The following is a 55,181-nucleotide window of genomic DNA, read 5'->3' on the forward strand; positions in this document are numbered from 1 at the left end:
CGAGCTGGCGTTGTCCGTGGCGCAGTACGACAAAATCATCGACCGCGAATACAAGACGGCCCTGCGCGAGCTGGCGACCTACATGATGGAGGATCCGCGTTCGATCTCCCGCGTACTCAATGTGATCTGGGTCCTGCGTTCGCTGGAACGTATCGGCGACCACGCGCGGAATATTTCCGAGCTGGTCATCTACCTGGTGCGCGGAACCGACGTGCGGCACATGGGCCTCAAGCGCATGAAAGAAGAGGTGCACGGGATCACTAGCGAAAGCGCTAATGTTCCGGACAAATCTGACGATAAGTAAGATTGCCTGCGAAAAAACGCCCAGCTCGCAGCTGGGCGTTTTTGTTCTCGGGTTTAAGAACTTCCAGCCGCCCGCGAATTAAATGTCCTGGCGCCGTCAAACAGGTTGGCCTTTGGCCATCAGCCAGCGCTATGCTTGCCGAAATATAGGGTGTGTTCAGCATCAACGCGGTTCGCCAGCAGTGGCGACACACCCGCAGGAGCGTCGATGAGTAAGATCAGTGTTTTGATTGTGGATGACGCGACTTTCATTCGCGATTTGGTTAAGAAAGGTCTGCGCAATTATTTTCCCGGTATTCACACCGAGGACGCCGTCAACGGTCGCAAGGCTCAGGTCACCCTGAACCGCGAAGAGTTCGACCTGATCCTGTGCGACTGGGAAATGCCGGAGATGTCTGGCCTTGAGCTGCTGACCTGGTGCCGCGAACAGGACAATTACCTGAAAACCGTTCCCTTCATCATGGTCACCAGCCGTGGTGACAAAGAGAACGTGGTTCAGGCGATTCAGGCCGGGGTGACCGATTTTGTCGGCAAACCCTTCACCAACGAACAACTGCTGACCAAGGTCAAGAAAGCCCTGGCCAAAGTCGGCAAGCTCGAAGCTGTGATGTCCACCGCTCCGTCGCGCATGAACTCGCCGCTCAATGACTCGCTCAGCGCGCTGACTGGCGGCAAGGCTGAGGTCGTTCGTCCTGCGGCCAGCCCGGCAGTAACTTCTGCACCTGGTTTTGGCGGCGGTCTTGCCAAGGCCCCACCGGTACCGCAGCAAATAGCAGCAAAAGAGCCGGCAGGGCGTGGTCAGGGCCAATTGCGCCTGCCCAGCGGCAATCACAGCAGTGTGATCAAGGCGCTGACCCTCAAGGAAGCGTTGCTGGTGGTCCGCCGTAGCGAAAGCCTGCCACAGATCCTTGAGCAGGCTGTGCTCGATCTGGAGCAAGGCGAGAGCAACGAAGTGGCGCGGCTCAACGGTTATCTGCACGCCATCGTGGCCTTCGAGCAGAAGCCCGACAGCGAGTGGCTGCAAGTAACCTTCCGCTTCACCGATCAGGATGCCCAGAAACTGGATTACATTTCCCGCCTGATCGCCCGCGGCACTGCACAGAAGCACTTCTCACCGGGTGCTTGATTGCCTGTGATCCTGTAGGAGTGAGCTCATTCGGGAAAGAGGTGTGTCATTCAGTGATGCTTTACTGGACTGGCCTCTTCGCGAATGAATTCGCTCCCACTGGATTTGAGGTGACGCTCACGCGCATCTGGCGCGGTTTCCTTGACGTCCACTCTATTGCCGATTGATACAGCTGAGTCCTCATTTGCAGGAATCGCTGTTAGGCTTGCCTCATCTTCTTTACAACCCAGACCCATCCCATGCTTGAGCGCTTACTCATCCTGTGTGCTCTGTTGCTGGCTGCGCAATCGGCCGGGGCGGTGACGATCTATAAATTCACCGATGCCAACGGCGTGGTCTCGTTTACCGACCGCCCCACACCGGGTGCCGCCGTGGTGGTGTTCAAGGATCGGATGGTCGAGCACATCGAGCGTCAGGTGCATCTGAGCACCAAGCGAGACAAAGGCGTGGATAGCCTCTATGTCCGCAACGATCTGTATGCGCCGGTTGAGGTCGAGCTGAAAATCAGCGGCGGGAAGAACGTTCTTGGCGTCGCCGATCAGACAATTCGTCGCACGATACCTGCGCGTGGCAATGAGCGGGTCACGGTCCTGAGTCCCAAAGTCGGCGGCAAGCCGATGAGCTACAAAACCAGCCTGCGCTCAATCGTCGGTGATCCGCAGCGCACGAGTCTGGCGTATCGCTATCCATTGCCGTGGGTGGGCGGGCCGTTTCGCTTGAGTCAGGGGCCAAACGGCAAATACAGCCATTTCGGAGCCAAAGGCCGCTACGCCATGGACATCGCCATGCCCGAAGGCACGCCAATTATTGCGGCACGAGGTGGTGTGGTCGTCAAAATCGAAAACGACCAGACCGGCAAAGGCTCAAACCCTTCCGGCAACTTCGTGCGAATCCTGCATGACGACGGCACCATGGGCGTTTACCTGCACCTGATGCGTGGCTCGGTCAGCGTCAAGGAAGGACAGCACGTCATCGTAGGCAGCGCATTGGCGCGCTCCGGCAACACCGGCAACAGCAGCGGACCGCACCTGCACTTCGTCGTCCAGCGCAACGTGGGCCTGGCGCTGGAGTCCATCCCCTACGAGTTTGCACAGCCGGTGCAAAGCCTGCCTAATTTCGCGGTGGGGGGGAATTGAGAGTACTGCGCGCCCCGTAGGACCGGCTTTAGCCGGGAGGGGGCCTTCACATTCACCGCATATCTACGTCGCGGATAATGCTCTCCCGGCTGAAGCCGGTCCTACGGGAGTCTCGGTTCATCAACCAATTTTGACTATCTCGGGCAACAAGATTTTCAGGCCTACAGTTTCTCTGAACGAGTCAGCGTAGGCTTTTTCCGATTTTTCGGACGGTCGAGACAGCTTCCAGCGACAGGTCTAAGCTCTGAACGGTCCCAACCGGAGTTACTCGTGAGCGCCCTACTTTCGCCAGTCGTTTCAGAGTTCGAAACCCAAGAGCAAGCCGACAGCTATGATGTCTGGTTCCGTGAAAAGGTACAGCGGTCGCTGGATAGTCCGGGAACCGGCGTACCCCATGATGAAGTGATGGCGAGAATGGACGTGATCATTGAAGCCGCTGAGCGCAAGCGGAGATTGGGTAAGTAATGCTGCCATTTGTTTGACTGAGTCACGCTATTTACGATCTTACCGAGATAATTACCTACATATCAGTCGAAGATCCAGGCGCAGCGCGCCTTTTAAAAGCTCGGCTTTAGACAGCACCTCTTCCGCTCCGGTAAGCCCCAGTCGGCGTATACCCCGATCACTGCGGTCATTGTGTATCAGCCCTTATCCGAGTCGGTATCAACGCTGCTAGTGAATCACTACTGATTGAGCCGCCTTCGCTTTGATCTACAGCTGGATATTCCGTAGGCCTTTCAGCGGTTCGATCTTCGGGAGGTAAGTTTTTTGCTGATGAAGACGCTGGCTCGCTCTTTTTGTGGCGAGGCCTTTTTTTCTTCGCTACAAGTAGATTTGCATCTTGCAGGTGTCGCCCGAGTAGGTCCTCGGCAGCGAGTTTGTTTAGGTCTTTTTCTAGTCCAAGGACCTGCATCACTGCTAAATAGGCGCCGATTGTACTGCCGGAAGATCCGCGCTCAAGCGCTCGGAGCGTCATCTGAGACATTCCGGCACGTTCTGCAGCCTGTTTGGCAGTAATTTTACGTCGTAAGCGGGCGAGCTTCAGGCGCTCGCCAAGATCAGCTAACTGTTTTTCCGTTGCAGGGAGCAACGGTGCTATTTTCATTGCCATGTAAGTATTCCTTCACTCCAGATCATAAAGTGAAAAAATACTTGCACTTTTAGCGGCGTAACTGAATCGGCTTATCAATCAATCTTGACCACCTTGGCCAACACGATTTTCGGACCTTTCATCTTTTTGATGATGATCCGCAGCCCTTCGAACTCCATGACTTCCTCGACTTCCGGTACCCGTTTGAGGGTTTCGTAGATCAGGCCTGCCAAGGTTTCGGCTTCCACGTGGTCCAGATCAATGCCGAGCAGGCGTTCGACCTTGAACAGTGGAGTATCGCCGCGCACCAGCAGTTTGCCCGGCTGATAAGCGAGGATGCCGCGCTCGACCTTGCGGTGTTCGTCCTGAATGTCGCCGACCAGCACCTCGAGCACGTCTTCCATGGTCAGGTAGCCGATGATCTTGCCGTCGGCTTCTTCCACAAGCGCAAAGTGCGCTCCACCCTGACGGAACTGCTCAAGCAGGCGCGACAGCGGCATGTGCTTGGACACTCGCTCAAGCGGACGCGTCAGTTCGGCCAGATTGAAGGATTCCGGGATGTGGTCCAGCGCCGCCAGTTCCAGCAGCAAATCTTTGATGTGCAACAGACCGACAAACTCGCCACGATCAGCGTCGTATACCGGATAGCGGCTGAACTTGTGACGGCGGAACAGGGCGAGGATTTCTTTGAGCGGCGCGTTGAAATCAAGCGTCACCAGATCTTCCCGGGAGTTGGCCCAGTCGACCACTTCCAGTTCGCCCATCTCCACGGCGGACGCGAGTACTCGCATACCCTGATCGCTAGGATCCTGGCCACGGCTGGAGTGCAGAATCAGTTTCAGCTCTTCACGACTGTAGCTGTGTTCGTGATGCGGACCAGGCTCGCCTTGGCCTGCAATGCGCAGAATCGCGTTGGCGCTGGCGTTCAGCAGGTAAATGGCCGGGTACATCGCCCAGTAGAACAGGTACAGCGGCACCGCCGTCCACAGCGACAACAGTTCCGGTTTGCGGATCGCCCAGGACTTGGGGGCCAGCTCGCCGATTACGATGTGCAGGTAGGAAATGATGAAGAAGGCGGTAAAGAACGACACGCCTTTGATCACTTCCGGCGAGTCCACGCCCATGGCTGCCAACAGCGGCTCCAGCAAGTGCGCGAACGCTGGCTCACCGACCCAGCCCAATCCCAGCGAAGCCAGGGTAATACCCAGCTGGCAAGCGGAGAGATAAGCGTCAAGTTGACTGTGAACAGTGCGCAGGATGTGTCCGCGCCAGCCGTTTTTTTCTGCAATGGCTTCAACCTTGGTTGAGCGCAGCTTGACCATGGCGAACTCTGCCGCAACGAAAAATCCGTTGAGCAGGACCAGAACCATTGCGAAGAGAATCATGCCGAAGTCGGCGAACAGTGAAGCGAGGTTAAAACCAGGGGAAGGGTCCATGATGGAGTTTTACGGGTTCCGTTTTAGCGAGATAGGTTATTGCTGCACCGATATTGGGTGCACAAGAGCCGCAATGTAGCGGCTCAATGCCTGCTTGCCTAGTGGCGGAGGTGTCGCAGGCTAGGCTTGGGCCAGCTGGATCGGTGGAAAATGGCAGGTAAACACGCTGCCTTTGCCCGGCACGCTGTTGATTTCCAGTGTTCCCCGATGGCGCAGCAGCACATGTTTGACGATGGCCAGGCCCAGACCCGTTCCGCCGGTATTGGAGGCGCGGCTGGAGTCCACGCGGTAGAAGCGTTCTGTCAGGCGAGGCAAATGCTTGGTTTCGATACCGATCCCTGAATCCTGCACGCTGAGGTGCGCGCCGCGCTCATCGGCCCACCAGCGAATCTGGATTTTGCCTTCGGCGGGGGTGTACTTCACGGCGTTGAAAATCAGGTTGGAAAACGCGCTGCGCAGTTCGGTATCGCTGCCCTTTAGTAGCGTATCGGTTTCGATATTCAGGTCGATCTGCTGATTCTTGTTGCCAGACAACGCCTGCGCATCACTGGTGATGGTCTTGAGTAACGTGCTGACGACGATCGGATGATTATCCGACGGATAGTCTGTCGCTTCGAGTTTGGCCAGCAGCAACAGGTCGTTGAGCAGCGTCTGCATGCGCCCGCCTTGCTGATGCATTTGTTGCAAGGCGCGCACCCAGCGCGGGTTCACTTCCTCGACGTTATCCAGCAAGGTTTCCAGATAACCGAAAATAACCGTCAGCGGCGTGCGCAGTTCGTGGGAAACGTTGGCGACGAAATCCTTGCGCATCTGTTCCAGCTGATGAATACGCGTGACGTCGCGCACCAGCATCAGGTGCTCGTTGTTGCCGTAGCGGGTGATGAGCAGTTGAATGCGCAACCGGTCATTGGTCGGCGAGGGGATTTCCAGCGGTTCGGCAAAACTGTCCTGCTCGAAGTACTCCTTGAAGCGCGGGTGACGCACCAGATTGGTCACTGGCTGGCCGCTGTCTTGTGGGGTTTTGAGGCCCATCAGGGTTTCAGCGGCGCGGTTCCACCACTCCAGGTTGCCCTCGCTGTCGAGCATGATCACCGCGTCCTTAAGGGCGGCGGTGGATTCCTGCACTCGGTCGATCACCGCTTGCAGCCGACCGCGTACACGCTGATCACGACGTTGCAGGTGATAGATGCTGTCGAAGACTTCGCCCCACAAACCGTAACCATCAGGCGGCGGTTCGTCGGTCTGGTGGTTACTGAGCCATTCGTGCAGGCGTAAGAGTTGTTTGAGGGTCCAGGCCAGATACAGCCCCAGACCGATGGCCAGACTCCAGCCATATTCGCCGCTGATCAGCCCGACCACGAGGCAGGCCGTCACCAGCAACAGCATGTGGCGGATCAGGGTGCCATGCCAATTTTGATTCAATTAAACGTACATCCATGTCGAGCGCATACCGGGCGGTTGCGCTGCCTGTTTGCGGCTATCTGTTCAAGCTGTCGGTTTACGAACAGGTCATCAGCTCTTAGTAGAAAAGCGATAGCCCGTGCCGCGCACGGTTTGTACCAGATTTTCATACGCATCACCGAGCGCTTTGCGCAGGCGACGAATGTGCACATCAACGGTACGCTCTTCGACATAAACATTGCCTCCCCAGACTTGATCCAGCAATTGGCCGCGAGTGTAGGCGCGCTCCTGGTGGGTCATGAAGAACTGCAGCAAACGGTATTCAGTCGGGCCCATCTCGGCAGGTTTGCCATCGATGGTCACGCGGTGGCTGATCGGGTCGAGCAGCAGACCGCCCACTTCGATAGGCGCTTCGCCATCGGTAGGCCCTGCACGGCGCAGCACAGCCTTGAGGCGTGCGACCAGTTCGCGAGGTGAAAACGGCTTGGTGATGTAATCGTCAGCGCCGACCTCAAGACCCTGGATCTTGTTGTCCTCTTCGCCCTTGGCGGTCAGCATGATGATCGGGATATCCCCGGTCAGCTCATCACGCTTCAGGCGTCGGGCCAGTTCGATGCCGGATGTGCCGGGCAGCATCCAGTCGAGCAGGATCAAGTCCGGCTTGCGGTCTACGATGATGGCATGGGCTTGCTGAGAGTTCTCTGCTTCCATGCAGTCATAGCCGGCCATTTCCAATGCAACGGCGATCATTTCGCGAATAGGCGCTTCGTCGTCAACGATCAGAATGCTCCTGCCAACCATGCTTGAACCTCTTGTCATTTAACTGTCTTGGGGCGCATTAGATAACGGAATTATTGCAGTCGTGTGACAGTCACGGTAGGGGCTAGCATGCCATGTTATTTAAGGACTAATGTGCAGTCTTGTCCGACAACGGTTTCCACATAAGAAAAGGATCTACCGATGCTCAAGATTTCATCGACATTCATGGGCTTGATAGCGGCTGCGGCAATCGCGTCTTCCAGTCTGGTTATGGCTGCTGAGCCTGGCATGACAGGGGACAACGGCTACCTCACCGACCACAGCGGTAAAACGCTCTATACCTTCGATAAGGACTCAGTTGGCAAGTCCGCGTGTAACGACACATGCGCAATCAACTGGCCGCCACTGGAGGCTAAAGCCAACACCGCAGCGTCCGGCAAATGGACTCAGATCAAGCGCGACGACGGTAAATTACAGTGGGCCTATGGCGGCAAGCCGCTGTACTTCTACAAAGATGACAAGAAAGTCGGTGACGTCACTGGCGATGGCAAAGGCGGCGCCTGGCACATCGTCAAACCTTGACCTGATGAACTTTCTGTAGGAGCTGCCGGAGGCTGCGAATTGCGGTGTGATTGAAACATTGCTTCGCAGCCTCCGGCAGCTCCTACAGGCCTCGCGTTAATTCAACGCGTAATCCGCAACAATCCCGATAAAGATCGCCAGCCCAGCCCAATGGTTATGCAAGAACGCCTTGAAACAGGCGTCACGGTCGCGATTGCGGGTTGACCAGAACTCCCAGGCGAAACATCCCGCTGCCACCAGCAGACCCAGGTAGAAAAACATTCCCAATTCAAAGCGCGCACCGGCCAGTAGCAGGCAGCCCAGCGCCAACCCTTGCAGCGTCAGAATGATGATCCGGTCAGCATCGCCAAACAGCACGGCAGTGGATTTCACCCCGATCTTCAGATCGTCTTCCCGGTCGACCATCGCGTAATAAGTGTCGTAAGCCACCGTCCACAGCAGATTGGCGATGTACAGCAGCCACGCGGCGGCGGGCAGACTGCCGGTTTCGGCGGTGAACGCCATCGGCATCCCCCAGGAAAACGCCGCGCCCAGCACCACTTGCGGGTAATAGGTGTAACGCTTCATGAATGGATAACAGGCTGCCAATGCCAGCCCGCCGAATGACAGCCAGATGGTTGTCGGATTAGTCAGCAGCACCAGCAGGAAACTCACCAGCACCAATACTGCAAACAGGACCAGCGCTTCTTTTGAGCTGACTTTGCCACTGACCAACGGGCGCTGTTCGGTGCGTTTGACGTGACCATCGACCTTGCGGTCAGCGAAGTCATTGATCACGCAGCCCGCCGCACGCATCAGGAACACACCCACCACAAAAATCGCAATATTAAGCAGCGACGGCGAACCCTTACCGGCAATCCACAGTGCCCAAAGCGTCGGCCACAGTAATAGATAAATACCAATCGGCTTATCAATACGCATCAGTTGGATGAAGTCCCAGATGCGCGGATTCAGGCGATTAAGGGATCTGAGTAGCGTCAGGTACATCAGCAATGCTCCACGGTGCGAATCGTCTGCCAGAGCGTCGGCAGGAAGACTTCGGCTACCAGTATTTTCAGAGGGCCGCGGCTAAAGCGTGAGCGTCGTCCCCATAAGCCTTCGGCGGCATCTACCAATGGCAGCCATGCCGCTGGATAACGACAGACCTGCAGCGAGCCGCGATCAAATTCCGGATCACAGAACAACAACTCGCCCAGTGAACGTGTGCCCAGCTCATCCATGTGCAGGCCGCTTTCCTGAAGCGTGCTGCGTGCCGCAACGCTGCGGGCGAATACCCACTTCTCGCCATGCCCGCGCAAATAGACCTCGCGCACCCAGCCAACGCTTTGTTCAGGCAGATCCAGCGCAACACACTCATCGTCGCGCAGCGCTTGCCAGCCTTCGACGAGCGGCGTGACACTGAAATGGTCGGAAGACAATGCGGTCAGACGGCGGGTCAACGAGTCCCGATGAAACAGCCATGCTTGAACCAACGGTTCGGCGGTGGCCTCAAGCGACTCGCGCTCAAGCCAGTTCACGGCGAGGGAAGGGGGATTTTGCTCAGTCACGGCAAGCATTTTTCAGGCTGATCGAGGCCGCGAGCTTAGCATGATTGCCCCCTCCGGCCGACGACCGGTAACGCCCTGTAGTGATCACCGGGGTTGCATGTCAGCGTCGTGATCAGTACAAAACGCCCTGAGTTTGGCGCAAGCGTGGCACCTCACGACCACGTACGCCCCAATTAGCCTGAAAACATGAGAGATAACGATGAAAAAGTGGCAATGCATTGTCTGTGGCCTGATCTACAACGAAGCCGACGGCTGGCCGGATGACGGCATTGCGCCGGGCACTCTATGGCAGGATGTTCCCGAAGACTGGCTATGCCCGGACTGCGGCGTAGGCAAAATGGATTTCGAAATGATCGAAATCGGCTGATCCGGTTTTTTAATCTCTGGTCTGGAAGTACGTATGAACGCACCTGTTGTGATTGTTGGCACTGGCCTGGCGGGCTACAACCTCGCTCGGGAATTTCGCAAGCTCGATGGCGAAACGCCGCTGCTGCTGATCACCGCTGATGACGGACGCTCCTACTCCAAACCGATGCTCTCCACCGGCTTTGGCAAGAACAAGGAAGCCGATGGCCTGAGCATGGCTGAACCCGGTGCGATGGCCGACCAACTCAAGGCCGAAGTGCGAACCCACACCCGCATCAGCGGCATCGATCCAGGGCACAAACGCCTGTGGATTGGCGAGGAGGCGGTTTACTACCGCGACCTGATCCTCGCCTGGGGTGCCGAAACCATTCGGGTACCCGTTGAGGGTGACGCCAGCGACGCCGTATTCCCGATCAATGACCTTGAGGATTACGCCCGTTTTCGCGCGGCAGCAGCGGGTAAGCGTCGGGTACTGATTCTCGGCGCCGGTCTTATCGGCTGCGAGTTCGCCAATGACCTGATTCTGGGTGGCTACGAAGTTGACCTGGTGGCACCTTGCGAGCAAGTGATGCCGACCTTGCTGCCTCCTGCTGCCGCAGCTGCGGTGCGTGCAGGACTGGAAAGTCTTGGGGCGCGTTTCCACCTCGGCCCGCTGATGACCCGCTTGCAACGCAGTGCTGATGGCCTTGAAGCGCACCTGTCCGATGGGCAAGTCATTCAGTGCGATGTGGTGGTGTCTGCCATCGGCTTGCGCCCACGAGTCGATCTCGCTGCGGCGGCAGGCTTGCAGATTGGTCGCGGCATCGTCGTGGACCGGGAGCTGAAAACCTCCCATGCGAATATCTATGCGTTAGGCGACTGTGCCGAAGTCGACGGTTTGAATTTGCTGTACGTCATGCCGCTGATGAGCTGCGCCCGCGCCTTGGCCCAAACCCTTGCGGGCACAACGACCGCTGTTAAATACGGCCCTATGCCGATTACCGTAAAAACCCCGGTATGCCCCCTCGTTGTGTCGCCGCCGCCCCGTGGCATTGAAGCTATCTGGAGCGTTGAAGGCGAGGGCGCTGACATCAAGGCTCTGTGCCACGACTCTGCTGGCAACCTCCTTGGCTACGCGCTGACCGGAGCCGCCGTGATGGAAAAACTCGCTCTGAATAAGGCGCTTCCCGCCCTGTTGGCATAAATACTGGCCGTTCTGTCGGATAAGCCACATTTTTGGCCCTATATAGGCCATTCGTCCACTGGCGTCCGCCAGAACAGCATGCCATCCTCATTCCCGTCTGCCGCAACGTAGAGCCGTTGCGTCACCTGACTACCGTTCTGCATGAGCGGCGCGGGACATAAAAACAAAAATCCGTATAAGAGGCTTCATATGCGTAAACCAGAACTAGCGGCCGCCATTGCTGAAAAGGCGGACTTGACCAAAGAGCAAGCCAATCGCGTTCTCAATGCTGTACTGGAAGAAATCACCGGTGCACTGCATCGCAAAGACAGCGTCACCCTGGTCGGCTTCGGCACCTTCCTGCAACGCCATCGCGGTGCCCGCACTGGCAAAAATCCACAAACCGGCGAGCCGGTGAAGATCAAGGCCAGCAACACGGTCGCCTTCAAGCCGGGTAAATTCCTGAAAGACAGCGTCAACCCCTAGTCATCGGCTGTACGCCTTCGCGGGAGGCGAGCAGTGAAAAAACAGGCACACCAACATGCGTTGGGTGCCCGTTTTTTGTTGTGTTGTCATTCATGCCACGCGCTGTCTGCCGCCTCAGAACTTGTAGCCAAGCCCCACCATGTAAACGAACGGATCCACGTCGACATTCACCTTCGCCCGGACCCCAAGGTTGGTGTTGCTGACATAGGCGTCGGTTTCAATATCGATGTAACGCATCTGCGCATTGATCATCAGGCGGTCAGTGAGCATGTAGTCCGCGCCGACTTGCGCTGCCCAACCCCATGAGTTGCTGGCGTGAAAGTTATCGAACCCGGCAGCACTCGCGCTGCTGCCTACGCTCTCGTCGTAGATCCAGGTGTAGTTGATCCCGGCGCCCACATAGGGTTGAAAGGCTGACTTATTGTCCAGCGGGTAGTAAATCAGGCTCAGCGTCGGCGGCAGATGCTTGAGTGAGCCAAGCTTGCCGTCCGCAATGCCACCGGAAGTGCCTTTGATCGTCACGTCATGTTCAAACGGCGTAGCCGCCAGCAGTTCGATACCCAAATGATTGGTGATCATATAAGCGAAGTTCAGACCCAGCTGGGTATCGCTGTTCATACCCGCCTTGCCACCCAGATCCGTACCCGCCAGACCTCCGCGATCCACACGCACGCTGGAACTGCTTTCTCGCGGGTCGACCGTCACTGCACCGGCCCGGACAATAATATCCCCGGCCTCATAGGCTTGGGCTGTGGACGCTGCCAGGGCGAATATCAGCACCGGCGTGCCAAGAAGGGTCAATCTGCGCATACATCACTCCACTATTCATTCGAACAACGACCAGCCGCCGCGGGCTGCGTCAAGGAAGTCCGAGTATCAGGAAGTGACGACGTGTGAACGTCTGCCGGATGGCATAGCACCTTTGTGTGATAGGCAAAAAAACGTTACGAGGTTTGTCTCGCGAAGCCTCTAGGCTGCGAACTTTCGCCAAAAAAATAGGTCATAGCCTTGTGCCATATCGGCACTTTCTATGGAAAACCTAGTGATGACTAGTAAGTCCGCTTTCTTGAGTTCCAAAATCCGGTTCGCAGCATTTTTGATGGGCAGCCTTGCGCTCTCACAGGCTCAGGCCGCAGTCGATTTAAGCTCCTATAACGCCACGTCCCAGGACGGCATAGTTGCCAGCCACTACGAGCCAACCGGCGTCTACACCTTGCGCAAAACCGAATTCACCCTGGGCGGCCTCCAGCAATTGCAGAAAGAGTCCCGCCAGAACGCCAGTGAGCTGGCCGCTCTCAAAGAAACCGTCAAAGCCCAGACCCGTTTGATCGAAGAACTCAAACGCAACAACGGCACCACCACCCAAACCAGCAACGCTGACGTGTCCGGCCTCAAGAGCAAGATGGACGAGCAAAGCCGTACCATCAGCAAACTGGAAAGCCAGCTCAACGACCTCAAGCGCAGCGCTGGATCAAGCTCAAGCAGTAACTCCAGCTCCAGCGACCTGTCGAGCCTGAAAAGCAAAGTCGAAGACCAGAACCGCAGCATCAGCAAACTGGAAAGCAAACTGAGTGATATCCAGCGCAGCTCGGGTTCAAGCAGCAACTCAAGCTCAAGCGATATAAGCAGCCTGCGGCAGGACATCAGTAACCTGCGTAGTAGCGTGGGCAGGTTGGAAAGTCAGGTGAGCAGTTTGAGTAGTAAGGTTAAGTGATAGTGGTGTAATAAACGGGGCTTTGCCCCGTTTATTTTTGGGATGCGGCGACTAATGAATAGTCGCAGAGTTGAATTTATCCGATCTAAAATTCTTTTCAGCCAAGCTGTACGCTCTTTACGAGGCAGGCCGCTTGATTACAGGGCCGTTAAGCTGCAACAGGTACACGCCAGTCATCGGAGCCAGAAGTGCCGGATACTTCATGAGTCCATGTTATTTTACGATATGTAAAATAAACATCCTCCAGGTGAGTGAAGTGCGATTGGGCTGGATCCTGGCAGTTAGGCATCGTTGAATTGATATCGACGATAATTGCGTCTTCCAGTTCTATAGTGAAATAGTGCTCCTGGGTACCCTCTGCAGACGTTCGATACCATTCCAGACGGCACTTTGTCAGGCGTTCGCCGGTTGTCAGTGCGGTAAAAAGCAAAGGCGAAGACTTTTCGAAAACCTTGGTTATCATCAACGGTTTGTGAACCCGCTGCCCAGTGGGTCGACCGTCACTGCACCGGCCCGAACAATAATATCCCCGGCCTCATAGGCTTGGGCCGTAGACGCTGCCAGGGTGAATATCAGCACCGGCGTGCCGAGAAGGGTCAATCTGCGCATACATCACTCCACTATTCATTCGAACAACGACCAGCCGCTGCGGGCTGCGTCAAAGAAGTCCGAGTATCAGGAAGTGACGACGTGTGAACGTCTGCCGGATGGCATAGTATCTGCGCGAACAGGCCCGTTAATGCGTTACCAGGTTTGTCCCAGAGCTTCAGCGCCTAGAACTTGAGCCACAAAAACCGGTCTTAGCGCTGTGCCAAATTTGCACCTCTTTTGGAAAACCTAGTGATGACTAGTAAGTCCGCTTTCTTGAATTCCCCCCTTTCGTTCGCAGCATTGTTGATCGGTGTCCTCGCTGTCTCACCGGCCCATGCCGCCGGCGATGCAAGCGCCAATGCCGCGGCCCCTCAAAGCAGCACCGTTGCCAGCCGCACTGAGTCCGCGGACGTCGACTCGTCGCGCGACCTCGAGTCAGCCTTGATCAGCGTACAGCAACTGCAGGAAGACTCCCGCCAAAACGCCAGCGAGCTGAACGCCCTCAAGGAAACCGTAAAAGCCCAAAGCCGTTTGATCGAAGAGCTCAAACGCAACAACGGCACCACCACCCAACCCAGCACCGCCGATGTAGCCGACCTCAAAAGCAAGATGGACGAGCAAAGCCGCACCATCAGCAAACTCCAAAGCCAGCTGGCCGACATGCAGCGCAACTCGGGGTCGAACGGCACCTCAAGCTCCAGCGAGATCAGCAGCCTCCAGCAGGAGATTACTAACTTGCGCAGTAGCGTGGGTCGGTTGGAGAGTTTGGTGAGTAGTTTGAGTAGTAAGGTTAAGTGATGGGGGTGTAACAAACGGGGCTTATGCTCCGTTTGTTTTTGAGCTGCGGCGACGACTGAATCGTCGCAGCGTTGAAGATTTATACGATCTAAACTTAATTTCAGCCAGAGCTTTACGCTCTTTGCGAGTCGTGCCGTTTTATTGCAGAGCCGTTAAGCCGCAACAGGTACGCGCCAGTCGTCGGAACCAGAAGTACCGGACACTTCATGAGTCCATGTTATTTTACGATAGGTAAAATAAACATCTTCCAAGTGAGTGAAGTGCGATTGGGTTGGATCCTGGCAGTTGGGCATCGTTGAATTGATATCGACGATAATTGCGTCTTCCAGTTCTATAGTGAAATAGTGCTCCTGAGTACCCTCTGCAGACGTTCGATACCACTCCAAGCGGCACTTTGTCAGACGTTCGCCAGTTGTCAGTGCGGTAAACAGTAAAGGTGAAGACTTGTCGAAAACCTTGGTTATCATCAGCGGTTTGTGAACCCGCTGCCCGGTGGGTTGACCGGATTGGGGGTCGCGAGGAATGATGACGTGATGATCAAATGCCTGAACCAGTATCTGATCCTCGTGGCCTTCCTGATAGATATTCCCCACTGAATCCTGGGTGAAAGTCCCGGAGGTGATAAGCCCTTGTGTAGTTCCCTCAACGGACAAATACGCTGGTGTTGGCATCGGTGCACTCCTGGCAAATCATAACTATAGGGTTTTAATTGGCTTTACTGCTGTTATCAAAAAGCCGCCGAACTTTACTTTTGTTTTTTGTGCGGGTCTGTAGTTTGCTTCTCATTTTGTTTGTAGGATGTTTCGTCATGTCGTGTAAGGCAAGTAGCCGATGGAAATATTATAATTTAATCTTGCTGTGTAATGATTTGCTGGATAGTATTGTTGCCAGTGGCGGGTTTATGATCTTGGTCGGTTTATGCAATGAGTCTATTAGGTTGCGTGGTGTTTGATTTTTAAACATGTCTGCTTGCGTGTGTCCGCTTGTAAGTTTATGACATTGACATTGTCTCTGATTTTTTACATTCCCAAAATTGAAAGTTATGTATTTAGCTAATGCTGCGCACAGATATCTGGCGCTCGCCCAAAACCCGGTATCCGAAGATGACTATGCTGGGGAAGATGTTCGTTATTCCTCCGAATTCGAAGCATTGGAGGCTGAGCTTTCAAAACCGCTGGCGTTACATGATACGGCTCAGATCGACTGGCAGAGGGTGCAGGAGGGTAGTGAGGCGCTGCTCGCGGGCATGTCCAAGGATTTACGTGTCGCATGTTGGCTGAGCTGGGCGTTGTATCAGACCCAGTCTTTCGCCGGTTTGGTTTCGGGGCTGGAAATGCTCTGCGATTTTTGTACGAATCACTGGTTGGCTATCTTCCCTCGGAAATCCAGAACGCGTGCTGCGACGCTCGACTGGTTGGTCGCGCGGATTGAGAAAGCGCTTGGTGCAAATATTCCGATCAGCGATCAGCTTGAGGTGTTTCAGCGACTGATTCTGCAGCTTGAAGTCCTGGACAGTGCGTTAAGGAAGCATCTGGGTGAAGACGCTCCATTGATTCTGCCATTGCGCAGACATCTGGCGAATATGGTGACGCGTGCTACCGACAGTCGACCGCAGTCGAGCCCCGTGGAAACAGTCGTGGCCCAGGTTAAGCAGGTGGCGACTCAATGGTTCACCGGTATCGCCTCCATCGAAAGCGAAAGGGACGCACAACAAGCATTACGTGCCCAGCGGGAAAACACGCTGCTGCTATGCAACTGGTGGCTACGTCAGAAGGCCACAGATCCTCGGGCGTTACGTCTGAATCGAACGTTGAGCTGGTTATCGATTAACAGCATTCCGCAGCACAACCCCGAGCGGGTTACTGATCTTCATGGAGTTCCAGGCGACAAGCTCAAGAGCTACCAGTTGCAGTTCGATCAAGGGCAATACGCTGATCTGGTGGTTCAAGTGGAAACGAGTATTGCCCGCGCACCTTTCTGGTTTGATGGTCAGAGGTTGGTTTGGGAATGCCTGGAGGCTCTGGGCGCCGATGCAGCGAAGCGGGAGCTGGAGATCCATTTTGCTTTGTTTCTCCAGCGGCTGCCGGGTGTCGCCGAATTGCGATTTCACGACTGTACTGAGTTCGCGGATGCGGCAACGCGTGACTGGATCGCTGCCTGTGTCATTCCCCATCTAGAGCCTGCAAGTGGCGCGCAGCAAGTTTTGGTTACAGATAACTCGCCCGCTTGGGATATCGCGCTTCAAGAGGCTACTTCCACTTTGCGTAAAGGCGGACTCAGGGCTGCAATACAGAAGCTCAAGTCGGGTTTTCAGAACGCACAAGGTGGAAGAGAAAAGTTCTTCTGGCAGTTAAGCCTCGCCCGCTTGTGCCATCAGGCCAAAAAATACGAGGTGGCGAAGGCGCAACTGGAGGCTCTCGACGAGCAAATATTGCGATCGGAGTTGCATCTCTGGGAGCCGGGTCTGGCATTGGAGGTCTTGCAGCTTTTGCATGCTTGTTATGGCCTGCTCCCACCCGATCCCGAGGCTCGGGAGCGCAAAGAAGGGATTTACCGCAGGTTGTGCCACCTTGATATCGAGATGGTGCTCGAATAAGCCCTAGGGCTTCAACAGTGAAGGAGAAAAGCTGTGGCCAAAGAAGGCTCGGTAGCCCCTAAAGAACGGATCAATATTACTTTCAAGCCTGCCACCGGCAGCGCCCAGGAGGAAATTGAACTGCCACTGAAACTGATGGTGTTGGGCGACTTCACCCAGCAGATGGATGAGCGCAAGGTCGAGGATCGTAAGCCGATCAACATCGACAAAAATAACTTTGATGAGGTGCTGGCCAATCAGAAGCTGGGCCTGACTCTCAGCGTGCCAAATCGATTGCAGGATGAGGACGACTCGCAGGAGCTGGCCATCGATTTACGTATCAACTCGATGAAAGATTTCAACCCCGCGAGTCTGGTCGAGCACGTACCGGAAATGAAAAAGCTGATGGAACTACGCGACGCACTGATGGCCCTGAAGGGGCCGCTGGGCAATGCTCCGGCATTCCGCAAAGCGATTGAAAGCGTTCTGGAAGATGACGACTCCCGCAGTCGAGTGCTCGGCGAATTAGGTCTGGAAGCCCCAGCCCTGAAAGACGCTTGAGTTAGTAATCGATAAAGAGGCCACTCTTATGAGTACCCGTGCAATAAAGCAACAAAGCGCTGTGACCACTGAGTTCGGCATACTCGATCAGATCATCGCCGAAACAAAACTGACTCCGGATGACGACGCTTACGACATTGCGAAGCGTGGTGTTGCTGCTTTCATCGAAGAGCTGCTCAAGCCGCACAACAGCCAAGAGCCCGTTAAAAAGGCAATGGTTGACCGAATGATCGCAGAGATTGATGGCAAGCTCAGCCGCCAGATGGACGAGATCCTGCACCACCCTGATTTTCAGGCGTTGGAGGCTTCATGGCGCGGTCTTCAGTTGCTCGTCGACCGTACCAACTTCCGCGAGAACATCAAGGTTGAGATAGTTAATGTCTCCAAGCAGGACCTGCTGGACGATTTTGAGGACTCGCCTGAGGTAATGCAGTCGGGTCTCTACAAGCACGTGTATTCAGCCGAGTATGGGCAATTTGGTGGTCAGCCGGTTGGCGCGATTATCGCTAACTACTTCTTCTCCCCGAGCTCTCCAGACGTTAAAACCATGCAGTACGTTTCCAGCGTCGCCTGCATGGCCCACGCCCCCTTCATTGCAGCAGCGGGTCCGAAGTTTTTCGGTCTGGAAAGCTTCACCGGGCTGCCTAATATGAAAGAGCTAAAGGATCACTTTGAGGGGCCGCAGTTCGCCAAATGGCAGAGTTTCCGTCAGCAGGAAGATTCTCGGTATTTTGGTTTAACCATGCCGCGCTTTTTACTGCGCAACCCCTACGATCCGGAAGAGAATCCAGTCAAGAGCTTCGTCTACAAAGAAAATGTTGCCAGCAGTCACGAGCATTATCTGTGGGGAAACACGGCTTATGCCTTTGGAACACGACTGACCGACAGCTTCGCCAAGTTTCGGTGGTGCCCGAATATTATTGGGCCACAGAGCGGTGGAGCAGTCGAAGATCTACCTCTACATCACTTCCAGAGCATGGGTGAAATCGAGACCAAAATCCCTACTGAGGTGTTGGTTTCCGACCGTCGCGAATACGAATTGGCAGAGGAGGGCTTCATAGCCCTGACCATGCGCAAGGGCAGTGACAACGCGGCATTCTTTTCGGCCAGTTCTGCGCAGAAAACAAAGTCATTCGGGATGAGTGAGGAAGGTAAACACGCCGAGTTCAATTACAAGCTCGGAACTCAACTGCCTTATCTAATGATCATTAATCGTCTTGCTCACTACCTGAAGGTTTTGCAGCGTGAACAATTAGGCTCATGGAAAGAACGCACAGACCTTGAGGAAGAGTTGAACAAGTGGATTCGTCAGTACATCGCGGATCAGGAAAACCCAAGCGCCGATGTACGCGGTCGTCGTCCGTTGCGTGCTGCAAAAATTGCCGTCAGCGATGTCGAAGGTGAGCCAGGCTGGTATCGGGTTAGCCTGAATGTGCGCCCGCACTTCAAATACATGGGGGCCGATTTCACCTTGTCTCTGGTAGGCAAGCTGGATAAAGAGTGATCGAGTGATGTCTGGATACGGCAGCCTTTTCGAGCGCCTTGCGGGTGATAGCGATGAACGTATCGGCATGGGGCACGAGGAGAGCGTCGTTGCCTCGGTGGCTGCCCATCTTGCAAAAATGCTCAGCACCCGGGCAGGCAGTGTGCAAACGCTGCCTGACTATGGCCTCCCGGATTTAAATGACATGAACTTGAGTTTGCATGAGTCGCTTACACAAGCTCGTCAGGCTATAGAGAGTTTCATTGCATTCTATGAGCCGCGTCTGAATAGCGTGAAGGTCACCTCTATTCCGCGTGAAAGCGATCCGTTTCGCTTGTTCTTCGCAATTGAAGGGATGCTGGATGTGGCAGGTATCAAAAGAGCCGTCAGATTCTCTGCCGCATTGAATGGATCCGGACAGGTCATGATTATGTAACGCTCAAATAGAGATCTTTAATTAACTCGCTAAGTCTATTCAGACGCTGGCAAGTTACAGAGCATGATTAAACGCTTTCTCGGCACTTGTTGCTGATGGCTTTGTGCGCGCCGTTTTTGACGGTGCCGGGATAAGTACAACGATGTCTTTTAATGATTATTACCAGAGCGAACTCACTGCCTTGCGACAGTCAGGTCGTACTTTTGCTGAGCGTAATCCTGCGTTGGCACCCTTTCTCGGACAAAGTGGGCGAGACCCGGATGTGGAGCGTCTGTTGGAGGGTGTGGCCTTTTTAACGGGACGTTTACGACAAAAGCTCGATGATGAGTGGCCTGAGCTGACCCACTCTCTCATGCAATTACTGTGGCCCAACTATATGCGCCCGCTGCCATCGTTCAGCATTTTACAATTCGACGCACTGCAGCAAACCGGTCCGGCGATGCAAGTTGAGCGCGAGACACCGGTGGACAGTAAGCCTGTTGATGGAGTTATTTGTCGCTTCCGAACCTGTTATGTCACGGAAGTTCTGCCGCTTGAATTAGCTGCCTTGAATTACTCGGCAAGCGGCGACGGGGCGCTGTTGAGCCTTCAGTTAAAGGTTTTAGGCGATGGTCACCTGGGTGATCTGGAGCTTAAGCGTCTGCGCCTGCACTTTTCGGGTGAACGCTACATCAGCCAGACTCTGTACCTCAATCTGTTGAGAAATCTGGCCACTATTGATGTTGTCCCATTGGACTCGGAGGGTAAGTCATATCGGGGCCTGGACAATAAAACCCTGTCTGTCAGCCTGTCGAAGCTAGACGTTCAACCTGTGGGCTTTTCTGAGTGTGAAGGGCTGATTCCCTATCCATTGAATACCTTTAGAGGGTATCGATACCTTCAAGAGTTTTTCGCATTTCAGGATAAATTCCTGTTCGTGGACATTAGCGGGCTTGATGTTCTAAGTACTTTGCCAGACTGCATACTGGAGCAGGCCAAGGGTTTTGAACTACGGTTCGGTATCCAAAAGAATGCCATCCAGCGATCACAACCGACTTTGGATAACGTGCATCTCTATTGCACGCCGATCGTCAATTTATTTCCGCAGGATGCGCTCCCTATCAGGCTTGATGGGAAGCAGGATGAGTATTTACTGCTGCCATCAGCGGATGGACGTAAACACTGTGGCGTTTACTCGGTGGAAAGTGTTGTCGGCCATTTGCAGTCTGTCGCTGGTGAGCGTCACTACGTACCTTTCGAGTCCTTCAAACATGACCCCAGCTTTGACGTACCTGAGGGAAGTCCGCATTACAGCATCCGTCAGCGTACATCTACATTGCACGGCGGTCTTGATACCTATTTAAGTTTTGATCTCCGTCATTCTGATGAACAAGAAGCGCTGTCTATCGAATTGATATGTACCAACCAGAACTTACCGGTGCGCCTCAAGACCGGAGAGATTTGTGTGGCTCGCGATCTCACGCCCGGCAACGTCAGCTTTCGAAATATCACTTCATGTACTGCTCATTATCCTCCACCGCTTAGTGAGAATTTCCTTTGGAAATTGATCAGCAATATGTCGCTCAACTATCTCTCACTGGAAAATGTTGATGCATTGAAGGTCATTCTTGAAACGTATGATCTTGCGCAGTACTACGACCGTAACGCGGCAAACGTCACCCAGAAAATGCTTGCTGGACTTAAGTCCATTCGCCACGAACCGGTTGATCGTCTGTTCAAGGGACTTCCTTTGCGAGGGCTGCGTACAGAGCTCATTGTCGATGCCGAGCAATTTGTCTGCGAAGGGGAGGTGTTCCTTTTCGCCTCGGTACTCAATGAGTTTTTCGCCTTGTACGCAAGCCTCAATTCCTTTCATGAGCTTAGCGTCAAAACTGTCACTGGGGAGGTATACGCATGGCAACCGCGTATGGGTCTGCAGCCCCTGCTTTGAACGATATGACTCAAGCGATACGTGAGTATTCGGTGTTTCAGGCTGTGTTACTGACGTTGGACGTACTGCGCAAAGCGCATCCGGACCTGAATGAGCATCAGCTTTATGACCAGATCGAGTTTCAGACCAATCCTGGCTTGGGTTTTCCCGGTAGCGACATCGATCGTGTGGAGTACTTCCATGAACTCGGGCATTTACGGGCGCGTATACGTTTAAACCTGCTGGGGTTATCAGGATCCGCTTCTCCTTTACCAGCGTTTTACGCAGAGCAGTCGCTGGGGGACAACGATGCTGGCAATCCAACGCGGATGTTCCTCGATCTTTTGAACCACCGCCTGCATCGGTTGATAACGCCTATCTGGCAACGGTATCGCTACCGAGCGAGTTTTCAGAGGGGCGCCGTCGATCCTTTTTCGCAGAGGCTATTTGCGTTGATAGGTCTGGCAGGTACCCCTATTCGCGAAGCGCGAGACATTAACTGGAAGCGCCTTTTACCTTATCTGGGATTGCTCAGTCTGCGGGCTCACTCTGCTGCCTTGATTGAAGCCGTGCTGCGTTACTACTTCAAACACTTTGAATTAAGCATTGAGCAATGCCTGCCGCGCACTGTGGACATTCTGCAAGATCAGTTGAATCAACTGGGTGCGGTGAACAGCTTGATGGGGCAGGACCTTGTACTCGGTGAGCGAGTAAACGACCGCAGCGGCAAATTCCGAATTCACATCCGTGAACTGAGTTGGCAGCGCTTCCATGAGTTTTTGCCCATCGGAACAGGCTACCAACCCCTCGGCGCGTTGGTCCGCTTCAGCTTGCGCGACCCTCTGAGCTACGACATTCGCCTGGCGCTACGCCAGGAAGACATTCGGGATCTGCGTCTTGGCGATCAAGGCGATTGTCGCCTCGGCTGGACAACCTGGCTCGGGCGAGAAGATGCCGACGGCGTTGTAACACTGGGCAGTAACCTCATAAGGATTGATAAATGATCAACGTGGACCTACAGCAACTCATTCAGGCATTGGACGCTGATACGCGGCGCGATCTGGAGGCTGGTGCCGAACGTTGCGTAGCCAGAGGCGGTAGCAAAATTCTGGTCGAAGACCTTTTGCTGGCACTGCTCGATCGATCCCAAAGTCTGTTAAGTCGCGCACTTATGGATGCTGAGGTTGATTGCGGAGAGCTTGTGGCTGCGCTACAGCCAAAGTGTGAAGACGGTGCGTCGCGCAATCCGGTGTTCGCTCCTGAGCTGGTGCAGTGGCTACAAGACTCGTTGCTGGTCGCGACGCTCGAGCTTGGGCAGGGTCAGGTTGATCAGGCGGCGCTGATTCTGGCTTTGCTACGCAACCCGATTCGCTACGCGGGCAGTCGTTACTACGTCCTGCTGGGGAGACTTGATGGCGAGCGCCTGCGAGATTTTGCGCTGTCGGAAAAACCTGACTCTATTTCTGCTGCGAAGTCTTCCAGGGATGAATCGCTACTCAACCGATTCACACACAACCTCACGCAACAAGCGCGAGACGGAAAGCTGGATCCGGTGTTGTGTCGGGATGACGCTATTCGGCAGATGGTCGACATTCTTGCCCGGCGACGCAAGAACAATCCTATCGTCGTAGGGGAGGCGGGTGTCGGCAAAACAGCTGTAGTTGAAGGTTTGGCATTGCGTATTGCTAGCGGTGAAGTACCGCATGCTCTCGAGGGTGTTGAATTACTGTCGCTGGACATGGGCTTGCTACAGGCAGGTGCAAGCGTCAAGGGTGAGTTCGAAAGACGGCTCAAAGGCGTCATAGACGAAGTGAAGGGTTCGCCTGTACCAGTCATATTGTTCATTGATGAGGCCCACACCCTTATAGGTGCTGGTGGGCAGGCGGGTGGCTCGGACGCTGCCAATCTTCTCAAGCCGGCGCTTGCCCGTGGAGAGCTGTGTACGATCGCCGCGACTACCTGGGTGGAATACAAGAAATACTTCGAGAAAGATCCGGCTTTAGCGCGACGCTTTCAGCCAGTGAAACTAAATGAGCCCACCGTTAGTGACGCGATTACTATTTTGCGGGGGCTTGCCCCCATCTATGAGCAGAGTCACGGTGTCTATCTGCGTGACGATGCTGTTGTTGCGGCGGCGGAGCTGTCTGCGCGCTATCTGGCTGGGCGTCAACTGCCGGACAAAGCCGTTGATGTTCTGGATACCGCGTGCGCTCGAGTGCGTATCAGCCTCGCCGCCGCGCCTGAGAGTCTGGAGCGTTTACGCGGCCAGTTAGCTGAGGGCGCGCGGGAACAAAAAGCCTTGAGTCGCGATATGGATGCCGGGCTTGCTGTTGATATCAAGGCGCTGGATTCGCTTGGCGTCAGTCTTGGCCAGAAACAAAGTCAATTGTTGGAATTGGAGCAGCGCTGGCTTGAACAGCAGCAGCTTGCGGCGCGATTGCTTGATTTGCGCAAGCAGCGAGCGCTGGCCTGCACCCTCGATGACGACAGCGAGCGGGTCACAGACGCTACGGCCGTTGAGCGAAGTCTCGACGAGCTGGACGTGCAGTTGCTTGAGACCCAGCAGGCGTTGACCAAGGCGCAGTCAGTCGAGCGACTCGTCAGTCATGAAGTTTGTCCGCGCCTGGTCGCAGAGGTGGTGAGTGCCTGGACAGGAGTGCCACTCACGCAGCTGGCGCGGGAGCACAATGCGAAGGTCACGAGTTTCGCAGACGATCTACGGCAACGCATTCGCGGACAGGAACAAGCCGTGCAGGCCCTCGATCGAGCCATGCGCGCTACTGCCGCAGGCCTGAACAAACCTGACGCACCTGCTGGTGTGTTCCTGCTGGTAGGCCCCAGCGGCGTGGGCAAAACAGAAACAGGTTTGGCGCTGGCCGATCTTCTGTATGGCGGCGAGCGCTTCGTGACCACCATCAACATGTCCGAGTTTCAGGAAAAACACACCGTCTCACGACTCATCGGCGCGCCTCCCGGATATGTCGGATATGGGGAGGGCGGCATGCTCACGGAAGCTGTAAGGCAAAAGCCTTACTCGGTGGTGCTACTTGATGAGGTAGAGAAGGCCGACCCGGACGTATTGAATCTGTTCTATCAGATTTTCGACAAGGGTATCGCCAACGATGGCGAGGGGCGTGAAATTGACTTTCGCAACACCTTGATTTTGATGACTTCCAATTTGGGCAGCGAACGTATTGATGCCTTGTGCATGAATGGCAATCGGCCCTGTGCCGAGCAATTGGAAGAGTCTATTCGGCCGGTGCTGAGCAAGCACTTCAAACCTGCATTGTTGGCGCGCATGCGAGTAGTCCCCTACTACCCTGTGGGCGGTCCAGTAATGCGTGAGTTGGTCGAGCTGAAGTTACAGCGGCTCAGCGAGCGCTTGAGCAGTCGTGGGCTGGTGTTCACCAGTGGTAACGAGCTGCTGGATCACCTGGCGGATCGCTGTGTTCAGGGGGAAAGCGGCGCGAGGCTTATTGACCACCTGATTGAGCTGCATGTCATGCCGCTCATTGCAGATCGCCTGCTGACAGCAATGGCTGAAGGTCAGCCTGTATCCCAAATACACGCCACGCTGGACGGGGTTCGTATCGTCTGCGAGTTCACCTGAAAAGCCACAAAGCAGCTTAGAAAACTATCCACTTTTTATCCGGCAGTCGCTTTTATCGGTGGCTGTCTTCACATCGCTATCAGGGAAAACCTCGATGTCTGTACGACCCCAGCACGCGATTGCGCTGTGCCTGTTCTTTGTGCTCGGTCTGTCGGGCTGTTCTGGCCACTATCGATTCAGCGATCACGAGTATCGACCCTTGGGCGAGCCTCTAGCGGTTAATCGCGGCAACTGACTGCAAGGAGATTCCTATGGAATTGATATTCGAACTCGTGGGTGCCGAACTGCCTGCGCAAGATCAACAGGCGTCCAAGACCTTCAAGCAAGCGGGTGGGCTGATTGGTCGTGCTGAAAGCTGTGACTGGGTCATCGTTGACAATCAGGCCCACGTGTCCAGTGAGCATGCAAAAATCACGTTCAGTGACGGTGAGTTTTTTCTGACTGACCTGAGTACGAATGGGACGCAAGTCCTGCAGAGCGGTCAGCGTCTGCACCAAAACCTGCGTCGAGGGGAAACGCACCTTATCGAACACGGCAGCCGCTATCGTCTGGGCAAATTCGAGATTCATGCTCGACTGATCAAAAGCGCTGCAGGGTTTGTGGGTCATCTGGGATCGACCTCTATTGAGGGCACTGTTATTCCGGATGATTCATTTTTGAATCTGGACCTGCTCAGGGAGGTCGGTCAGCAGGTCGGCCTGGATTTGGGCTTTGATGAGCTACTGCCGACTTACGCATCTCAGCAAGCGAGTGAACAAGGAGTCGACTACGGATCCGCTGATCGACAGAGCCTTTTGCTTCCCGAACTGGTTCCCGAGCCGCAGCCAGCGGCGACCATCGAGCCTGTTCAAAGGGAGACTCAAAGCGATGATTTCTGGATGCGTTTCGGGGCTGCGATTGGCATTGACTTATTGACTCTGGACCAAGGTCAGCGCGAGGCATTAGCCATCAATTCTGCCGCACTGCTTAAGCAAAGTATTGGTGGCCTCCAACAGACCTTACGGACTCGTAACGATTTGAAAAACGAGCTGCGCTTGACCTTGAGCATGGCCCAACACGGCGGTAACAACCCGCTCAAATATGCAGGAGATGCCAGTGAAGCCATTGGTCTTCTTCTACAAGCGCAGAGAGCAGGGCAACTGCCCGGTGATCAGGCAGTCGCTCGCGCTTTTCGAGATATCCAGGCGCATCAGGTGGCGCTACTCGCTGCCAGTCGCAAGGCGCTGCACGGCGCTTTGGCTCATTTCTCTCCGCAACATTTGGCGTTGCGTTTCGAACGCGACATGCGCAGCCGCTTATTCCATACCAACGCCGCCCGATGGAAGGCGTTTGAGCGCTACCACCACATGTTGTGCCAGGACGATGACTGGAGCGAGCGCTTGTTGGCGCGCGATTTTGCTCAAGCCTATGAGGAGCAGGTGCGCTTGATAGCGACCTTGCATACCGAATACTAAGGAACCCCAAATGTTGAAAATCAGAGCCTTGGCCGTACTGGCGATTACCTTGCTGGTGACGGGCTGCACGGCATTTTCGCCGTATTCGACCCAAACCCGCCTTGAGCTGCAGCTTGCGGCCAGCGAGCAGCTTAATCCCGATATCAATGGTCGCCCCTCGCCGATCGTTTTGCGATTGATGGAGCTTAAAAATCCCGTGCTGTTCAATACGGTAGATTTTTTCAGCCTCTATGAGCAGCCAAAAGTAGTTTTAGCGCCCGACTTGATTGCAGGTGAAGAGCTTGAGCTTCGCCCCGGTGAGCAGTTGCAACTCAAGCTGCATGTTCGGGAGGGCAGTCGCTACATAGGCGTACTGGCCGCCTACCGAGATCTGCCGGAAACAAAATGGCGATATGTCATTCAACTGGTGCCGGGTGAGACAAATCGTACGCATCTGACTCTGGATCATTCGGGTATTCATGATGGCGATGCCGCATTTATCCAGGCGGACCGCCAATGAGTATTCATAAGGTCATTTGGCAAGAGGGCATGCTGCTTCGGCCCCAGCATTTACAGCAGAACGACCGTTACTTTGAAGACAGGATCAAGACTCAGACACGACTGCTCCAGCGCAATGCGTGGGGCTTCTTTGAGTTAATGATTGATCCGCAGTACTTCAAAATGAGCAAGTTGGTAGTTACCCAAGCCTCAGGTGTACTGCCGGACGGCAGTTTTTTTGATTTAGGTAAAAACAGAAAACCGTTGATGCTGGACATCCCGGCTGACAGCGCCAATGTCTCTGTGTACCTGGCATTACCTTTATCGACGGGCAGTAACATCGAGGCGAGACGCGATGAACATGTGGATGTATTGGCCCGCTATGTAACGTATGAAACGGAGATATTTGACTCCAATGCAGGCAGTGACTCTGCTGCCAAGGTCAGCTGCGCCAAGCCGGACTTGCGATTGCTGACAGGCGACCAGTTGGCAGATCAGCCTTATGTGAAACTCAAGCTTTGTGAGTTGATGGATATCACAACCAACGGTGGTATCACACTCAACAGTGATTTTTCCCCTACGGTTCTTTACGCCCATGCCAGTGAATACCTGGCGTCCTGCCTCAATGAGGTGATTGCGCTGCTTGCGCATAGAGGGGGAAAAATCGCCGACCGTATTCAAGCTAGTGGCAGAGGTGGTGCCGCTGAAGTTGGCGACTTCATGATGCTGCAATTGATCAACAGGACGGAGCTGGTGTTGAGGCATCTTCGCAGTCAGCCACAACTTCATCCTGAAGAGCTGTATAGCGTCCTGCTGGAAATGCTGGGGGAGTTGGCGACCTTTGCCACCGACCTCAAGCGGCCGCAACTTGAAACCTTTTACGAGCACTGCGAGCAGGGTAGGAGCCTACGCTTGCTGATGACGCCGATTCGCCAAATGTTGTCGATGGTGCTGGAGCAGCATGCTGTGGAGCTGCCTCTTCAGGAGCGTCAGTACGATATTTTCGTGGCTACTCTGACGGATCGCTCAATGCTGGGGGCGGCAACGTTCGTTCTGGCTGCCAGCGCCTCTTGCGATAGTGAAGAGCTGCGCATGCGACTGCCTGCGCATCTCAAGATCGCACCAGTGGAAAGCATTCGCAATCTGGTCAACCTGCATCTGCCTGGCATTCGGGTCAAACCCCTTCCCGTCGCCCCTCGGCAAATCCCTTATCACGCCAACAAGACTTATTTCATCCTCGAGCTGCACTCCCGAGAACTGGCTCAGCTGGAAGGTTCCGGCGGATTTGCCTTCCATGTTTCTGGTGAGTTCGCTGATCTGAAGCTGAATTTCTGGGCCATAAGGAGCTGAGCGATATGGAAAACACAGATACCAAAAGAACTGTGCTGTTGAGTCATGATCAAGGCCAGCAGGGTAAAGAAGCATTGACGGATCTTGCTTCGGCCCCGAGTTTTGAAAACCTGGAAGACCGTATGGTGTATGCCGCTCGCATGCAGCCCGCGCATTCATTCAGCGTCAGCCTGAACGTTTTAGTGAGCGCCGCTGCGGATCTTCTGGGTCATGTCATTCAATTCAAGACCAAAGCAGCCAAGCTTGATCTGACCGAACTCAATCAGCGTTTGTGCGAATGCGTCCGCCTGTTCGATATAACCGCCGTGCAAAAAGGAGCCGAAACCAGCCAGATCCAGGCCGCTCGTTATGTGCTGTGTACGGTCGTCGACGAAGCTGTGACCACCAGTGTGTGGGGGGGCAAAAGTGAGTGGTCGAAAATGAGCCTGCTCAGCCAGTTTCACAATGAAACTTTCGGCGGAGAAAAGTTTTTTCATTTGCTCGACCGTGTAGTTCAGAGCCCCGAGAAGTACATGCCATTGCTCGAACTTATGTACATCTGCTTGTCGCTAGGTTTTGAAGGTAAGTATCGGGTCAAGCCCCGCGGCTCTATTGAGCTGGAAAGCATTCGGGACGGCTTGTATCGGCAAATTGGCAAGCTGCGAGGTGATGTGTCGCGTGAGCTTTCTCCGAACTGGAAAGGCCTCAATGACGGCCGTCGGAGTCTGGTACGCGTTGTGCCCTGGTGGTTAGTGACCATCTTCATCCTGATCAGTCTGACTGGCCTTTATTCAGGATTCGCCTGGGTGTTGGGTGAGCAAAGAGAGGCCGTGCTTCGGCCTTATCAAACCCCCGCGCCAGCTTTGGCTCCCTCGCAGTTGTAGAGACATGTAATGAAAGACTTTCTGAAAAAACTGGCTGCCTGGTTAGGTAATGCTTGGCTGTGGTCGCTACTTGCAGTGTTATGCATGGCTTTGTTGGTCTGGTTCTTCGGACCTTTGCTGGCTGTTTCTGATAATCGATTCTGGGAGGCCGCGGCAAGCCGCTTGCTGAGCATCAGTATTTTGTTCCTCTTGTGGGGATTGCTCATGGTGCTCGTCAGTTGGCGCCGGAGTATTAGCAAGAAACAGGAAGAAGAAAGCACCGCCGGGCTGCAGCGGCTGGAGCAAGAGGAAAAAATAACCGAGGAACATAAAGAATTGCGCGGGCGGTTCATTGACGCAGTGCAAACGCTGAAGACCTCGAGCCTGTACAGCGGGCGCAGTGAGCGGTGGCGTAATGAGCTGCCTTGGTACTTGGTCATGGGGCCGGCGAGTGTCGGCAAGACCAGTTTGCTCGACTTCTCTGGTCTGGATTTTCCACTCAACAAGATCGAGCGCAAGCTGACTCGTGATACCCAGGGGACACGCTTCTGCGACTGGTACTTCGCGAATAACGCTGTGTTGATTGATACCGCAGGACGTTATCTGACACAGGAAAACGACATTGACAGAGCGGCGTGGTCAACCCTGCTAGGGCAAATGCGCAAACGGCGTCGTGGTCGGCCACTGAACGGTGTTTTGGTGACCATCGATATCAAAACGCTAGAGGGTGACGAGGCAGGTCTGGACAGTCTGGCGCGTCAGGTGCGTGAACGTCTGCGGGAGATTCACCAACGCCTGCATGTGAATGTGCCGGTTTATCTGGTGCTCGCCAAGTCTGATCAGGTCGTCGGCTTCGATGCGTTTTTTGACCAGCTTTCCCGTGAGGAAAGCGAGCAGGTTTTGGGCACCAGTTTCCGAAAGGGGCAGAACGGCACTGACGTACTTGTCTTGCGCGAGGAGTTTGATGCTCTGCTGCAGCGACTCAACAGCCAGGTTGTTACTCGCATGCATGTCGAGCGCGATATTGCCCGTCGTGGCCTGATTCTGGATTTCCCTAACCAACTCGCAAAACTGGGCGAGCGCCTGTGCCTGTTTGTTGATATGGCATTTACAGGGAGCCGTTACCAGCGTCCAGTTCAACTACGCGGGTTTTATCTGACCAGTGCGCCGCACCTTGCACAACTTCTGGATAAAGACACCGCGTCTATTGGTGCCGAAACCGGCATGTCCAGCAAAATACTGCCCACCTTTCGTTCTGGAGGTGCACGCTTCATTCACCATCTATTGAGCAGGGTGATTTTCCCAGAGGCTGAGCTGGCGGGGCTCGACAAGCGTGAAACCCGCCGCATTCATTGGTGGCACCGCGCGCTTTATGGTTGCGCGCTGGTGGTATTGAGTGTGTTCACGCTCGCTTGGGCGACCAGTTTTTCTGCCAATCATGATCGACTGGAAAGCGTGCGCGAGTTCGCCGTTCAACTGACCCAGCAGCGCTCCCGTCTGCAGTCGGAGGATGATGAAAAAGCATCCTTGAACATTCTCGATACCAGCTATGCAGCAAGCCAGGTATTTCCGTCCAGAGAAGGTATAGCCCTATTGGAGCGCAACGGCCTTTACCAAGGTGACCGAAGCAATCCGGTCTTGGAGGCCGCCTATCTGCACGAACTGGAAAACCAGCTCTTACCCCGAGTTGCCAGACGGCTTGAAAACCAGATCCAGACCAATCTGCAAGACCGTGAGCTGCTCATGGGGAGCTTGCGAGCGTATCTGATGCTTAATTTGAGAGAGCACCGGGATGCTGGCTGGCTCGAAGAGTGGATGTCGGCGGATTGGTCAATACGCTATAGCGGTAACATCGTCGCGCAGAAGGGTCTGAGTGGGCACCTGCAGCGTTTGCTTGCTCGGTCTTTCAGCTATCCGCTCAATGACACGTTGGTAACCCAGGCGCGACAGGTTTTGCGCGGCGACTCCTTGGCAAACGTGGTTTATCGCGCACTTCGGGATCAAGCGCGGAGCCTTCCGGACTATCGCTTCAATCTGCATCTGGGGCCACAAGGAAGCGTATTTTCCGGCACCGATTACGAGATACCAGGTTTCTATACGCAGCAAGGTTATCAGCAGAGCTTTATCGTGAAAGGCCCTGCTCTAGTCAGCGGCATCCTGCGCGACAATTGGGTGCTTGGCGAAGGAAGCGAGATCAGCGAGCAGGATTTGCGTCGCTTGATGGTCGAGCTGGAGCAGTTGTATTTTCGTGACTACGCCAACCACTGGAGTGAGGCAGTGGCTCAAGTGGGATTGCAGTCCTTTGCCTATCCTGCTGATGGCGCTAGTCAGATGGCCAGCCTGACGGCGGCCAACTCACCGTTGCTGCAATTGCTGACAGAGATCCGTGCAAATACTCGCTTTCAGACACTTGCCGAAAACGCTGATGCTTTAGCTTCCATAGCGCCTGCTCAGAAAGGATCGCCAGGTCTGGCGGTCACGGCCGTCGCCAAACTGGCCGGTCAGGCCATCGTTAAAGCTGCGCCTGACACTGCCAGGAAATCGCTGCAACTGCGCTTTGAACCTTTGCATCGGCTGCTGGATGAAAATAACGGGCCCGCTACTGACCTGGTGCCAGTTTTGCAGTTGCTTAACGAGTTGCAGGTGCAGTTGTCGGGACTTGCTCGTTCCAGCCAGCAGGATCAAAGCGCTTATGAGTGGGCTAAAGCCCGAATGAGCGGTCAAAGAGACGTTCTGAGCGGACTACGTAATGCATCCAGCCGCCTGCCGCAGCCGGTAAATGGCTGGCTCAGCTCAGCGGCCGATGACACGTGGTCGTTGGTGTTGAGTGATGCGTATCAGTTCCTCAATCAGCGTTATCAGAGCGACCTTTATGGTTTCTACGGGAAGGCCATCGACAAGCGCTATCCGTTCAGCGCCCATAGCACCAGTGATGTTGCGCTCAATGACTTCAGGGAGTTCTTCAAGGAACAAGGGGTTGCCGATAAATTCTTCGACAGTTACATAAAGGCGTTCACCAGTGGTGATGCGGGTGGCTACAAACTGCGCAGTATTGATGGTCGTAGTTTGCCGATGTCCAGGGTCTTTCTGGAGCAAATGTCTCAGGTCCAGGTAATTCGCCGGGGATTCTTCGCGGAGAATCCCAACGAGCCTCAAGTGCAGTTCAAACTTGAGCCTTACACCCTCGACCCGAATGTTAGCCGCGCCGAGTTCCGTCTGGGTGATCAGATAATGGAGTACCGTCATGGCCCGATCATGCCGGTCTCCTTCCGATGGCCTGCCGATGCTGATGATGGGCGTTCCAGTCTCGTGCTGGAGAAGATCGCGGGTCGAGCGGTGGGGCTGGAGGAAAATAAAGGACCATGGTCTTTGTTCCGTCTGTTCGATTTGATGCAAACCGAATATCTACGAGGGCGCGACGTGCTGGTTTTGAAGGGCAACGTAGGCGGCCTGCGGGTTAATTACCTATTGTCCAGCCAGCGATCACCGAACCCGTTTGATATGAATGCGATTCGACGTTTTCGACTTGCGGGGCAGCTTTGACAGTCTTGGCTCGCACGTGCGCAAGTGTCGGGCGTACCGAGCGAGGCAAGGTGCGAGAGCGTAACGAAGATGCGTACCTCAACTCTCCCGAGCATGGATTATGGGTGGTTGCCGACGGGATGGGGGGGCACCAGTGTGGCGATCTTGCGAGTCAATTGATCGTAAGCAGTGTCGCGGCAATCGCTCGATACACCGACCTGGACGATCGGCTTTTCGCTGTCCGCGAGTGTTTGCGCGGGGTGAATCATCGTCTTGGTAAGGGCGTTGCCGCCCGCGCTGGCGATTCCGCTCCTGTGATTGGAAGCACGGTAGTTGCGTTGTTGATTGAAGGCCCGCGCGCTGTGTGCGTATGGGCAGGCGATAGCCGTTGCTACCTTTGGCGCGAGCAGCGCTTGTACCAATTGACGCGTGATCACTCCTTGCTTCAAAAGTTAATTGCTGACGAACACATGTGTTCTCGGGAGGCGGCACAGCACCCAGGTGCTCATGCGCTTACCCGAGCGGTTGGCGGCGGTGATGGCCTGAGCCTTGAAGTCGTTGAGCTTGATGTGCGGTGTGGCGACGTTTTTGTGCTGTGCTCTGATGGGCTGTATCAGGCAGTTGACCATCAGGTATTGGGCAATGCTTTAAACAACCGCTCACCCAGACTGACCGTTGATCTTCTGTTTGATCACGTTTTGCGAGGGCCAGCCAGCGATAACCTTACAGCGGTGGTGGTTCGGACATGAGCGCTGACTCGAGATATGTCGACGCTGGCCTGAAGCCTCAGGAAGCTGGAGCGCTGACCCTATTTGCCCTTGCGGGTGGGCTTGGTGTTGCTCCTCACCTGGAGGCTTCCTCGCAAGCGTTCAGCACACAGTTACCTGATGTACTGTGTGGTCGCTATCGACTAGAGGAGATAATAGGCGCGGGCGGTATGGGGGTGGTCTATCGCGCCCGTGACCTGTTACATGAGCAGTTCGGCGAGCCAGATCCTTTCATTGCAATAAAACTCCTGAACGATGACTTCGTCGAAGTACCTGACGCAGGTGTCTTGTTGTACCGCGAGTTTGCCCTGACTCGACATCTTTGCCATCCCTACGTCATCCGTATGCGCGCTTTCGAGGTAGACCTTTCGTGTCGACGGGCTTTCATCACTCAAGACCTTCTGCGAGGCACCGGGTTAGACAAATTCCTTTGCGAAGAACCTTCGGGCTTGAACGCTGCTGAAATAAAGGCCGTCGCGGTTCCGTTGCTTGATGCGTTAGCCCATAGCCATGAAAGTGGCGTGCTACATGGCGACCTGAAACCCGCGAACATGATGCTTACCGATAATGGGCCACGGTTGATTGATTTTGGGCTGGGAGGCACGTTCGATGGTGTCTTGAGCGGCTTGCCGTGTCTTGGCCGTGAACGCTTTGACGCCTGGACACCCAGCTATGCCGCCCCGGAACTGTTAAGTCATGGTGTGATTTCAACCGGCACTGATGTTTACGCCATGGCCTGCGTTATTTATGAACTTGCCAGTGGCAAGCATCCCTATGGTCAAAAGTCTTCACTTCAGGCGAGAGACGAACAGCTCTGGCGGTCGTTATCTGCGCCTCCCAATCTACCTGTTCGCTTCTGGCCAGCCTTGCGCCATGCGCTAGCTTTGGACTCCAATAAAAGAACCATCAGCGCGATGGAATTACGCGATGCATTCTGCTCGCGTCCAATCGGGTACATGCAATTTTGAAAGATATAAGCCATGTTGTTTGATCGCGGAAATTTCCCTCATAACCAATCCTGAAACCTACATAACCTACGGATTTTTCTGACATTTTTATCCAATTATTTCCCTTAAAGTGCGGCCGCTGTTTACAACTCCTAAACATTTAACCGGGAAATAGTTAATGAAAAAGCTATGGATGTCTGCTGCCGTTGCGACCTTGATTGCAACCACCAGTGGCTGCGTGAGCTACAACATGAGTCAGCCGAGCGCGCCGCTGGAAGGCGTTGTCAAAAGCGACCTGAAGGCAGACGTTAAGGTCGGCGAGACCATCAGTGGCGAATCCTCCACTAACATCCTGTTCAACTTCCTGAGCTTCGGCGGTGATACGAAATTCGCTGACGGCGTTGTTTACGGTGGCGGCGGTGGTGGTGCTCTGGCGGGTCTACCGATTCCTGATCCGATCTCCCAGACCAAAGCGGCAGCTGCTTACAAGGCAGTCAAATCTTCCGGTGCCGATCTGATCGTTGCACCGCGTTATGAAGTGAATGTTCAGGACTACTTCATCTTCAAAAAAGTCGACGTGAAAGTGACAGGCAACAAAGGCAGCATCACCAGCATTCGCTAATACGTATCCTTCTGATGCCCCCCGCGTAAAAACGCCGCCTTTCAAGGGCGGCGTTTTTATGTGTCATCCAACGTCACTTCGATTTAAACAACCGCTGCTGCTGGCTCAGACATCGTAATCCGGTTCTGCACGCTCGGACGTTCCTGCACTTTCGCGTACCAAGCCTTAAGCGCTTTGTGTTCCGCAGGGATTTCAAGCTCCACCAGCCCGGCAAAGATCAGGCCGCCAATGACGGTGATGTCGGCCATCGAGAAGCTTTCACCGGCTACGAAAGGTTGTTTTTGCAGTACTGAATCGAAGTACTGCATGCCGCGCAGGGCTTTGTCCCGTTGGCGAAAACCCCATTCAGCGTTCTGGTACAGCTCCACGTCTGAGCCGAGGCCCGGTGTGGCGTGGTGGAAGTAAACGCTGACGGCGTCGAGTAGTTCCAGTTCGGCCCGCTTGCTCATCATGTGGATCACGCCTTTTTCCTTTGGCGTATTGCCAGTGAGGCTGGGGCTGCCGTCCAGGTTGTCCAGGTACTCGGTGATGGCGGTGCATTCGGCGATGAGGGTGCCGTCGTTCAGCTCAAGCACGGGCAGGGTGCCGGAATAGTTCTTGGCGAGGAAATCGGTTTTTTTGTGTTCGCCTTTCCAGAGGTCAACGGATTCAAACTGAACCCGTGATTGCAGGTTCTTTTCTGCAATGGCGATACGCACGCGCGCCGGGTAAGGGCCGGTGTGCCAGTCATAGATTTTCATCATGGGCAGGGTGCTTGGGTCGAATGTTGACGCGTTGGAAGTCATGGGAAATTCCTGTCTACCTATCAGTTGGTAGGTGGAATTTATGCGCTAATATTATCTCGGTCAAGGCCTTTAGTCGCTTAAGATGCCCAGCCAACGAAACCACGAGGCAGTGACGTGAGCTCAAACCATCGGGAAGCCATCCTGGCCGCTGCCAAACAGGCTGCGCAGGCGCATGGTTACAGCGGCTTGAATTTCCGTGATCTGGCGCAGGTCGTGGGTATCAAGAGCGCGAGTATCTATTACCACTTCCCGAGCAAGGCTGATCTGGGCGCCGCAGTTGCCCGGCGTTACTGGGAAGACACTGCCGCGACTCTGGAGGCCATGCTGGCCGAGGCGCCGGATGCGGCTGATTCGCTGCGTCACTATCCCGATATCTTTCGTCAGTCCCTCGCGAACGATAACCGCTTGTGCCTGTGCAGTTTCATGGCCGCTGAATATGACGATTTGCCGGAAGGGGTGAAGATCGAGGTTCAGGTCTATGGCGATGTCAACGTGGCATGGTTGAGCAAAGCGTTGACGACTGCAGGTCTGGTCAGCGCCGAGCAAGTCGAAGGGCGCGCGCGAGCCATTTATGCTGCTGTTTCGGGCGCGCAGTTGTTGGCGCGGAGCCGTTCAGATATCTCGCTGTTCGATGCTCTCATCGAAAGCTATCAATCCGCTGGGCTCTTGCCCGCGTAAGCAATCCCTCCTAGCCGCTGCTTCATTGAACGCTTAGGCATCGAACAATTGTCTCGTATGGGTTGACAGTAAAACGCCTTTCAGCCGATTTATCCTTTATTCGAAGACCATTAATCTGGCCTCAAGTTGAACGACGCCACTGACTGCTTACCCACTTCGATAAAGGACTTCATCATGACTAACGCCACTTACAACCGCCTGAACAAAGACGACGCTGTAGTTCTGCTGGTCGACCACCAAACTGGTTTGATCTCGCTGGTGCAGGACTTCACGCCGAACGAGTTCAAGAACAACGTGCTTGCTTTGGCTGATGTGGCCAAGTTCTTCGAACTGCCAACCATCCTGACTACCAGCTTCGAACAAGGTCCGAATGGCCCGTTGGTCCCAGAGTTGAAAGAGATGTTCCCGGACGCGCCATACATCGCTCGCCCTGGTCAGATCAACGCTTGGGACAACGAAGACTTCGTCAAGGCGATCAAGGCGACGGGCCGCAAGCAACTGATCATTGCCGGTGTGGTAACGGATGTTTGCGTAGCGTTCCCGACGCTGTCGGCACTGGCTGAAGGGTTTGATGTGTTTGTGGTGACTGACTCTTCCGGCACGTTTAATACAACCGTGCAGCAAGCCTCATGGAACCGCATGACCCAAGCGGGCGCACAGATGATGAACTGGTTCTCGGTGGCTTGTGAGCTGCAACGTGACTGGCGCAACGATATCGAAGGTTTGGGTAACCTGCTTTCCCAGCGCATCCCGAACTATCGCAACTTGATGAACAGCTACTCGGCGCTGACGGCTCGTTGATTTGAATGGTAGTGAGCAAAAGACAAAGCCCGCTTTTTAGCGGGCTTTGTGCAATTAGCTACAGTGACAATACCCCTGTAGGAGCTGCCGAAGGCTGCGATCAGTTTTACCTGACTCACCGCAAATCGCAGCCTTCGGCAGCTCCTACAAGTTATGACGTCGCATCAAGCGCGCACCGCCGTATACAGCGCTTTAATCAAATCCGACTGGGTGATGATGCCCACCAGACGCCGTTCCGCATCAATGATCGGGATGTGCCGGTGGCCGTTCTCGGAGAACACGGGCACGAGGTCGATCAACAAGCGATCGAAGCTGGCAACGCGGACGCTACGGGTCATGATTTGTCCGACGATATTGGCGGGTTGATCTTTGCGGGAGTGTCGCAGCAGTGCGCGCAGGTGCCAGCCGACGCCTTCATGGGCATCCAGATCAATCTGCTGCATGAAGTCGGCCACGGTCACAATGCCCATCAGGTGATTCTGTCTGTCGATCACCGGCAGCGCTTTAATCTTGTGTTTGCGCATCAAGGCCCAGGCTGCCCGCAGCGGCATTTCCTGCCGAGCCGAAATGGGCTGAGTACTCATCACATCGGCGCAGCGCAGTTCGCCCATCTTGCGTTGGTAAGCAGAGGCTTCGGCTTGTTCAAGCAGGGCGTGCAGGTCGTCGCGGCTGACATCCAGTACTTGGTTGTAGTGGGCGAGGGCGGCGTCCATATCTGCGTTACTGAATCGGCTGGCAGTGTTTGTGGTGGCGGGTTTCTGCACGTGCGGCCATGGTCGTCTGGTCAGGTTGTTGTAGATCAGCCCTGCGACCACCAAAAGTGCGGAGTCGATAAGCACCGGACTTAGCGCGAACTCGAATCGGTCACAGCCAATCAGCACCATCAACAAGGCCGCTGCGCCGCCGGGCGGGTGCAGGCAGCGCAAGGCGAACATCACGGCGAGTGCCAGGCTGACCGAGAGCGCGGCGGCGAGGGTCGCGTCGGGCACCCACTTTACGCAGGCAATGCCGACCAGAGTGGAAAGCGTGTTGCCGCCCAGCACCGACCAGGGTTGGGCCAACGGGCTGGATGGCAATGCAAAAACCAGTACGGCGCTTGCGCCCAGCGGTGCAACCAAGGCCACTGCGAGCAAGCTGTATTGGCTTGCCGGTGCGCCTTCAAGCCAGAATGCGGCAGCCACGGCGACCAGCAGAATGCCGAGGGCCGCGCCGCAGCAGGCACGCCATTTTTCCCGGGCATCGATAGCCTGGCGCGCTGGCCAGAGTGCCCGAAGGCGTGATGTGAGTGAAACGCGTGGCGGTGATGAAGAGGGCAGTGGAACGGGCATGGTCAATTTGAGGCCGTGTTAAAGAGACATTTCCTGCGACTGTAGTCGTCGCTTGGGCTGGGAAGAACGTTAAACCCTATAACGCTGTCATTCAATTCAGCGCGCTGCATGCTGCCACTGCAAGTCTGGATTTACCGCGATGTTATGGTGGGGCCGTTGAAGGGCTACGTTCACTCAAATGCATAACTGACAGAGGACATCATGAAGGCCCAGACAACTATTGGTATCGTCGGCGGCACCGGGTGGCTGGGGCGATCAATCGCAACCGCACTTCTGGATTCCGGCTTCCTGTCGCCAGATGCGCTGATGCTTTCCAGCCGTTCCGGGGTGTTTAGTGACCCCAAAGGCGCATTGAGCGGAGTGCGCGTCACAGCAGACAATCAGGAACTGGTACTGCAAAGCGACATCGTGATTCTTTCCGTGCGACCGGAGGATTTAGGCGCCGTGCGCATCGACGTGCAGGACAAGTTGCTGGTTTCTCTGGTTGCAGGCGTCTCGCTTGCCGACATCGGTTTGTTCACCCAAGCCCGTTGTGTCATCCGGGCGATGCCCAATGCTGCGCTTGAAATTCGCAAGTCTTACACCCCATGGCTGGCCAACGATCAGGTGGATGCGCAAAGCAAAAAATACATTCAGCAGTTGTTTGAAACCTGCGGCTCGGCAGATGAAGTCTTCAGTGAACGGGACCTGAGTTACCTCACTGCACTGACCGGCACAGGGCCTTCGTATCCTGCATTGCTCGCTCAGGCGTTGTACAACGACGCGATCAAGCACGGCCTGTCGCCAGCGATGGCGCAACGCGCCGTTATGGGGGTTGTTGTGCAGGCCAGCCAGTTGATGAGCGAAGAGCGGGGGTTCAATGAGTTACTTGAGGTCCTGCGTGAATATCGAGGTGTAAGCGCTGCGGGTATCAATGGCATGCTTGAGGGCGGGCTTGAGGCCAGCGTCAAAGCAGGTATGGCCCGGGCCTTCGAGGTTGCACAATCCAACCTGTTTGATATTCGAGCGGTTGAGGTTGATAAGGGGCAACTTCCATTAGGGCGCGTCGACTGAAGGGGAAGCGTGCGCGCAGACGATGACCTGGTGCTCGGTAGCATGTGAGCTACAACGACTGGCGCAACGATATCGAAGATTTAGGTAACCTGCTGTCCCAGCGTATCCCGAACTATCGTAACTTGATGAACAGCTACTCGGCACTGACGGCTGGTTGATTCGAGCTATGCCGAAAGACGCCCGCTGTAGCCGGCTTTTCTGCTGGGCGAACACCCCAATGTTTAGTATTGTTTGCCCGTCAGCACGGACCGGAACCCGAGAGGGGTGTTGATATCGGAGGTGAAAACCTCCCCTAGCCAGTGAGCAGGATGTGCGAGAAATTGCTAAAGATAAGGCCGATATCGAGTTTCACAGAAAGCCCCGATGCCAAAGCGTCGGGGCTTTTTGCTTTTTATATGGCCTTGTCTGCGTTACGCGTTTTCAAGTTATAGCCCCCGTCGTGCGGCTGACCTTGAGACAGCATCGTTGCCGAGCTTGCTCGCGATAGGACTAACTCGACCTTAGACCGCGTCATCGTTTATCGCGGGCAAGCCCAGCTCCCACAAAATCTACGCAAATTTCGTAGGAACGCCGCCCGGCCAGTCCTGCGAGTCGGATCAAACTTGCGGGCAAACATAAAATCTCTCTAGTTATAACGCGACTTCAATATGACCAATCAGTCACGAAAGGTTACCCATCTTCTTCGAATTTGCTGCTGAATAGCATCTAACAAGCAGCTACACTCGCGCCCATATTCCTTGCGAGTCACGCCCATGAAATTTCGTTTTCTACTCTGGATGCTGGGCCTGTTGATGGCGCGGGCCAGTCGCAATAATCCGGCGTTCCAACAGCAGCTCGCCGGTAAGGAATTGACCTTCGTGCTGCAAACGGCTGACGGCAAGGTCGCTCGGCATTTTGTGGTCAGTGGGCAGCGGGTCAGCAGTGCTTCGGGTGTTATCGCAGAGCCTGGCTTCGCCATTATCTTCAAGGACGCCGCTTACGGCTTCGCCACCCTGCAAGCCAAAAACAAGCAACTGGCTTTCATGCAGGGCATTCAGGACAAGGATATCCAGATCAAGGGCAACGCCGGTCTGGTGATGTGGTTTCAGGGCTTGATGAAGTACCTGAAACCACGCAAGAAGAAGCAGCCGGTCAAAGCTTAAGGCAGCTCCAGGCCGCCACCGGCTTTGTGCAATGCCCGCAGGTGCTCACTGAGCTGCTTGAGGTTGGCTTCGTTGGCGGCGATTTCCTTGGCGCGCTCGGGTTCGAGCAGGGCACGGACTTCTTTGTCCAGGTCGCCGGTCAGTCGTTGTAGTTGCTTCTGGCGCTGACTGCTTTCGTCTTCCAGGCGTTTCCATTCTGCAGTTTGCGGCAAGCCGTAGCCGCCGCTGTCGAGCAGTTCAGCCGGGCGACTGAGAAAGCCGCTGCTGGCGAGGATTTCCTGCAAGGTGCCGGTGGCTTTGGAGACGCTGCCGTCTTTCTGCTCGCGGGCGCTGAGGTAGCGTTGTTTGACCTCATCCTGAGCCAGCAACAATTGCCGACGCAGGCTGGCCTGTTCAAGCAGCAACATGGCCGCACTGGTGCGTAAGTCCGCTTGCGGCAGCCAGGGTTTGCGCTCTTCGGCAGACAGCGACATCCATTCTTCAACGGTGGTCTGCTTGATCGGCAGGTGCTTCCTCAGCACGTCGAACATCGCCTGATAACGGTCGCGATAGGAGTCGAAACGGTAGCCTCTACGCAGGGCTTCCTTCGGGTCGTCCAGCACGCTGGTATCGGCCAGACCACGTCCCTTCAGTACTTCAAGCAATCCATTGGGCAAGATGCTGTCCAGGTCGACCAGCTTGGGATTGTTGGTGCCGCTGCGCAGCAGTTTGAGGTTCTCCACCGCGCAGTTATTGGACAGGAAGAAGTAGCTGCCGTCGTAACTCCAGTGCATTTCAGCGGCGTGCTGTACCAGGCCTTCGATTTCCGGGCGGGACAGTTTCAGCGGTACGGAGGCGAGGCTGCGCAGTTCGGTCTTGGTGTATTCGTCGATCACCTGTGCCAGCGGCAGCACGAACAGCCGCGACGGGTAGGCGCCCATCAAACCATCCCAACTGGACAGCTGAACATCTCCAACAAAGGCGCGATAGGACAGCACCAGATGTTGGTCCAGATCGAGACGACAGTCGGGGCCACGTGGACGGCCGGGCTTGCAGATGACCAGCCGCAACATGCTGTGGCCCCAGCGGCTCATCATGTTCTGGTTGGCTTCGGCCAGCAGGTAATCCACCTCATACACCCGCTCGGGGTCGAGTTTGCCCAGTGGCTCACGGCCGAAATCGTTGCCCGCGTTCAGGTACGGATAGAAGGACGGGCACTGGTCTTTTGCCGCAGGTGCCCAGCCGAATTGTTCTTTGTAGTAGGCGTACAGCGCCGGGCGGCGGCAGACGTAGGCCGGGTCGAGCAGAAAGTACTCCATGTTGACCGCAACGAATTCCAGCGGGCTGGTGGTTTCGTAGATGTCGGGGCTGCGTGCAACCTGCCCATTGTGTTCTTCGCGATCACCGCGGCGGCCGACATATTGTGGCCAGCCTGCCAGATCCAGCAGGCGCGGGTCATCGCTCAACGTGAAGCGGCGGTCAGTCTGACCTCGGCAGTAATCAGGCAAGCCCACTTTACCCAGCGAGCTGCTGCGCCGTCCGCACTGGAAGATTATCGAGCGTTGGGCCGGTGACCACAGGCGCGCGCGGTCATAAATGTGAGTCAGCTCGTGCAGCACGGTGGCGAGCATTTCCCGGCGCACGGTGCCATGGGGGCGGTTGGTTTTTTTTGTTGCGGCGCTGCCGTCGGTCAAGCCCGCAAGCAGGTTGGTATTGAGATCGAGTCGATACGGTCCGGATGCCTGGCCATAAGCATTGGCAGGCATGTCGGCGGACCAGCGCACGTCAACACGCCGATCCAGATCCTTGACGAAGCTGGGCGGGAGGGCGCTGAGGGCTTCATCCAGTAGCGTCTGGGTAGCTTTTTGCTGCGCAGGGCTGAGGCCGCTGGTATCCAGCGACAGGCTCAAGTCAGCGAAGGCGGACGTGCCAAGCAGAGACAATGCGCCTGCCAGCAGCCAGACGCAGAGGCGCCTCACAGAGCGAGAATAGCTTCGGCGAGCACTTGATCACTTGCACCGCGGGCTTCTGGCAGGCGGGTGCGCAGCATGTCGAATGCGGCGTCGAGTTGTGCGCCGTGAATATCGCCACCGCTGGCCACGTAGCTGGCCGCGTCGTCTTTGGCCTGAACCACGATTTTGGAGTCGCGGATCGAGGTGGTGGTGTCGGACGTGAAGTCGATGGTGCGACCGAAAGCGCGCACGATGATGTTACTGGTCTGCACGACGGTCTGTGCTTGAGCGATGTCAGCCAGCAAAAACAGACCCAGTGTGGCGGCAATCAGGGGGGTACGCATGGAACGTCTCCAAGTAATGCAGAAGAGGTGAAGTGGCTATTGGACGAGGATTGCTTGCGCGAGTTCGAGGTCGCTGACACTAAGTTTTGGATCAGCCTGGCGCAGAGCTATTAGTGCTGATTCCAGACGTGCTCCCAGCAGCTCGCCGTCACTGGCGACAAAGGCCGCAGCGTCATCCTGCGCCGCAACAATCAGCTTTCTATCAAAGGGCGCTGTCGTCACTTTGCTGGTGACGTAGCCTGTTATGACCAGGGATTGCGTGGTGGTATCCAGCGCCTGGGCCGGTGCGGTCCAGAGCAGGCACGTTATCGGGGTGATGAACAGCAGCGGCAGTAAACGCATGGCTCTCTAACACTTGCAAAAACGAGCCGCAAGGCTAGCGCAATGGCCGGGCTAGAGCCAGCCCGACAGCCGGGCAAGATTGCCCAGGCTGTCGGAGCGCGACGTCAGATGGCCAGGATGGCTTGGGCCAGTTGAGCATCGGAAGCTTGCAGTTGTGGCGCGATCTGGCGAATGTGCTGGAAGGCATTTTCCAGGCGAGCACCACGGATTTCACCGGCGCTGCCGACAAACGTGGCGGCGTCATCGCGAGCTTCACGAACAATCTTGTCGTCCCTGAAGGAAGAACTGACATCGGAAGTAGCGTTGGTCGTTGAATCAACGGTGCGCACCATGGCATCTGTTGTGACAACAAAGCTAGTGGCGTTGGCGCCGGTGGCAGCAGTCAGCAGGACAGCGGCACCTAGCAGGCGAAGACGGGACATGATCGGACTCCAGTGGAACAGAAAGCGATAGTAAGAAACGCGGGCCAGCCCGGCTGTTTCGTGAAGGCCGTGACAGAACTGATCGTACGGGACTGTCCAAGCCTAGCATGGCAGCGCTGTAGACAGTGTGTCCTAGGCTCTGCGGGCAATGGCCAGCCGAGCGTCGTTGAGCCATCTGCCCAGGCTGATGACCCAGACCAGTAGGGCAATCAAACCGGTGCTGAACAGCATTCCATTGACCCCGCCATGGACGATGAGTTTGCCTGCGAGGAAGGGAAAGCCAAACACGCCCAGAAAATAAGCCAGGCTGAAGAGCAGTAACGACTGCGCTGTGAGCCCGGAAGGTGCTTCATTAGCAGCAAGCCCGTTGATGACTGAATAGTTGAGTCCATAACCGACGCCCAGCATGGCGGCCGCCAAGCCGTAGCTGATGCTGTCATGGACCCACTGTCCAAAGCCGACGACGGCAATCAGCATGATGGCGCTTAGCACGCAGGACGCCGCAAAAGGGTTGCGCTTGACCACCCAGCTCGCAATCAGCAAGCGGCAGCAGATGGCTGCACCCATGAAGCAGATGAAAAATACCGAGTAATCAAGTCCCAGGCTGGAGGCGTAGCTGGTCTGGAAGCTGCCCAGACCGCCGAAAATCGCCCCGCCAAGCCCAACCATCAGAATGGAGAAGGCCGCTCGGGAGGTTAAGACCTTGATCGCAGAGTCCAGGCCGATCTGTGCGCGATCTGCGGATGAGGCGTTCGCGTGCGTGCGTTGTCCCGTCCGCCAGAAATACAGTCCACCTGCTACCGCCATGGCCGAAGCACAGAAAAAAGCGGTCTGGATCGGCAGCCCGAAGTAACCCGCGAGTTTCCCTGCCAAAGGTCCGGAGCCTATACCGGTCAACATGCTGCCCGAGAGCAACGCAAAGCTGTGGCTGCGGCGAGCGGGTTCAACCATACCCGCGACCATAATGGGCCCCAAGGTATAAAAGACTCCCCAACCGAGGCCAAGCATCAGGGCGCAAATCATCAGCCAGGGGCCGAGGCTATCTGCAGTTGCGAATCCTAAGGAGGCTGCCGCCAGAAAACTCGCTCCCAACGCTATACAGCGCGCAGGCCCCCATTTATCGGTCAGATGCCCAGAGCCCAGCACAGCTGCAATCGTGCTGATCATCGCGACGGAAATCACCTGGCCCGCATAACGCTCATCCCCGCCGAAGGATTTGATCAGTAGCGTCAGGAGGAAGGTTGAGCCATAGGAGACCGAAAGCAGCAGGCTTGCGATGCAGAAGGCGCCAAAGCTTGAAGGCTGGCTGGGTGGAGAATGGGTCATGCGCGTATCCATGCGTGGTGGTTCTGGCTTTTTAGCACTGACGCGCATGGAGTTAGTTGGGTAAGTGGCGGAGTGAAGATCAGGGGATTTATAACAAACTGTACTTGATGATTTTAGGAATTGTGAAACTGTATCGCTCTGGCGCTAGAGCTTTGATCCCTGTCCGTAAGCGCTCACCTCAATCCAATGTCTCGAATTGGATCGCAGTTCTCATCACCAGAATGCGGCCGCCTGATTTGGAATTCTTCCTGTAGGAGTTACCGGGGTGGCGCTCCACCTTGCTCGCGATAGCGTCAGTCCAAGCGATGCATTCGTCGACCACTAGACAATCGCGTGCAAGCTCACTCCTACAGTCCAGTGTTTGCTGCGGGACGGGGGGCAAAGGAATATGGTCAGAGTTTTTGATACTCCAGAAATGACAAAACCCGTCGGCAGTTACCTGCGACGGGTCTTGTATGAAGCAATTCGGGTTGCTGGTGAGTGACCTTGGGAGGTCAGGACCAGCGTGCGCCAGTTAGCGCCAGAACGGCTTGCTCAGCTCTTCGTAACGTTGCGATTCGCTGATACCTGCGTCAGCCAGCAGACGTGCATCCAGGCGGGCCAATTGGTGGCGGCTGGACAGGCGACGTTGCCAAAGCATCAGGTTAGCGAAAGCGCGAAGAGGCCATGCAGCTTTTGCGGTTGTAGCGGTGTTTTCGTGGAAAAGGTCGGAACTGAGTGTACGTTCCATGGTGTGCATCCTTCCGCTTGTGGCGGGCTAGAGAGTGATTTAACTGGTGCCCATCTTCCTCCGAGTTGGCCAGTCTCTCTAGACACAGTTCAACTGTATTGTGCGAGTTCAGTTAACTGTTTAAAGGCACTGTTTTGTTCCTATTTGGGGCAACTGTATCGGTCTGCACGTTTTCGGTGCATTTTGTGCGCTGATTTGGTGAAAACTCTGTTTTACCCCCTTCAAAAGACCGGTACAGCAGTACAGTTTTTTCAGTATTGTCTTTTTGCATGTTGTTGCGAGGCAGAAAACTGTATTGCTGCCTCGCAACTGTTTGCCTAGATGGGCAGCATGCTGCCCGTTTCGTCCAGGCGAGCGTGCCAACTTAGTGCTTCGCGCAGTACGTGCGGGGTGTGTCCGCCTTTAAGGCAAGCGGCGGCGAAGTAGGCGTTGAGGGCGTCTCGGTAAGCGGGATGCACACAGTTGTCGATGATCACTCTGGCGCGTTCCCGGGGGGCGAGGCCACGAAGATCCGCCAGGCCTTGCTCGGTCACCAGGATGTCCACGTCATGCTCGGTATGGTCCACATGACTGACCATCGGCACGACGCTTGAAATCGCCCCGCCCTTGGCAATGGATTTGGTCACGAAGATCGCCAGGTGCGCGTTGCGGGCGAAATCCCCCGAGCCACCGATGCCGTTCATCATGCGAGTGCCGCAGACGTGGGTAGAGTTGACGTTGCCGTACAGATCGAACTCGAGGGCGGTGTTGATGCCGATGATGCCCAGGCGACGGATGATTTCCGGGTGGTTGGAGATCTCCTGAGGGCGCAGCATCAGGCGCGATTTGTAGCGCCCGAAGTCGGCATACACTTCGGCGTGTTTGCTGGCGGAAAGGGTCATGGAGCTGCCGGAGGCGAAGCTCAGTTTGCCCGCGTCGAACAGTTCGAATGTCGAGTCCTGCAGAACCTCCGAATACATGGTCATGTCATGGAAAGGCGAATCCACCAGGCCATGCATGACGGCATTGGCGATGGTGCCAATCCCGGCCTGCAACGGCATCAGCTTGTTGGTCAGCCGGTCCTCGCGCACTTCGTTTTTGAAGAACTCCACCAGGTGATTGGCGATGGCCTGGGTGTCCAAATCCGGCGGCAATACTGTTGAGGGCGAATCAGGTTGGTTGCTGATCACGATGCCGACGATTTTTGCCGGATCGATCTGTACCGCCGGGTTGCCGATGCGCGTGTCAGCTTGCAGCACTGGAATGGGCAGGCGGGTAGGGCGATAGCTCGGAATATAGACGTCGTGCAGGCCTTCCAGCTCCAACGGTTGGGCGAGGTTGATCTCGACGATAACTTCCTTGGCCAGAATCGCAAAGCTGGCAGAGTTGCCCACTGAGGTGCTGAGTACCAGATGCCCCTCTTCGGTAATCGCTACGCATTCGATGACGGCCAGATCCACGGCCTTGATCTGCCGGTTACGCAGTTGCTCGACGGTGTCGGACAGGTGGCTGTCGATGAACATCACCGAGCCATCGTTAATAGCCTTGCGCAGCGTGCTGTCGACCTGAAATGGCGAGCGACGCGACAGCACGCCGGCTTCGGTCAGTTGCTTGTCCAGGTCGTTGCCCAGGCTGGCGCCGGTCATCAGGCTGATCTTGAGCGGCGACAGCTTTGCTCGTTCGGCCAGGGCGTGGGGTACGGCTTTGGCTTCACCTGCGCGGGTAAAGCCGCTCATGCCGATGGTCATGCCGTCCTGAATCAAGGCGGCAGCGTCAGCCGCGCTCATGACCTTGTTCATTAGGGAAGGCAAGCGGATACGATCACGGTACATGGGATTCTTGTCTCGGAGGTGGAAGCGAAGTCCAAGTCTAGAGAGTTGGACTGTGTTCGTCCCGCTACCAAGGTCGCATTGGAGGCTCTAATTAGCGGGTTTCAACGCAAAACACTGTTACGCAGAATGTAAAAAGCCCCGGCGTTTTTGCGCCGGGGCCCAGGTTAAACGCGCCTGGAGACTACGCGTTGTCGACCGCCTTAACCATGTCCTCGATCACCTTTTTGGCGTCGCCGAAGACCATCATGGTTTTGTCCAGATAGAACAGTTCGTTTTCCAGGCCGGCATAACCGCTGGCCATCGAGCGCTTGTTGACGATGATGGTCTTGGCCTTGAAGGCTTCCAGAATCGGCATGCCTGCAATCGGCGATTTGGGATCGTTCTTGGCGGCCGGGTTGACCACGTCGTTCGCTCCCAACACCAGCACCACGTCCGCCTGACCAAACTCGGAGTTGATGTCTTCCATCTCGAACACTTGGTCGTAAGGCACTTCGGCCTCGGCGAGCAGGACGTTCATATGGCCTGGCATACGTCCGGCAACCGGGTGGATCGCGTACTTCACGGTGACGCCGTGGTGAGTCAGTTTCTCGGTCAGCTCTTTAAGCGCGTGCTGCGCCCGGGCAACCGCCAGACCGTAGCCCGGAACGATGATCACGGTGTCGGCGTTGGTCAGCAGGAAGGTCGCGTCGTCGGCCGAGCCGGATTTCACCGGGCGGGCCTCTTTGGCGCCTGCCGGGCCAGCAGCGTCAGTCGCGCCGCCGAAGCCGCCACCAATCACATTGAAGAACGAGCGGTTCATGGCTTTGCACATGATGTACGACAGGATCGCGCCGGAGGAACCTACCAGCGAGCCGGCAATGATCAACATCGAGTTGTTCAGGGAGAAACCGATACCGGCCGCTGCCCAGCCCGAATAGCTGTTGAGCATCGACACGACGACAGGCATGTCTGCGCCGCCAATCGGGATGATCAGCAGCACACCGATCACGAAGGCCAGAGCCAGCATAATAGCGAACGCGGCGAGGTTACCGGTGAACATGAAGAACAGGCCGAACGCCAATGTCGCCAGACCCAAGACCAGATTCAGTTTGTGCTGCCCGGCGAACTGTACCGGTGCGCCCTGGAACAGGCGGAACTTGTACTTGCCGGAGAGTTTGCCGAAAGCGATCACCGAGCCGGAGAAGGTGATTGCGCCAATGGCCGCGCCCAGGAACAGCTCCAGACGGTTACCCGCAGGGATGGCATCGCCCAGGTTCTTCACGATGTTCAGCGACTGCGGCTCAACCACTGCTGCGATAGCGATGAACACTGCTGCGAGGCCAATCATGCTGTGCATGAAAGCCACCAGCTCAGGCATCTTGGTCATTTCAACGCGCTTGGCCATGATCGACCCCGCGGTGCCGCCGACCAGCAGGCCAATCACGATGTAGCCGATGCCAGCCGTGGTGTCGGACAGGGCTGCCAGCTTGTAAACGAGGCCAATGGTGGTTACGACGGCCAGGCCCATGCCGAGCATGCCGAACAGGTTGCCGCGACGTGACGTGGTCGGGTGCGACAAACCTTTGAGAGCCTGAATAAAGCAGGCCGCCGAAACGAGGTACAACAAGGTGACGAGGTTCATGCTCATTACTTCGCTACCTCATCTTTGGCTTTCGGCGCTTTTTTCTTGAACATCTCCAGCATGCGCCGGGTGACAAGGAAGCCGCCGAACACGTTGACGGCTGCCAGAGCGACCGCAAGGGTGCCCATGGTTTTGCCCAGTGGTGTCACGGTTAGCGCGGCAGCGAGCATCGCGCCGACGATGACGATCGCCGAGATAGCGTTGGTCACCGCCATTAGCGGTGTGTGCAGGGCTGGCGTTACGTTCCAGACCACGTGATAACCGACGTAGATCGCCAGCACGAAAATGATCAGGTTGTAGATACCTGGGGAGATCAGCTCTTCCATTGTTTTATCCTCAGCCGTTCTTGCGGATGACTTGGCCGTCGCGGCACATCAGGCACGCGGCAACAATGTCGTCTTCCAGGTTGATGTGCAGCTGACCGTCCTTGTCGAACAGCAGCTTCATGAAGTCCAGCAGGTTGCGGGCGTACAGCGCCGAGGCGTCTGCGGCGACCAGCGCGGGCAGGTTGGTGTAACCCACCAGCGTGACGCCGTGCTCGACGACAACCTGATCGGCTACGGTCAGCGGGCAGTTGCCGCCTTGGGCTGCCGCCAGGTCGATTACCACCGAGCCAGGCTTCATTTCGGCGACGGTCTCTGCGCTGAGCAATACCGGCGCTTTGCGGCCAGGGATCAACGCGGTGGTGATGACGATGTCCGACTGTTTGGCGCGTTCATGCACTGCAATCGCCTGACGCTGCATCCAGCTGGCGGGCATCGGGCGGGCGTAACCACCCACACCGACGGCGCATTCACGCTCTTCATCGGTTTCGTAAGGCACGTCGATGAACTTGGCACCCAGAGATTCGATTTGCTCCTTCACCGCTGGACGCACATCGGAGGCCTCGACAACCGCACCGAGACGCTTTGCGGTAGCGATGGCTTGCAAGCCGGCCACGCCAGCGCCGAGTACCAGTACTCGCGCAGCTTTGACGGTGCCCGCAGCGGTCATCAGCATCGGCATGAAACGCGGATAGTGATGAGCGCCCAATAGCACGGCTTTATAGCCCGCAATGTTGGCCTGGGAGGACAGCACATCGAGGCTTTGCGCGCGGGAAGTGCGCGGCGCAGCTTCCAGAGCAAAACCCGTGATGCCTTGCTCGGCCATCTTGGCGATGGTTTCGCTGTTGAAGGGGTTGAGCATCCCGATAACGATCGTACCGCGCTTGATCTGCGCCAGTTCGCTGTCGTTCGGCGCGCAGACCTTGAGCAGCAGCTCGGCAGAGAGTGTTTCAGCGGCGGCACCCATTGTGGCGCCTGCTGCTTCATAAGCACTGTCCGTGACGCTGGCAGTGATACCTGCCCCACTTTGCACCGTAACCCGATGGCCTTGGGCGATCAGCTTCTTGATAGTTTCGGGGGTTGCAGCAACCCGCTTTTCACCCGACTGGGTCTCGAGAGGAACGCCAATGTGCACGTGTAATCTCCTGCGTGATCTTCTTGTTTTCTTCAATTAGGCCAGCGCACTTCAGCAAGTACGACTGGGGCTGCCGATCAGCATGATCCCGCCATTTCCGGGCGGGGCGCGGCATTTTGCAGGCGAAGTTTGGTGCCTTCAATTCATTTTGTAACGAGACGATAAATTAACTACAAGTCATCCCGTGACCAAATGTCGCAGCATTCGGCTTTGAGCCCTTAATTGCTGGGCCTTACAGGGAAAGTAGTCGAAATATCAGAAAACCCTGAATTCAGTTCTGGAATCATGGGTATGACGAGAGAATATGGCTGGGAATCAGGCAGCGTGCGGCCTAGAGGCCTTATTTTTCGTGCGGGGATAAGAAGGCGTTTATGCGACAAAAACGTATATCTGTAGGTTTTATGAGGGTATGACTACACAGCTATCAGGCCTTTCTAAAGCTTTCGTGCTCGTAAGTCCTGGCTTGCTCTACGAGCCAGTCGCGAAATGCGCCTAGTGATGCCGATTCCACTTTGCGCACCGGAATCATCAGGTAGTACGCCTTGGGGCTGGCAAGTGCGTGCGGGTTGGCGATCACCAGCCGCTGTTCTTTCAATTCTCGCTGGATAAGGAAGGGCGGGATCAGGGCGATGCCCATTTCGTGGCTGGCAGCTTGAGCGAGCATCGAAAACAGCTCATAGCGTGGGCCCGTCATGTCCCGTGCGACGTTCATCTCTAGCCCGCTGAACCATTGTCGCCAAGCGTAGGGGCGAGTGGTTTGCTGCAGCAGCGGTAATGTCGCGATTTCTGCCGGGTCAAGCTGGCTTCCTTTTCCTAACAGTGCCGGGCTGCAGACCGGTAGGGGATTTTCGCCCATCAGTCGGTGCGACTCGGTGCCTGGCCATTCCGCATCGCCAAAGTAAATAGCAGCGTCGAAATCGGTATCGGCAAACAGAAACGGGCGAGTGCGGTTGGTGAGGTTTACTGTGACGTCAGGCTGACGCTGCTGAAAATCTTTCAGGCGGGGCAATAGCCATTGGGTGCCAAAGGTTGGGACGACTGCCAGTTCTATCGCGTTGGCGCCCTGATTGCCCATGACTGACAAGGTGTCGCGCTCCACGGCATCCAGTTGCGTCGCGACACGTCTGCTGTAGGACAAGCCCGCTTCGGTCAACTTCACTCCTCGCCGAGAGCGTCTGAACAGTTCTATACCGAGGAAGGATTCCAGGCTACCGATCTGCCGGCAGATGGCGCTCTGAGTGAGGGAAAGTTCTTCAGCGGCTTTGGTGAAGCTTTCATGGCGAGCCGCTGCCTCGAAGCTGACCAGTGCGGCGGTGCTGGGGATTTTGCGGCGCATGTACGAAGTCCTCACTAATCACAGCCAGTATCGTTCTTGTTATGAGTTTCGGAGTGAGAAATTAGCACAATAGCGTGCAGATTCATCGTTTGTGAGGTTGCCGCGCCCGGTCTAGGATCAGTCCATAACTATTTCAACGATTGAGGATGGCTCATGGCTGGCAAGGCAAGCTTCAACTGGATCGATCCGCTGCTGCTGGATCAACAGCTCACCGAAGAAGAGCGCATGGTGCGTGAAAGCGCGGCGCAGTTCGCCCAGGACAAGCTCGCACCCAGAGTGCTTGAAGCCTTTCGTCATGAGCAGACCGATCCTGCGATCTTTCGTGAAATGGGTGACGTTGGTCTGCTCGGGGCGACTATTCCGGAAGAGTACGGCGGCAGCGGCCTTAATTATGTTTGCTATGGGTTGATCGCACGGGAAGTGGAGCGGATCGACTCTGGCTACCGTTCCATGATGAGTGTGCAGTCTTCTCTGGTGATGGTGCCCATCAACGAGTTCGGTACCGAGGCGCAAAAGCAGAAGTACCTGCCAAAGCTCGCGTCCGGCGAATGGATTGGCTGCTTTGGTCTGACGGAGCCTAATCACGGGTCTGACCCTGGTGCGATGATTACCCGGGCAAAGAAAGTCGACGGCGGCTACAGGCTTTCAGGCAGCAAGATGTGGATTACTAACAGTCCGATCGCTGATGTGTTCGTGGTCTGGGGCAAGGACGACGAAGGAGACATTCGCGGCTTTGTGCTTGAGAAGGGTTGGGCCGGGCTGAGCGCTCCGGCAATTCATGGCAAGGTCGGTTTGCGCGCCTCCATCACGGGCGAGATCGTCATGGATAACGTCTTTGTGCCTGACGAAAATATCTTCCCTGATGTGCGAGGTCTTAAAGGTCCTTTTACCTGTCTTAACTCAGCCCGTTATGGCATCTCATGGGGCGCTTTGGGTGCCGCCGAATTCTGCTGGCATACCGCTCGGCAATACACCCTGGATCGGCAGCAGTTCGGGCGTCCATTGGCGGCCAATCAGTTGATCCAGAAAAAGCTGGCCGACATGCAGACCGAGATCACCCTGGCGCTGCAAGGTTGTCTGCGCCTGGGGCGAATGAAGGATGAAGGAACGGCAGCAGTTGAAATCACTTCGATCATGAAGCGTAACTCCTGCGGCAAGTCCCTGGACATCGCCCGTATGGCTCGCGACATGCTAGGCGGTAACGGTATCTCTGACGAGTTCGGCATTGCCCGGCATCTGGTTAACCTTGAGGTGGTGAACACCTATGAAGGGACTCATGACGTGCATGCGCTGATTCTCGGCCGTGCGCAGACCGGCATTCAGGCCTTCTTTTAAGGAGGCTGACAATGGGGGCGCTATCGCATATCCGTGTTCTGGATTTGTCTCGGGTGTTGGCCGGGCCTTGGGCGGGGCAGATCCTGGCCGACCTGGGTGCTGAGGTCATCAAGGTCGAGCGGCCGGGCAGTGGTGATGACACTCGCGCATGGGGGCCTCCCTTTCTGAAGGATGCTCAGGGCGAGAGCACCAGTGAGGCTGCTTATTACCTGTCGGCTAATCGCAACAAGCAGTCAGTCACCATCGACTTCACTATGCCCGAAGGGCAGAAGCTGGTCAGGGAGCTGGCAGCAAAGTCCGACATCGTGATTGAGAACTTCAAGGTCGGAGGTCTGGCTGCCTATGGTCTGGACTACGCTTCTTTGAGCGCAATCAATCTTGGGTTGATCTATTGCTCAATAACCGGATTCGGGCAAACCGGTCCTTATGCCAAGCGCGCCGGGTATGACTTCATGATTCAGGGGTTGGGCGGGTTGATGAGCCTGACCGGGCGTGCGGATGATCAGGAGGGGGCGGGTCCTGTAAAGGTGGGTGTCGCACTGACGGACGTTATGACCGGGGTTTATTCCAGCACGGCGATCCTGGCCGCTTTGGCGCACCGTGATCAGAGCGGGCTTGGTCAGCATATCGATATGGCGTTGCTGGATGTGCAGGTGGCCTGTCTTGCGAATCAGGCGTTGAACTACCTGACTACCGGCATTGCTCCTACCCGGTTGGGGAATGCGCATCCGAACATCGTTCCTTACCAGGACTTTCCCACGGCTGATGGCGACTTCATCCTTACGGTGGGTAATGACGGCCAGTTCAGGAAATTTGCCGAAGTGGCCGGACAGGCGCAGTGGGCTGACGATCCAAGATTCCTGACTAATAAGCTGCGGGTCGCTAACAGGGCAGAGCTGATCCCTCTGATTCGTCAGGCGACTGTGTTCAAGACCACTGCGCAGTGGGTGAGCGAGCTTGAAGCGGCGGGTGTGCCTTGCGGGCCTATCAATGATTTGGCTCAGGTGTTCGATGATCCGCATGTGCGGGCGCGAGGGCTGGTAACGAGTCTGCCTCATGCGTTAGCCGGGAGTGTGCCGCAGGTGGCCAGTCCCATACGCTTGTCTGCGACCCCGGTTGAGTATCGGCATGCGCCTCCTTTGTTGGGTGAGCATACTGGCGAGGTACTTGAGCGGGTGCTGGGGTTGCCCACGGCGGAGGTGGCCAGGCTGAGGCAGGGTGGCGTGCTTTAGTGCTTCTATATATAGGCTCTCTATATAGAAGAGAGAGGTGTTTTAAGGTTTTTCATTAAAAGGTGAAAATTAGGGGTTGACGGCCTCTCGAATCTCTCTATAATTCGCACCTCTTCTGGCGCAGACAGAACGAAAAACTCCTTGTTAATCAATGAGTTGGACGATTCGGTTGGCATAGAAGAGGCTTCGATGAGGTTGATCGAAAGCGGTGAAAAAAGGCAGTTGACAGCAGGTTGTAACGCTGTAGAATTCGCCTCCCGCTAACGAGCAACGTGATGTTGATCGAAGCGCAAGTGGTTGAAGTTGATAAGGAAACTTTGAAAACTTCTTAAAATAACCGCTTGACAGATACAGAGGCTGCTGTAGAATGCGCGCCTCGGTTGAGACGAAAGATCTTAACCAACCGCTCTTTAACAATTGAATCAAGCAATTCGTGTGGGTGCTTGCGCTGTCA

At 55.6% G+C, this 55,181-nt stretch carries 53 protein-coding genes and 2 pseudogenes (1 of these 55 cut by a window edge); 32 read left to right on the forward strand and 23 right to left on the reverse strand.

What is annotated here, in order from left to right; all coding sequences use genetic code 11:
* The 4 genes from phoU to relB all read left to right on the forward strand — a co-directional run.
* A protein-coding gene (phoU, locus tag KDX30_RS03045; protein ID WP_122396678.1) for a phosphate signaling complex protein PhoU crosses the window boundary here: on the forward strand, positions 1-304 show its final stretch. It extends 458 nt beyond the left edge of the window; only the last 304 of its 762 coding nucleotides appear in the window; its start codon lies off the left edge, out of view; its stop codon occupies positions 302-304.
* 207 nt (positions 305-511) lie between these two features.
* Complete coding sequence (locus tag KDX30_RS03050) at positions 512-1,429, forward strand: response regulator (protein ID WP_027901939.1); 918 nt, start codon at positions 512-514, stop codon at positions 1,427-1,429.
* A 239-nt stretch (positions 1,430-1,668) separates the two neighbouring features.
* Positions 1,669-2,565: a peptidoglycan DD-metalloendopeptidase family protein gene (locus KDX30_RS03055; protein WP_231674926.1), complete on the forward strand. Its 897-nt coding sequence runs from the start codon at positions 1,669-1,671 to the stop codon at positions 2,563-2,565.
* A gap of 270 nt (positions 2,566-2,835) precedes the next feature.
* A complete protein-coding gene (gene relB / locus KDX30_RS03060) occupies positions 2,836-3,030 on the forward strand; it encodes a type II toxin-antitoxin system RelB family antitoxin (protein WP_099270100.1) in 195 nt (64 codons plus the stop codon).
* Between the two features lie 166 nt (positions 3,031-3,196).
* Here relB and KDX30_RS03065 read toward each other — a convergent pair whose 3' ends face one another.
* The 4 genes from KDX30_RS03065 to phoB form a co-directional block, all read right to left on the reverse strand.
* A complete protein-coding gene (locus KDX30_RS03065) occupies positions 3,197-3,676 on the reverse strand; it encodes a helix-turn-helix domain-containing protein (RefSeq protein ID WP_099270099.1) in 480 nt (159 codons plus the stop codon).
* Positions 3,677-3,750: 74 nt separating this feature from the next.
* Positions 3,751-5,091 (reverse strand): hemolysin family protein, encoded by a 1,341-nt coding sequence (locus KDX30_RS03070; RefSeq protein WP_027901506.1) that lies wholly within the window; start codon positions 5,089-5,091, stop codon positions 3,751-3,753.
* 120 nt (positions 5,092-5,211) lie between these two features.
* Positions 5,212-6,477, reverse strand: coding sequence for a phosphate regulon sensor histidine kinase PhoR (gene phoR / locus KDX30_RS03075; protein WP_231665609.1), 1,266 nt, complete (start codon positions 6,475-6,477; stop codon positions 5,212-5,214).
* 126 nt (positions 6,478-6,603) lie between these two features.
* Entirely contained in the window at positions 6,604-7,293 is a 690-nt protein-coding gene (gene phoB / locus KDX30_RS03080; protein WP_027901508.1) for a phosphate regulon transcriptional regulator PhoB, read from the reverse strand.
* 183 nt (positions 7,294-7,476) lie between these two features.
* Between phoB and KDX30_RS03085 the strand changes: the two genes are divergently transcribed.
* Positions 7,477-7,833 (forward strand): COG4315 family predicted lipoprotein, encoded by a 357-nt coding sequence (locus KDX30_RS03085; RefSeq protein WP_406643713.1) that lies wholly within the window; start codon positions 7,477-7,479, stop codon positions 7,831-7,833.
* A gap of 96 nt (positions 7,834-7,929) precedes the next feature.
* Here the strand turns inward: KDX30_RS03085 and ubiA are convergent, their stop codons facing one another.
* Positions 7,930-8,820 carry a 4-hydroxybenzoate octaprenyltransferase gene (ubiA, locus tag KDX30_RS03090; protein WP_231674927.1) on the reverse strand — a complete coding sequence of 297 codons (891 nt, stop codon included), beginning with the start codon at positions 8,818-8,820 and terminating at the stop codon, positions 7,930-7,932.
* Positions 8,820-9,380, reverse strand: coding sequence for a chorismate--pyruvate lyase family protein (locus tag KDX30_RS03095; RefSeq protein ID WP_231674958.1), 561 nt, complete (start codon positions 9,378-9,380; stop codon positions 8,820-8,822). The genes ubiA and KDX30_RS03095 overlap by 1 nt, the downstream gene beginning before the upstream one ends.
* 199 nt (positions 9,381-9,579) lie before the next feature.
* Between KDX30_RS03095 and KDX30_RS03100 the strand changes: the two genes are divergently transcribed.
* From KDX30_RS03100 to KDX30_RS03110, 3 genes are all read left to right on the forward strand, one after another.
* Positions 9,580-9,747 (forward strand): rubredoxin, encoded by a 168-nt coding sequence (locus tag KDX30_RS03100; protein ID WP_002555879.1) that lies wholly within the window; start codon positions 9,580-9,582, stop codon positions 9,745-9,747.
* A gap of 33 nt (positions 9,748-9,780) precedes the next feature.
* The gene (locus KDX30_RS03105) at positions 9,781-10,929 is read left to right on the forward strand and encodes an NAD(P)/FAD-dependent oxidoreductase (RefSeq protein ID WP_231665589.1); all 1,149 of its coding nucleotides are present in this window, start codon (positions 9,781-9,783) and stop codon (positions 10,927-10,929) included.
* Positions 10,930-11,118: 189 nt separating this feature from the next.
* Positions 11,119-11,394: an HU family DNA-binding protein gene (locus KDX30_RS03110; RefSeq protein ID WP_003177201.1), complete on the forward strand. Its 276-nt coding sequence runs from the start codon at positions 11,119-11,121 to the stop codon at positions 11,392-11,394.
* 114 nt (positions 11,395-11,508) lie between these two features.
* Here KDX30_RS03110 and KDX30_RS03115 read toward each other — a convergent pair whose 3' ends face one another.
* Entirely contained in the window at positions 11,509-12,204 is a 696-nt protein-coding gene (locus KDX30_RS03115) for an OmpW/AlkL family protein (protein WP_027901513.1), read from the reverse strand.
* A 235-nt stretch (positions 12,205-12,439) separates the two neighbouring features.
* Here KDX30_RS03115 and KDX30_RS03120 point away from each other — a divergent pair, with 235 nt between their 5' ends.
* Positions 12,440-13,108 carry a hypothetical protein gene (locus KDX30_RS03120; protein WP_231674928.1) on the forward strand — a complete coding sequence of 223 codons (669 nt, stop codon included), beginning with the start codon at positions 12,440-12,442 and terminating at the stop codon, positions 13,106-13,108.
* Positions 13,109-13,256: 148 nt separating this feature from the next.
* On the opposite strand, the pseudogene KDX30_RS03125 reads toward KDX30_RS03120, so the two are convergent.
* Both KDX30_RS03125 and KDX30_RS03130 read right to left on the reverse strand, forming a co-directional pair.
* Positions 13,257-13,607: pseudogene (locus KDX30_RS03125) on the reverse strand (Hcp family type VI secretion system effector); the annotation flags it as partial.
* A pseudogene (locus KDX30_RS03130) lies at positions 13,598-13,717 on the reverse strand (outer membrane protein OmpW); the annotation flags it as partial. The pseudogenes KDX30_RS03125 and KDX30_RS03130, both read right to left, overlap by 10 nt.
* 234 nt (positions 13,718-13,951) lie before the next feature.
* On the opposite strand from KDX30_RS03130, the gene KDX30_RS03135 reads away from it, so the two are divergent.
* On the forward strand, positions 13,952-14,497 hold the full coding sequence (locus KDX30_RS03135; protein ID WP_231672788.1) for a hypothetical protein: 546 nt from the start codon (positions 13,952-13,954) through the stop codon (positions 14,495-14,497).
* A 152-nt stretch (positions 14,498-14,649) separates the two neighbouring features.
* Here the strand turns inward: KDX30_RS03135 and KDX30_RS03140 are convergent, their stop codons facing one another.
* A complete protein-coding gene (locus KDX30_RS03140) occupies positions 14,650-15,168 on the reverse strand; it encodes an Hcp family type VI secretion system effector (protein WP_027901514.1) in 519 nt (172 codons plus the stop codon).
* 371 nt (positions 15,169-15,539) lie between these two features.
* Between KDX30_RS03140 and tssA the strand changes: the two genes are divergently transcribed.
* The 16 genes from tssA (at position 15,540) to KDX30_RS03220 (ending at position 35,052) form a co-directional block, all read left to right on the forward strand.
* Complete coding sequence (tssA, locus tag KDX30_RS03145; RefSeq protein ID WP_231674929.1) at positions 15,540-17,093, forward strand: type VI secretion system protein TssA; 1,554 nt, start codon at positions 15,540-15,542, stop codon at positions 17,091-17,093.
* A gap of 33 nt (positions 17,094-17,126) precedes the next feature.
* On the forward strand, positions 17,127-17,633 hold the full coding sequence (gene tssB, locus KDX30_RS03150; protein WP_095093023.1) for a type VI secretion system contractile sheath small subunit: 507 nt from the start codon (positions 17,127-17,129) through the stop codon (positions 17,631-17,633).
* A gap of 28 nt (positions 17,634-17,661) precedes the next feature.
* Complete coding sequence (gene tssC, locus KDX30_RS03155; protein WP_231674930.1) at positions 17,662-19,137, forward strand: type VI secretion system contractile sheath large subunit; 1,476 nt, start codon at positions 17,662-17,664, stop codon at positions 19,135-19,137.
* A 7-nt stretch (positions 19,138-19,144) separates the two neighbouring features.
* Positions 19,145-19,552, forward strand: a complete 408-nt coding sequence (gene tssE / locus KDX30_RS03160) for a type VI secretion system baseplate subunit TssE (protein ID WP_231674931.1) — start codon at positions 19,145-19,147, stop codon at positions 19,550-19,552.
* A gap of 142 nt (positions 19,553-19,694) precedes the next feature.
* Positions 19,695-21,482: a type VI secretion system baseplate subunit TssF gene (tssF, locus tag KDX30_RS03165; RefSeq protein WP_231674932.1), complete on the forward strand. Its 1,788-nt coding sequence runs from the start codon at positions 19,695-19,697 to the stop codon at positions 21,480-21,482.
* The gene (gene tssG / locus KDX30_RS03170) at positions 21,446-22,465 is read left to right on the forward strand and encodes a type VI secretion system baseplate subunit TssG (protein ID WP_231674933.1); all 1,020 of its coding nucleotides are present in this window, start codon (positions 21,446-21,448) and stop codon (positions 22,463-22,465) included. Before tssF ends, tssG begins: the two co-directional genes overlap by 37 nt.
* On the forward strand, positions 22,462-25,071 hold the full coding sequence (tssH, locus tag KDX30_RS03175) for a type VI secretion system ATPase TssH (protein ID WP_231674934.1): 2,610 nt from the start codon (positions 22,462-22,464) through the stop codon (positions 25,069-25,071). Before tssG ends, tssH begins: the two co-directional genes overlap by 4 nt.
* A 94-nt stretch (positions 25,072-25,165) precedes the next feature.
* Complete coding sequence (locus KDX30_RS03180; protein ID WP_122708629.1) at positions 25,166-25,306, forward strand: type VI secretion protein; 141 nt, start codon at positions 25,166-25,168, stop codon at positions 25,304-25,306.
* A gap of 16 nt (positions 25,307-25,322) precedes the next feature.
* The gene (gene tagH, locus KDX30_RS03185; protein WP_231674935.1) at positions 25,323-26,525 is read left to right on the forward strand and encodes a type VI secretion system-associated FHA domain protein TagH; all 1,203 of its coding nucleotides are present in this window, start codon (positions 25,323-25,325) and stop codon (positions 26,523-26,525) included.
* A 10-nt stretch (positions 26,526-26,535) separates the two neighbouring features.
* Positions 26,536-27,024: a type VI secretion system lipoprotein TssJ gene (tssJ, locus tag KDX30_RS03190; protein WP_122708631.1), complete on the forward strand. Its 489-nt coding sequence runs from the start codon at positions 26,536-26,538 to the stop codon at positions 27,022-27,024.
* On the forward strand, positions 27,021-28,352 hold the full coding sequence (gene tssK, locus KDX30_RS03195; protein WP_231674936.1) for a type VI secretion system baseplate subunit TssK: 1,332 nt from the start codon (positions 27,021-27,023) through the stop codon (positions 28,350-28,352). The genes tssJ and tssK overlap by 4 nt, the downstream gene beginning before the upstream one ends.
* Positions 28,353-28,357: 5 nt before the next feature.
* Entirely contained in the window at positions 28,358-29,215 is an 858-nt protein-coding gene (gene icmH / locus KDX30_RS03200) for a type IVB secretion system protein IcmH/DotU (RefSeq protein WP_231674937.1), read from the forward strand.
* 9 nt (positions 29,216-29,224) lie between these two features.
* The gene (tssM, locus tag KDX30_RS03205) at positions 29,225-32,737 is read left to right on the forward strand and encodes a type VI secretion system membrane subunit TssM (protein WP_231674938.1); all 3,513 of its coding nucleotides are present in this window, start codon (positions 29,225-29,227) and stop codon (positions 32,735-32,737) included.
* Entirely contained in the window at positions 32,734-33,465 is a 732-nt protein-coding gene (locus KDX30_RS03210) for a PP2C family protein-serine/threonine phosphatase (protein WP_406643708.1), read from the forward strand. The genes tssM and KDX30_RS03210 overlap by 4 nt, the downstream gene beginning before the upstream one ends.
* A complete protein-coding gene (locus KDX30_RS03215; protein WP_231674939.1) occupies positions 33,462-34,451 on the forward strand; it encodes a serine/threonine-protein kinase in 990 nt (329 codons plus the stop codon). The genes KDX30_RS03210 and KDX30_RS03215 overlap by 4 nt, the downstream gene beginning before the upstream one ends.
* A gap of 157 nt (positions 34,452-34,608) precedes the next feature.
* Entirely contained in the window at positions 34,609-35,052 is a 444-nt protein-coding gene (locus KDX30_RS03220) for a hypothetical protein (RefSeq protein WP_231674940.1), read from the forward strand.
* A gap of 83 nt (positions 35,053-35,135) precedes the next feature.
* On the opposite strand, the gene KDX30_RS03225 is transcribed toward KDX30_RS03220, so the two are convergent.
* Positions 35,136-35,837 (reverse strand): glutathione S-transferase, encoded by a 702-nt coding sequence (locus tag KDX30_RS03225; RefSeq protein ID WP_231674941.1) that lies wholly within the window; start codon positions 35,835-35,837, stop codon positions 35,136-35,138.
* Between the two features lie 114 nt (positions 35,838-35,951).
* Here KDX30_RS03225 and KDX30_RS03230 point away from each other — a divergent pair, with 114 nt between their 5' ends.
* The gene (locus KDX30_RS03230; RefSeq protein WP_231674942.1) at positions 35,952-36,515 is read left to right on the forward strand and encodes a TetR/AcrR family transcriptional regulator; all 564 of its coding nucleotides are present in this window, start codon (positions 35,952-35,954) and stop codon (positions 36,513-36,515) included.
* A gap of 174 nt (positions 36,516-36,689) precedes the next feature.
* Positions 36,690-37,316 (forward strand): isochorismate family cysteine hydrolase YcaC, encoded by a 627-nt coding sequence (gene ycaC / locus KDX30_RS03235; protein WP_027901532.1) that lies wholly within the window; start codon positions 36,690-36,692, stop codon positions 37,314-37,316.
* 164 nt (positions 37,317-37,480) lie between these two features.
* On the opposite strand, the gene KDX30_RS03240 is transcribed toward ycaC, so the two are convergent.
* Positions 37,481-38,644: an HPP family protein gene (locus KDX30_RS03240; protein WP_231674943.1), complete on the reverse strand. Its 1,164-nt coding sequence runs from the start codon at positions 38,642-38,644 to the stop codon at positions 37,481-37,483.
* 201 nt (positions 38,645-38,845) lie between these two features.
* On the opposite strand from KDX30_RS03240, the gene KDX30_RS03245 reads away from it, so the two are divergent.
* Positions 38,846-39,697 carry a pyrroline-5-carboxylate reductase family protein gene (locus KDX30_RS03245; RefSeq protein WP_231674944.1) on the forward strand — a complete coding sequence of 284 codons (852 nt, stop codon included), beginning with the start codon at positions 38,846-38,848 and terminating at the stop codon, positions 39,695-39,697.
* Between the two features lie 752 nt (positions 39,698-40,449).
* A complete protein-coding gene (locus KDX30_RS03250) occupies positions 40,450-40,839 on the forward strand; it encodes an SCP2 sterol-binding domain-containing protein (RefSeq protein WP_122708638.1) in 390 nt (129 codons plus the stop codon).
* Here the strand turns inward: KDX30_RS03250 and KDX30_RS03255 are convergent.
* From KDX30_RS03255 to KDX30_RS03305, 11 genes are all read right to left on the reverse strand, one after another.
* Positions 40,836-42,797 carry a DUF7844 domain-containing protein gene (locus KDX30_RS03255; RefSeq protein WP_231674945.1) on the reverse strand — a complete coding sequence of 654 codons (1,962 nt, stop codon included), beginning with the start codon at positions 42,795-42,797 and terminating at the stop codon, positions 40,836-40,838. The genes KDX30_RS03250 and KDX30_RS03255 overlap by 4 nt on opposite strands.
* Complete coding sequence (locus KDX30_RS03260) at positions 42,794-43,114, reverse strand: DUF2388 domain-containing protein (RefSeq protein WP_099270083.1); 321 nt, start codon at positions 43,112-43,114, stop codon at positions 42,794-42,796. The genes KDX30_RS03255 and KDX30_RS03260 overlap by 4 nt, the downstream gene beginning before the upstream one ends.
* 36 nt (positions 43,115-43,150) lie before the next feature.
* The gene (locus tag KDX30_RS03265; RefSeq protein ID WP_231672796.1) at positions 43,151-43,456 is read right to left on the reverse strand and encodes a DUF2388 domain-containing protein; all 306 of its coding nucleotides are present in this window, start codon (positions 43,454-43,456) and stop codon (positions 43,151-43,153) included.
* A 104-nt stretch (positions 43,457-43,560) separates the two neighbouring features.
* Positions 43,561-43,878: a DUF2388 domain-containing protein gene (locus tag KDX30_RS03270; RefSeq protein WP_027899871.1), complete on the reverse strand. Its 318-nt coding sequence runs from the start codon at positions 43,876-43,878 to the stop codon at positions 43,561-43,563.
* A 132-nt stretch (positions 43,879-44,010) separates the two neighbouring features.
* On the reverse strand, positions 44,011-45,204 hold the full coding sequence (locus tag KDX30_RS03275) for an MFS transporter (protein ID WP_231674946.1): 1,194 nt from the start codon (positions 45,202-45,204) through the stop codon (positions 44,011-44,013).
* 514 nt (positions 45,205-45,718) lie between these two features.
* Complete coding sequence (locus KDX30_RS03280) at positions 45,719-45,934, reverse strand: DUF1127 domain-containing protein (RefSeq protein WP_027899874.1); 216 nt, start codon at positions 45,932-45,934, stop codon at positions 45,719-45,721.
* Positions 45,935-46,251: 317 nt separating this feature from the next.
* Positions 46,252-47,745, reverse strand: a complete 1,494-nt coding sequence (locus KDX30_RS03285; protein ID WP_231674947.1) for an acetyl-CoA hydrolase/transferase family protein — start codon at positions 47,743-47,745, stop codon at positions 46,252-46,254.
* Positions 47,746-47,926: 181 nt separating this feature from the next.
* Complete coding sequence (locus KDX30_RS03290; protein ID WP_231674948.1) at positions 47,927-49,372, reverse strand: NAD(P)(+) transhydrogenase (Re/Si-specific) subunit beta; 1,446 nt, start codon at positions 49,370-49,372, stop codon at positions 47,927-47,929.
* Entirely contained in the window at positions 49,372-49,692 is a 321-nt protein-coding gene (locus KDX30_RS03295) for an NAD(P) transhydrogenase subunit alpha (RefSeq protein ID WP_027899877.1), read from the reverse strand. Before KDX30_RS03295 ends, KDX30_RS03290 begins: the two co-directional genes overlap by 1 nt.
* Before the next feature lie 10 nt (positions 49,693-49,702).
* Positions 49,703-50,824: a Re/Si-specific NAD(P)(+) transhydrogenase subunit alpha gene (locus tag KDX30_RS03300; RefSeq protein ID WP_231674949.1), complete on the reverse strand. Its 1,122-nt coding sequence runs from the start codon at positions 50,822-50,824 to the stop codon at positions 49,703-49,705.
* Positions 50,825-51,248: 424 nt separating this feature from the next.
* Positions 51,249-52,160, reverse strand: a complete 912-nt coding sequence (locus KDX30_RS03305) for a LysR family transcriptional regulator (protein ID WP_231674950.1) — start codon at positions 52,158-52,160, stop codon at positions 51,249-51,251.
* Positions 52,161-52,313: 153 nt separating this feature from the next.
* Between KDX30_RS03305 and KDX30_RS03310 the strand changes: the two genes are divergently transcribed.
* The gene (locus KDX30_RS03310) at positions 52,314-53,495 is read left to right on the forward strand and encodes an acyl-CoA dehydrogenase (RefSeq protein ID WP_231674951.1); all 1,182 of its coding nucleotides are present in this window, start codon (positions 52,314-52,316) and stop codon (positions 53,493-53,495) included.
* Positions 53,496-53,506: 11 nt separating this feature from the next.
* Positions 53,507-54,727 (forward strand): CaiB/BaiF CoA transferase family protein, encoded by a 1,221-nt coding sequence (locus KDX30_RS03315; RefSeq protein ID WP_231674952.1) that lies wholly within the window; start codon positions 53,507-53,509, stop codon positions 54,725-54,727.
* The last annotated feature ends 454 nt before the right edge of the window (positions 54,728-55,181 follow it).

Origin of the sequence: Pseudomonas quasicaspiana (genome assembly GCF_021147825.1) — a bacterium.
Classification (GTDB): domain Bacteria; phylum Pseudomonadota; class Gammaproteobacteria; order Pseudomonadales; family Pseudomonadaceae; genus Aquipseudomonas; species Aquipseudomonas quasicaspiana.

Excerpts from the sequence above, each read along its gene's own strand:
- KDX30_RS03065 (WP_099270099.1), bottom strand. The coding sequence starts at position 3,676 with ATGGCAATGAAAATAGCACCGTTGCTCCCTGCAACGGAAAAACAGTTA.
- KDX30_RS03055 (WP_231674926.1), top strand. The coding sequence starts at position 1,669 with ATGCTTGAGCGCTTACTCATCCTGTGTGCTCTGTTGCTGGCTGCGCAA.
- KDX30_RS03050 (WP_027901939.1), top strand. The coding sequence starts at position 512 with ATGAGTAAGATCAGTGTTTTGATTGTGGATGACGCGACTTTCATTCGC.
- KDX30_RS03250 (WP_122708638.1), top strand. The coding sequence starts at position 40,450 with ATGAAATTTCGTTTTCTACTCTGGATGCTGGGCCTGTTGATGGCGCGG.
- KDX30_RS03115 (WP_027901513.1), bottom strand. The coding sequence starts at position 12,204 with ATGCGCAGATTGACCCTTCTTGGCACGCCGGTGCTGATATTCGCCCTG.
- KDX30_RS03135 (WP_231672788.1), top strand. The coding sequence starts at position 13,952 with ATGACTAGTAAGTCCGCTTTCTTGAATTCCCCCCTTTCGTTCGCAGCA.
- ycaC (WP_027901532.1), top strand. The coding sequence starts at position 36,690 with ATGACTAACGCCACTTACAACCGCCTGAACAAAGACGACGCTGTAGTT.
- KDX30_RS03085 (WP_406643713.1), top strand. The coding sequence starts at position 7,477 with ATGGGCTTGATAGCGGCTGCGGCAATCGCGTCTTCCAGTCTGGTTATG.
- KDX30_RS03280 (WP_027899874.1), bottom strand. The coding sequence starts at position 45,934 with ATGGAACGTACACTCAGTTCCGACCTTTTCCACGAAAACACCGCTACA.
- tssC (WP_231674930.1), top strand. The coding sequence starts at position 17,662 with ATGAGTACCCGTGCAATAAAGCAACAAAGCGCTGTGACCACTGAGTTC.
- tssK (WP_231674936.1), top strand. The coding sequence starts at position 27,021 with ATGAGTATTCATAAGGTCATTTGGCAAGAGGGCATGCTGCTTCGGCCC.
- tssH (WP_231674934.1), top strand. The coding sequence starts at position 22,462 with ATGATCAACGTGGACCTACAGCAACTCATTCAGGCATTGGACGCTGAT.
- tssE (WP_231674931.1), top strand. The coding sequence starts at position 19,145 with ATGTCTGGATACGGCAGCCTTTTCGAGCGCCTTGCGGGTGATAGCGAT.
- KDX30_RS03285 (WP_231674947.1), bottom strand. The coding sequence starts at position 47,745 with ATGTACCGTGATCGTATCCGCTTGCCTTCCCTAATGAACAAGGTCATG.
- KDX30_RS03105 (WP_231665589.1), top strand. The coding sequence starts at position 9,781 with ATGAACGCACCTGTTGTGATTGTTGGCACTGGCCTGGCGGGCTACAAC.
- KDX30_RS03240 (WP_231674943.1), bottom strand. The coding sequence starts at position 38,644 with ATGCCCGTTCCACTGCCCTCTTCATCACCGCCACGCGTTTCACTCACA.
- tssM (WP_231674938.1), top strand. The coding sequence starts at position 29,225 with ATGAAAGACTTTCTGAAAAAACTGGCTGCCTGGTTAGGTAATGCTTGG.
- KDX30_RS03180 (WP_122708629.1), top strand. The coding sequence starts at position 25,166 with ATGTCTGTACGACCCCAGCACGCGATTGCGCTGTGCCTGTTCTTTGTG.
- KDX30_RS03070 (WP_027901506.1), bottom strand. The coding sequence starts at position 5,091 with ATGGACCCTTCCCCTGGTTTTAACCTCGCTTCACTGTTCGCCGACTTC.
- KDX30_RS03265 (WP_231672796.1), bottom strand. The coding sequence starts at position 43,456 with ATGCGTTTACTGCCGCTGCTGTTCATCACCCCGATAACGTGCCTGCTC.
- KDX30_RS03245 (WP_231674944.1), top strand. The coding sequence starts at position 38,846 with ATGAAGGCCCAGACAACTATTGGTATCGTCGGCGGCACCGGGTGGCTG.
- tssF (WP_231674932.1), top strand. The coding sequence starts at position 19,695 with ATGTCTTTTAATGATTATTACCAGAGCGAACTCACTGCCTTGCGACAG.
- KDX30_RS03295 (WP_027899877.1), bottom strand. The coding sequence starts at position 49,692 with ATGGAAGAGCTGATCTCCCCAGGTATCTACAACCTGATCATTTTCGTG.
- ubiA (WP_231674927.1), bottom strand. The coding sequence starts at position 8,820 with ATGTACCTGACGCTACTCAGATCCCTTAATCGCCTGAATCCGCGCATC.
- KDX30_RS03310 (WP_231674951.1), top strand. The coding sequence starts at position 52,314 with ATGGCTGGCAAGGCAAGCTTCAACTGGATCGATCCGCTGCTGCTGGAT.
- phoR (WP_231665609.1), bottom strand. The coding sequence starts at position 6,477 with ATGCTGTTGCTGGTGACGGCCTGCCTCGTGGTCGGGCTGATCAGCGGC.
- KDX30_RS03270 (WP_027899871.1), bottom strand. The coding sequence starts at position 43,878 with ATGTCCCGTCTTCGCCTGCTAGGTGCCGCTGTCCTGCTGACTGCTGCC.
- KDX30_RS03110 (WP_003177201.1), top strand. The coding sequence starts at position 11,119 with ATGCGTAAACCAGAACTAGCGGCCGCCATTGCTGAAAAGGCGGACTTG.
- KDX30_RS03215 (WP_231674939.1), top strand. The coding sequence starts at position 33,462 with ATGAGCGCTGACTCGAGATATGTCGACGCTGGCCTGAAGCCTCAGGAA.
- phoB (WP_027901508.1), bottom strand. The coding sequence starts at position 7,293 with ATGGTTGGCAGGAGCATTCTGATCGTTGACGACGAAGCGCCTATTCGC.
- KDX30_RS03315 (WP_231674952.1), top strand. The coding sequence starts at position 53,507 with ATGGGGGCGCTATCGCATATCCGTGTTCTGGATTTGTCTCGGGTGTTG.
- KDX30_RS03225 (WP_231674941.1), bottom strand. The coding sequence starts at position 35,837 with ATGACTTCCAACGCGTCAACATTCGACCCAAGCACCCTGCCCATGATG.
- tagH (WP_231674935.1), top strand. The coding sequence starts at position 25,323 with ATGGAATTGATATTCGAACTCGTGGGTGCCGAACTGCCTGCGCAAGAT.
- KDX30_RS03305 (WP_231674950.1), bottom strand. The coding sequence starts at position 52,160 with ATGCGCCGCAAAATCCCCAGCACCGCCGCACTGGTCAGCTTCGAGGCA.
- tssA (WP_231674929.1), top strand. The coding sequence starts at position 15,540 with ATGTATTTAGCTAATGCTGCGCACAGATATCTGGCGCTCGCCCAAAAC.
- KDX30_RS03120 (WP_231674928.1), top strand. The coding sequence starts at position 12,440 with ATGACTAGTAAGTCCGCTTTCTTGAGTTCCAAAATCCGGTTCGCAGCA.
- tssG (WP_231674933.1), top strand. The coding sequence starts at position 21,446 with ATGGCAACCGCGTATGGGTCTGCAGCCCCTGCTTTGAACGATATGACT.
- KDX30_RS03290 (WP_231674948.1), bottom strand. The coding sequence starts at position 49,372 with ATGAGCATGAACCTCGTCACCTTGTTGTACCTCGTTTCGGCGGCCTGC.
- tssJ (WP_122708631.1), top strand. The coding sequence starts at position 26,536 with ATGTTGAAAATCAGAGCCTTGGCCGTACTGGCGATTACCTTGCTGGTG.
- KDX30_RS03220 (WP_231674940.1), top strand. The coding sequence starts at position 34,609 with ATGAAAAAGCTATGGATGTCTGCTGCCGTTGCGACCTTGATTGCAACC.
- KDX30_RS03260 (WP_099270083.1), bottom strand. The coding sequence starts at position 43,114 with ATGCGTACCCCCCTGATTGCCGCCACACTGGGTCTGTTTTTGCTGGCT.
- KDX30_RS03140 (WP_027901514.1), bottom strand. The coding sequence starts at position 15,168 with ATGCCAACACCAGCGTATTTGTCCGTTGAGGGAACTACACAAGGGCTT.
- KDX30_RS03100 (WP_002555879.1), top strand. The coding sequence starts at position 9,580 with ATGAAAAAGTGGCAATGCATTGTCTGTGGCCTGATCTACAACGAAGCC.
- KDX30_RS03275 (WP_231674946.1), bottom strand. The coding sequence starts at position 45,204 with ATGACCCATTCTCCACCCAGCCAGCCTTCAAGCTTTGGCGCCTTCTGC.
- icmH (WP_231674937.1), top strand. The coding sequence starts at position 28,358 with ATGGAAAACACAGATACCAAAAGAACTGTGCTGTTGAGTCATGATCAA.